Annotated in this window: 50 protein-coding genes and 1 riboswitch (2 of these 51 cut by a window edge); of the genes, 25 read left to right on the top strand and 25 right to left on the bottom strand. The window is 70.5% G+C overall.

Annotation, left to right across the window (positions count from 1 at the left end):
* A protein-coding gene (locus tag ACIRRY_RS05485) for a hypothetical protein (RefSeq protein ID WP_403968161.1) crosses the window boundary here: on the top strand, window positions 1–1,410 show its 3' portion. The gene continues 1,371 nt to the left of window position 1, outside the view; 1,410 of the gene's 2,781 nt are visible here — the last part of the coding sequence; the start codon falls outside the window, past its left edge; its stop codon occupies window positions 1,408–1,410.
* An 87-nt stretch (window positions 1,411–1,497) separates the two neighbouring features.
* On the opposite strand, the gene ACIRRY_RS05480 is transcribed toward ACIRRY_RS05485, so the two are convergent.
* From ACIRRY_RS05480 to ACIRRY_RS05465, 4 genes are read right to left on the bottom strand one after another with little or no spacing between them, the layout of a single operon-like run.
* Window positions 1,498–1,968, bottom strand: a complete 471-nt coding sequence (locus tag ACIRRY_RS05480; RefSeq protein ID WP_403968159.1) for a DUF1003 domain-containing protein — start codon at window positions 1,966–1,968, stop codon at window positions 1,498–1,500.
* A 37-nt stretch (window positions 1,969–2,005) separates the two neighbouring features.
* Window positions 2,006–2,392 carry a PPOX class F420-dependent oxidoreductase gene (locus ACIRRY_RS05475; RefSeq protein WP_403968158.1) on the bottom strand — a complete coding sequence of 129 codons (387 nt, stop codon included), beginning with the start codon at window positions 2,390–2,392 and terminating at the stop codon, window positions 2,006–2,008.
* A gap of 10 nt (window positions 2,393–2,402) precedes the next feature.
* Window positions 2,403–3,161, bottom strand: a complete 759-nt coding sequence (locus ACIRRY_RS05470) for a type 1 glutamine amidotransferase domain-containing protein (RefSeq protein ID WP_403968156.1) — start codon at window positions 3,159–3,161, stop codon at window positions 2,403–2,405.
* The gene (locus ACIRRY_RS05465; protein WP_403968154.1) at window positions 3,149–3,319 is read right to left on the bottom strand and encodes a hypothetical protein; all 171 of its coding nucleotides are present in this window, start codon (window positions 3,317–3,319) and stop codon (window positions 3,149–3,151) included. Before ACIRRY_RS05465 ends, ACIRRY_RS05470 begins: the two co-directional genes overlap by 13 nt.
* A gap of 59 nt (window positions 3,320–3,378) precedes the next feature.
* On the opposite strand from ACIRRY_RS05465, the gene ACIRRY_RS05460 reads away from it, so the two are divergent.
* Window positions 3,379–4,746 carry a S1 family peptidase gene (locus ACIRRY_RS05460; RefSeq protein ID WP_403968152.1) on the top strand — a complete coding sequence of 456 codons (1,368 nt, stop codon included), beginning with the start codon at window positions 3,379–3,381 and terminating at the stop codon, window positions 4,744–4,746.
* Between the two features lie 164 nt (window positions 4,747–4,910).
* On the opposite strand, the gene ACIRRY_RS05455 is transcribed toward ACIRRY_RS05460, so the two are convergent.
* A complete protein-coding gene (locus tag ACIRRY_RS05455) occupies window positions 4,911–5,096 on the bottom strand; it encodes a hypothetical protein (protein WP_327399287.1) in 186 nt (61 codons plus the stop codon).
* A gap of 99 nt (window positions 5,097–5,195) precedes the next feature.
* Entirely contained in the window at window positions 5,196–6,356 is a 1,161-nt protein-coding gene (locus tag ACIRRY_RS05450) for an ROK family protein (RefSeq protein WP_403968150.1), read from the bottom strand.
* Between the two features lie 171 nt (window positions 6,357–6,527).
* On the opposite strand from ACIRRY_RS05450, the gene ACIRRY_RS05445 reads away from it, so the two are divergent.
* The 4 genes from ACIRRY_RS05445 to ACIRRY_RS05430 are packed head-to-tail and all read left to right on the top strand — an operon-like array spanning window position 6,528 to window position 11,017.
* Complete coding sequence (locus tag ACIRRY_RS05445; protein WP_403968148.1) at window positions 6,528–7,445, top strand: carbohydrate ABC transporter permease; 918 nt, start codon at window positions 6,528–6,530, stop codon at window positions 7,443–7,445.
* Between the two features lie 15 nt (window positions 7,446–7,460).
* The gene (locus tag ACIRRY_RS05440) at window positions 7,461–8,408 is read left to right on the top strand and encodes a carbohydrate ABC transporter permease (protein WP_403968146.1); all 948 of its coding nucleotides are present in this window, start codon (window positions 7,461–7,463) and stop codon (window positions 8,406–8,408) included.
* Between the two features lie 10 nt (window positions 8,409–8,418).
* A complete protein-coding gene (locus ACIRRY_RS05435; protein ID WP_403968144.1) occupies window positions 8,419–9,762 on the top strand; it encodes an ABC transporter substrate-binding protein in 1,344 nt (447 codons plus the stop codon).
* Window positions 9,763–9,817: 55 nt separating this feature from the next.
* Entirely contained in the window at window positions 9,818–11,017 is a 1,200-nt protein-coding gene (locus ACIRRY_RS05430) for a Gfo/Idh/MocA family protein (protein ID WP_403968142.1), read from the top strand.
* Window positions 11,018–11,052: 35 nt separating this feature from the next.
* Here ACIRRY_RS05430 and ACIRRY_RS05425 read toward each other — a convergent pair whose 3' ends face one another.
* Window positions 11,053–11,748 carry a L,D-transpeptidase family protein gene (locus tag ACIRRY_RS05425; RefSeq protein ID WP_403968140.1) on the bottom strand — a complete coding sequence of 232 codons (696 nt, stop codon included), beginning with the start codon at window positions 11,746–11,748 and terminating at the stop codon, window positions 11,053–11,055.
* Window positions 11,749–11,961: 213 nt separating this feature from the next.
* On the opposite strand from ACIRRY_RS05425, the gene ACIRRY_RS05420 reads away from it, so the two are divergent.
* Complete coding sequence (locus ACIRRY_RS05420; RefSeq protein WP_403968138.1) at window positions 11,962–13,362, top strand: pyridoxal phosphate-dependent decarboxylase family protein; 1,401 nt, start codon at window positions 11,962–11,964, stop codon at window positions 13,360–13,362.
* Here the strand turns inward: ACIRRY_RS05420 and ACIRRY_RS05415 are convergent.
* Window positions 13,336–14,139 (bottom strand): SDR family NAD(P)-dependent oxidoreductase, encoded by an 804-nt coding sequence (locus ACIRRY_RS05415; protein WP_403968136.1) that lies wholly within the window; start codon window positions 14,137–14,139, stop codon window positions 13,336–13,338. The two genes, ACIRRY_RS05420 and ACIRRY_RS05415, sit on opposite strands and share 27 nt — an antisense overlap.
* Window positions 14,140–14,189: 50 nt before the next feature.
* On the opposite strand from ACIRRY_RS05415, the gene ACIRRY_RS05410 reads away from it, so the two are divergent.
* A complete protein-coding gene (locus ACIRRY_RS05410) occupies window positions 14,190–14,717 on the top strand; it encodes a hypothetical protein (protein WP_403968134.1) in 528 nt (175 codons plus the stop codon).
* A 9-nt stretch (window positions 14,718–14,726) separates the two neighbouring features.
* Here the strand turns inward: ACIRRY_RS05410 and ACIRRY_RS05405 are convergent, their stop codons facing one another.
* From ACIRRY_RS05405 to ACIRRY_RS05395, 3 genes are all read right to left on the bottom strand, one after another.
* The gene (locus ACIRRY_RS05405) at window positions 14,727–15,641 is read right to left on the bottom strand and encodes an SDR family oxidoreductase (protein WP_403968132.1); all 915 of its coding nucleotides are present in this window, start codon (window positions 15,639–15,641) and stop codon (window positions 14,727–14,729) included.
* 88 nt (window positions 15,642–15,729) lie between these two features.
* On the bottom strand, window positions 15,730–16,359 hold the full coding sequence (locus ACIRRY_RS05400; RefSeq protein WP_403968130.1) for an MBL fold metallo-hydrolase: 630 nt from the start codon (window positions 16,357–16,359) through the stop codon (window positions 15,730–15,732).
* Window positions 16,359–17,447: an S-(hydroxymethyl)mycothiol dehydrogenase gene (locus ACIRRY_RS05395; protein ID WP_403968128.1), complete on the bottom strand. Its 1,089-nt coding sequence runs from the start codon at window positions 17,445–17,447 to the stop codon at window positions 16,359–16,361. The genes ACIRRY_RS05400 and ACIRRY_RS05395 overlap by 1 nt, the downstream gene beginning before the upstream one ends.
* A 146-nt stretch (window positions 17,448–17,593) precedes the next feature.
* Between ACIRRY_RS05395 and ACIRRY_RS05390 the strand changes: the two genes are divergently transcribed.
* Window positions 17,594–19,348: an ABC transporter ATP-binding protein gene (locus ACIRRY_RS05390; protein WP_403968126.1), complete on the top strand. Its 1,755-nt coding sequence runs from the start codon at window positions 17,594–17,596 to the stop codon at window positions 19,346–19,348.
* 68 nt (window positions 19,349–19,416) lie between these two features.
* Here ACIRRY_RS05390 and ACIRRY_RS05385 read toward each other — a convergent pair whose 3' ends face one another.
* Entirely contained in the window at window positions 19,417–19,710 is a 294-nt protein-coding gene (locus ACIRRY_RS05385; protein WP_403968124.1) for a hypothetical protein, read from the bottom strand.
* Window positions 19,711–19,881: 171 nt separating this feature from the next.
* Between ACIRRY_RS05385 and ACIRRY_RS05380 the strand changes: the two genes are divergently transcribed.
* The gene (locus tag ACIRRY_RS05380; RefSeq protein WP_200682186.1) at window positions 19,882–20,247 is read left to right on the top strand and encodes a nuclear transport factor 2 family protein; all 366 of its coding nucleotides are present in this window, start codon (window positions 19,882–19,884) and stop codon (window positions 20,245–20,247) included.
* A gap of 192 nt (window positions 20,248–20,439) precedes the next feature.
* Window positions 20,440–20,524: riboswitch (ZMP/ZTP riboswitch) on the top strand.
* A 20-nt stretch (window positions 20,525–20,544) separates the two neighbouring features.
* The gene (locus ACIRRY_RS05375) at window positions 20,545–21,393 is read left to right on the top strand and encodes a bifunctional 5,10-methylenetetrahydrofolate dehydrogenase/5,10-methenyltetrahydrofolate cyclohydrolase (RefSeq protein ID WP_403968122.1); all 849 of its coding nucleotides are present in this window, start codon (window positions 20,545–20,547) and stop codon (window positions 21,391–21,393) included.
* Between the two features lie 54 nt (window positions 21,394–21,447).
* Here ACIRRY_RS05375 and ACIRRY_RS05370 read toward each other — a convergent pair whose 3' ends face one another.
* Complete coding sequence (locus tag ACIRRY_RS05370) at window positions 21,448–23,406, bottom strand: ricin-type beta-trefoil lectin domain protein (protein WP_403968120.1); 1,959 nt, start codon at window positions 23,404–23,406, stop codon at window positions 21,448–21,450.
* A 192-nt stretch (window positions 23,407–23,598) separates the two neighbouring features.
* Between ACIRRY_RS05370 and ACIRRY_RS05365 the strand changes: the two genes are divergently transcribed.
* Window positions 23,599–24,825: a glycosyltransferase gene (locus ACIRRY_RS05365; RefSeq protein ID WP_403968357.1), complete on the top strand. Its 1,227-nt coding sequence runs from the start codon at window positions 23,599–23,601 to the stop codon at window positions 24,823–24,825.
* Here ACIRRY_RS05365 and ACIRRY_RS05360 read toward each other — a convergent pair.
* Window positions 24,822–25,220: a VOC family protein gene (locus ACIRRY_RS05360; protein WP_403968118.1), complete on the bottom strand. Its 399-nt coding sequence runs from the start codon at window positions 25,218–25,220 to the stop codon at window positions 24,822–24,824. The two genes, ACIRRY_RS05365 and ACIRRY_RS05360, sit on opposite strands and share 4 nt — an antisense overlap.
* A 110-nt stretch (window positions 25,221–25,330) precedes the next feature.
* Here ACIRRY_RS05360 and ACIRRY_RS05355 point away from each other — a divergent pair, with 110 nt between their 5' ends.
* The gene (locus ACIRRY_RS05355) at window positions 25,331–26,311 is read left to right on the top strand and encodes a helix-turn-helix transcriptional regulator (protein WP_403968116.1); all 981 of its coding nucleotides are present in this window, start codon (window positions 25,331–25,333) and stop codon (window positions 26,309–26,311) included.
* On the opposite strand, the gene ACIRRY_RS05350 is transcribed toward ACIRRY_RS05355, so the two are convergent.
* Complete coding sequence (locus ACIRRY_RS05350; protein WP_403968114.1) at window positions 26,308–26,961, bottom strand: TetR/AcrR family transcriptional regulator; 654 nt, start codon at window positions 26,959–26,961, stop codon at window positions 26,308–26,310. The two genes, ACIRRY_RS05355 and ACIRRY_RS05350, sit on opposite strands and share 4 nt — an antisense overlap.
* 165 nt (window positions 26,962–27,126) lie before the next feature.
* Here ACIRRY_RS05350 and ACIRRY_RS05345 point away from each other — a divergent pair, with 165 nt between their 5' ends.
* Window positions 27,127–28,374: a YncE family protein gene (locus tag ACIRRY_RS05345; RefSeq protein ID WP_403968112.1), complete on the top strand. Its 1,248-nt coding sequence runs from the start codon at window positions 27,127–27,129 to the stop codon at window positions 28,372–28,374.
* 49 nt (window positions 28,375–28,423) lie between these two features.
* Here the strand turns inward: ACIRRY_RS05345 and ACIRRY_RS05340 are convergent, their stop codons facing one another.
* The gene (locus tag ACIRRY_RS05340) at window positions 28,424–30,280 is read right to left on the bottom strand and encodes an endoglycosylceramidase (protein ID WP_403968110.1); all 1,857 of its coding nucleotides are present in this window, start codon (window positions 30,278–30,280) and stop codon (window positions 28,424–28,426) included.
* An 87-nt stretch (window positions 30,281–30,367) separates the two neighbouring features.
* A complete protein-coding gene (locus ACIRRY_RS05335; RefSeq protein WP_403968108.1) occupies window positions 30,368–32,335 on the bottom strand; it encodes a GTP-binding protein in 1,968 nt (655 codons plus the stop codon).
* A gap of 177 nt (window positions 32,336–32,512) precedes the next feature.
* On the opposite strand from ACIRRY_RS05335, the gene ACIRRY_RS05330 reads away from it, so the two are divergent.
* Window positions 32,513–33,619 carry an XdhC family protein gene (locus ACIRRY_RS05330; RefSeq protein WP_403968107.1) on the top strand — a complete coding sequence of 369 codons (1,107 nt, stop codon included), beginning with the start codon at window positions 32,513–32,515 and terminating at the stop codon, window positions 33,617–33,619.
* A 9-nt stretch (window positions 33,620–33,628) separates the two neighbouring features.
* Here the strand turns inward: ACIRRY_RS05330 and ACIRRY_RS05325 are convergent, their stop codons facing one another.
* Window positions 33,629–34,129, bottom strand: coding sequence for a metallophosphoesterase family protein (locus ACIRRY_RS05325; protein WP_403968105.1), 501 nt, complete (start codon window positions 34,127–34,129; stop codon window positions 33,629–33,631).
* A 99-nt stretch (window positions 34,130–34,228) separates the two neighbouring features.
* Here ACIRRY_RS05325 and ACIRRY_RS05320 point away from each other — a divergent pair, with 99 nt between their 5' ends.
* From ACIRRY_RS05320 to rfbC, 5 genes are all read left to right on the top strand, one after another.
* Window positions 34,229–34,690 (top strand): MarR family winged helix-turn-helix transcriptional regulator, encoded by a 462-nt coding sequence (locus ACIRRY_RS05320; RefSeq protein ID WP_403968103.1) that lies wholly within the window; start codon window positions 34,229–34,231, stop codon window positions 34,688–34,690.
* A complete protein-coding gene (locus tag ACIRRY_RS05315; RefSeq protein ID WP_403968101.1) occupies window positions 34,687–36,093 on the top strand; it encodes an MFS transporter in 1,407 nt (468 codons plus the stop codon). The genes ACIRRY_RS05320 and ACIRRY_RS05315 overlap by 4 nt, the downstream gene beginning before the upstream one ends.
* 12 nt (window positions 36,094–36,105) lie before the next feature.
* Complete coding sequence (locus ACIRRY_RS05310) at window positions 36,106–36,720, top strand: hydrolase (RefSeq protein WP_403968099.1); 615 nt, start codon at window positions 36,106–36,108, stop codon at window positions 36,718–36,720.
* A gap of 115 nt (window positions 36,721–36,835) precedes the next feature.
* The gene (locus tag ACIRRY_RS05305) at window positions 36,836–38,800 is read left to right on the top strand and encodes a glycosyltransferase family 2 protein (protein WP_403968097.1); all 1,965 of its coding nucleotides are present in this window, start codon (window positions 36,836–36,838) and stop codon (window positions 38,798–38,800) included.
* Window positions 38,801–38,852: 52 nt separating this feature from the next.
* On the top strand, window positions 38,853–39,461 hold the full coding sequence (rfbC, locus tag ACIRRY_RS05300) for a dTDP-4-dehydrorhamnose 3,5-epimerase (protein WP_201050244.1): 609 nt from the start codon (window positions 38,853–38,855) through the stop codon (window positions 39,459–39,461).
* Here the strand turns inward: rfbC and ACIRRY_RS05295 are convergent.
* The 6 genes from ACIRRY_RS05295 to ACIRRY_RS05270 form a co-directional block, all read right to left on the bottom strand.
* Entirely contained in the window at window positions 39,451–40,254 is an 804-nt protein-coding gene (locus ACIRRY_RS05295) for a class I SAM-dependent methyltransferase (protein ID WP_403968095.1), read from the bottom strand. The two genes, rfbC and ACIRRY_RS05295, sit on opposite strands and share 11 nt — an antisense overlap.
* Complete coding sequence (rfbD, locus tag ACIRRY_RS05290; RefSeq protein ID WP_403968093.1) at window positions 40,251–41,132, bottom strand: dTDP-4-dehydrorhamnose reductase; 882 nt, start codon at window positions 41,130–41,132, stop codon at window positions 40,251–40,253. Before rfbD ends, ACIRRY_RS05295 begins: the two co-directional genes overlap by 4 nt.
* Window positions 41,132–42,103, bottom strand: a complete 972-nt coding sequence (rfbB, locus tag ACIRRY_RS05285; protein WP_403968091.1) for a dTDP-glucose 4,6-dehydratase — start codon at window positions 42,101–42,103, stop codon at window positions 41,132–41,134. The genes rfbD and rfbB overlap by 1 nt, the downstream gene beginning before the upstream one ends.
* Window positions 42,100–43,167: a glucose-1-phosphate thymidylyltransferase gene (locus ACIRRY_RS05280; RefSeq protein ID WP_403968089.1), complete on the bottom strand. Its 1,068-nt coding sequence runs from the start codon at window positions 43,165–43,167 to the stop codon at window positions 42,100–42,102. Before ACIRRY_RS05280 ends, rfbB begins: the two co-directional genes overlap by 4 nt.
* A gap of 91 nt (window positions 43,168–43,258) precedes the next feature.
* Entirely contained in the window at window positions 43,259–43,543 is a 285-nt protein-coding gene (locus tag ACIRRY_RS05275; protein ID WP_403968355.1) for a hypothetical protein, read from the bottom strand.
* An 80-nt stretch (window positions 43,544–43,623) separates the two neighbouring features.
* Entirely contained in the window at window positions 43,624–46,068 is a 2,445-nt protein-coding gene (locus ACIRRY_RS05270) for a SpoIIE family protein phosphatase (protein ID WP_403968087.1), read from the bottom strand.
* A 164-nt stretch (window positions 46,069–46,232) separates the two neighbouring features.
* On the opposite strand from ACIRRY_RS05270, the gene ACIRRY_RS05265 reads away from it, so the two are divergent.
* Window positions 46,233–48,377 (top strand): SpoIIE family protein phosphatase, encoded by a 2,145-nt coding sequence (locus ACIRRY_RS05265; protein WP_403968353.1) that lies wholly within the window; start codon window positions 46,233–46,235, stop codon window positions 48,375–48,377.
* 81 nt (window positions 48,378–48,458) lie between these two features.
* Here ACIRRY_RS05265 and ACIRRY_RS05260 read toward each other — a convergent pair whose 3' ends face one another.
* Window positions 48,459–49,844: a S1 family peptidase gene (locus ACIRRY_RS05260; protein WP_403968085.1), complete on the bottom strand. Its 1,386-nt coding sequence runs from the start codon at window positions 49,842–49,844 to the stop codon at window positions 48,459–48,461.
* 784 nt (window positions 49,845–50,628) lie between these two features.
* On the opposite strand from ACIRRY_RS05260, the gene ACIRRY_RS05255 reads away from it, so the two are divergent.
* From ACIRRY_RS05255 to ACIRRY_RS05240, 4 genes are all read left to right on the top strand, one after another.
* The gene (locus tag ACIRRY_RS05255; protein WP_403968083.1) at window positions 50,629–50,844 is read left to right on the top strand and encodes a type A2 lantipeptide; all 216 of its coding nucleotides are present in this window, start codon (window positions 50,629–50,631) and stop codon (window positions 50,842–50,844) included.
* A gap of 119 nt (window positions 50,845–50,963) precedes the next feature.
* Complete coding sequence (locus tag ACIRRY_RS05250) at window positions 50,964–51,770, top strand: HlyD family efflux transporter periplasmic adaptor subunit (RefSeq protein WP_403968081.1); 807 nt, start codon at window positions 50,964–50,966, stop codon at window positions 51,768–51,770.
* Complete coding sequence (locus tag ACIRRY_RS05245) at window positions 51,767–53,989, top strand: NHLP family bacteriocin export ABC transporter peptidase/permease/ATPase subunit (RefSeq protein WP_403968079.1); 2,223 nt, start codon at window positions 51,767–51,769, stop codon at window positions 53,987–53,989. Before ACIRRY_RS05250 ends, ACIRRY_RS05245 begins: the two co-directional genes overlap by 4 nt.
* 1 nt (window position 53,990) lies before the next feature.
* Window positions 53,991–56,472 carry the 5' portion of an NHLP bacteriocin export ABC transporter permease/ATPase subunit gene (locus ACIRRY_RS05240; RefSeq protein WP_403968077.1) on the top strand. It continues 335 nt past the right edge of the window, so 2,482 of the gene's 2,817 nt are visible here — the first part of the coding sequence; the start codon lies at window positions 53,991–53,993; the stop codon falls past the right edge of the window.

Raw genomic sequence — 56,472 nt, 5'->3', positions numbered from 1 at the left:
GCCGGCTCCACCTACATCGCCACGGCGGCACGGCTGTTCGTCGGCGGGGACGACCGGGCGCGCGAGCTGCTCGACGGCTCGGGCCGCCGGGCGCCCTCGGCTGACCCGGCGCGTGTCCTCACCCACGCGGTGGGCGCGAACCGAGGTGCCGGCTTCCTCCCGGACGGCCAAGTGACCGTGTCCGGCGGCCGGTTGTGCTCCGCCGTTGACCCCGACCCGGCCGTCGCCTGTCTGGGCCCCGACACCAAGGGTGGCTCTCCGCACTTCGCGACCTGGGAGACCTCCAAGGAGGTCGGCCGCCGCGCGGTGGCGCTGCGCTGGTCCGCGGCCGGTTCGGCGGTGACGGTACGTCCCGTCAAGCCGGTCTCCCTCGGCGGCTCCAAGAGCCTCGCCCTGCGCGTGATCGTGCCGCCCAACAGCACCGGCACCCAGCTCGACGTGTCCCTGACCGACACGGCCGGCCACCGCGCGACCCTCGGCCGCGTCCGCGTCGACGGCCTGCCCGGGACGGAACGGACCTCCTCCTACTGGGCCCGCGAGGTCCGCGTCCCCCTGACCGCAGCCGCCGGGCTCGACCTGAAGCACGTCAAGTCCCTTGCCCTGACCGCGCGTTCACACTCCGGGCAGGCCTGGCTGATGGACGCCTGGGGCTGGCGCCCCGGCACTCCGGTCGCCACCGCGGCCCCGCTCCCCCGCGTCGACATCGGACGCCTCTCCGTCAAGGAGGGCGACTCGGGCGTCAAGACGTACCGCGTCCCCGTGCAGGTGTCGGGCCGGGGCAACGGACAGGTGCGCCTCTACGTCTCCGACCCGGCCACCGGCACGGCCACATCGCGACTGGTGACGGTGCGGCCCGGCGGCCACGACATCGACGTACCGGTGAAGGTCGAGGGCAACACCCGCTTCGACTACGGCAGTCAGCACGACATCTTCGTGAAGGCGGTGCACGGCGCGGTGATCGGCGCCCACCGCGGTGGGGTGACCGCCGAGAACGACGACCCGATGCCGACGTTCACCGTCACACCGGTCGCCGACCGGGTCACCGAGGGCCAGCCCCTCAAGTGGAAGGTGACGCTGTCGGCGCCCGCCGACGTGGAGCTGTACCCCTCGTTCCTCGTCCAACCGGTCGCCACCGGACCGGAGTTGTCCACCCTGGACATCGACGCGCAGTGGCTCAGGGACAACTCCGGTGAGGAACCCGCGCCGGAGCGCCCGCTGTCCCAGGTGACGAACCTGTCCCTCTGGACCTCCGTCCCGGCAGGACAGTCCAGCACGGAGATCAGCATCCCGACGGTCAAGGACCAGGTGACCGAACAGCCCGAGTCCGTGCGGTTCGTGGCCTTGGACGACAACGGCAACCCGCAGAGCGGTGGCCCGGAGTTGACCGGCACAGTGCTCGACGCGTCGTAGCGGACCGTCGTACCGCCGTATGAAGGGAAGGGGCCGCAGCGCGAGAGCTGCGGCCCCTTCCTGTTGCGTCCCTCGGACCTCGGAGGCTCAACTCGGCTTCTGTGTGCCGATGTTCATCTTGGCGCGGTTCTCGGTGAGGAGTTCCTGGACGCGTTGTTCGATCTCGCGGGGGTCGAGGCCCAGCGCGGCGCCGATGTGGGCGGACCACACCTCGGAGCGGAGGTTGGTCTCGAAGTCGAGGTCGGCGCGGACGTTCTCGCGGGCCGCCTGGCGGTTCTGGCTCACCATCACGAAGGTCGACAGGAAGATGGCCTCCAGGCTGACGATCATCGTGAGGAGCCCGTAGGGGTACGGGTCGAAGATGCCCGCGTGCCCGAGGAGTCCTTCGTTGAGGGCGATCCAGACGGCGAACCAGAGCGCGTGCAGATAGACGAAGAGCATGGTGCCGGCGAACGCGGTGATCGCGTCGGCGACCCGGTCCTGGGTGCTGCGCATCCGGGCGAAGACGACCCGCTCCTGCCGCAGTCGCAGCTCGGCAGGGGTCAGCGCGGGGTCCACGGGCGCTCCCAGGGTTGTGTGGGCAAGGGGTTCGTCCTCAGGGTGCGAGCGTCACGCGGATGCCGATGGTGCCGTCGGCGCCCCGGCGCAGTCGGCTGCCGAGGAGGGTGAGGCGCCCGGTGAGTCCGTACTTGCGCTTGATGAGGGCGCGGTAGTGGGCGGTGGTCTCGGCGTCGCAGATCTCGGCGGTGCCGGGGACCTGGTTGCCGGTCGGGTTGCCGCGCAGGTCGCAGGGGCCGACGAGGACATCGGCGCGGGCGCGGATGCGCTTGACCTTCCAGGAGTCGGCGACCGTCCAGACACCGAGTGTCTCGCCGTCGCGCACCACCCACACCGGGGTGGCGACCGGGGAGCCGTTCTTGCGGTAGCTCGTGATCAGCAGGTACTGGCCTGCGCCGAGCCGGTCCAGCGGGGTCTCGTCCATGGTCGGCAGTCTAAGCACCCGCGGATGCCCGTAGCAGGTCGAGATACCCGCGGGTGAAAAGGTAGGCGTCCCCGGGCCAGCGCGCCGACAGATAGGTGCCGTCCCGTACGACGAACGCGTGCGTGTCGTCGCTCGCGGTGCCGCGCCGGGTGAGTTCCCTGGGGCCGCGCTCGAACTGGGTGCCCGCGTCGTCGAGGGCGGCCCGCACCTCGTCCTCCACATAGGCGGGGTAGGTGCGGTAGTAGCGGCCCAGGCGCCAGGCGGTGGTCAAGTAGGCGGTGCGTTCCATGTACCTGGGCAGACAGGTCGTACGGCGTCCGGCGAGCACGCTGCGGCCGGTGTCGGGGTCCCGGGTGCGGGCCAGCACGAGGACGCCGTGGCAGATCGCGCCGACCGGGCGGCCCAACTTCCAGAACTCGGCGACTTTGCCGCTCAGTTCGGGAGATCCCAGGTACTGGCGCATGCCGGGCGCGTGTCCGCCGGGCAGCAGCAGTCCGTCGAAGCGGGTCACGTCCAGGTCCGCCCACGCGACGGTGGCGCCGAACTCCGGTGCCCGGGTGAGCTGTTCGTAGAACCGCTTGGGTTCGTCCTCGGCGCCGAGCTGTCCGAAGAGGACACCGGTCAGCAGCCGGGGGTCCGCGGCGGGCCGGGTACCGGCGCGCTCGGTGGCGAGGACGACCCCGTGCCCGGCGTCGGTGAGCAGCCGCCAGGGCACGGCGACCTCCGTGACGTCGAAGTCGTGGTCGGGAACCGGCATCAGCACACGCATGCGGTCATCATCGCAGCCGGGGCGGGGAACGGCGGGCCGCGGCCGGGCAGTGCCAGGGCCAACTCGGCCCAGCGGCGCGCCCGTTGGCCGTAGGAGCTGAAGCCGGTCCGCTGTTCGGTGAACAGGACGGCGGTGGGCCACGTATGGAGGAAGGGCACTCAACGACCGGAGGGCCCCGCGGTGTCGTCACCGCACGTTCGGGGTTCGGGAGCCATGCATGAGGCACGCACGACGACGGGTCATCCGGCGAGTCACACGGCTGGCGTCCGTCGGCGGACTCCTGCTGGGAGGCGCCATGGTCACCCAGGCGGCCATGGCCAGTGACTCTTCCGGCACGTCCGCCGCCACGCTCAGCGCGCCACAGACACCGGCGGACAAGGGTTCCGCGCTGGCCGCGAAGCTCGGTACGGCCCGAACGGCGGGCAGTTGGGTCGATTCCGGCGGCCGTACGGTCGTCGCGGTGACCGATGCCACGACGGCGGCCGAGGTGACGAAGGCGGGCGCCGAGGCGAAGGTCGTGAAGTACAGCATGAACCAGCTGAACTCGGCCGCGACCACGCTGAGTTCGGCGCCCAAGGTGCCGGGCACCGCGTGGGCGATGGACTACCGCAACAACCGGGTGCTGGTGGAGGCCGACAGCAGCGTCTCCGCCACCGCCTGGAACGCGATGACGAAGGTCGCGAAGAGCATCGGCGCCTCGGTCGAAATGCAGCGCACGCAGGGCAAGTTCACCACCCGCATCAACGGCGCGCAGCCGATCCTGTCGACCGGCGGGCGCTGTTCGGCGGGCTTCAACGTGACCGACGGCCAGACCGACTTCATCCTCACGGCAGGGCACTGCGGTCCTGTCGGGTCCATCTGGTTCGCCAACAACCAGGGCGACCAGCAGTTGGGCAAGACGGTCTCCGACAACTTCCCCGGCAGCGACTTCTCGTTGGTGCAGTACGCCAACGGTTCGGCGGGCGAGGGCGCGGACGTCGTCGCGATCGGCAACGGCAGCGGGGTGACCATCACGGGCCTGGCCGACGCGGCCGTGGGCGAGAAGGTGTTCCGCAGCGGCAGCACCAGCGGGCTGCACGACGGTGAGGTGACCGCGCTCAACGCGACGGTGAACTACCCGGAGGGCACGGTCACCGGTCTCGTCCAGACCACGGTGTGTGCCGAACCGGGCGACAGCGGCGGTCCGTTGTTCGCCAACGGGATCGCGCTGGGGGTGACCTCGGGCGGCAGCGGTGACTGCACGGCGGGCGGTACGACCTTCTTCCAGCCGCTGACCAAGGCGCTGGCCGCGCTGAACGTGAAGCTGCTGGTGGCGCCGAAGACGGCCGCCTCGCCCGCTCCGTCCGCCTCGGCGGCCGGTGGCGCGGCAGCCGCCGGTGCGGCTACGCCCGGGACCTCGGCGGCCGCGACGAACACCACCTCGGGTTCGACGACGCTGGCGTCCCGGCTGACGGACCCGAAGAACGTGGGTCCCGGTCTGCTGGTCATCGCGGGCAGTCTGATCGCGCTGGTGGCGACGCGCTGGATCCGCGCCGAGCAGGACCGCAAGGCCTTCCAGCGGCACTACTCGGCGATGTGGGGCTGATCACTCAAGGGAGTTCGACCCGGTGGATCGCTCGATCGACCGGGTCGATGGGGCCTCGATGGGGCCTGTCGGGTCGTAGAGGGCTCGACCGGCTGGGCCGTGGGTCACGAGGAAGGCCGGGACGGGAAACCGATCACGACACCTGCGGCGGCCGACGGCGACGCTCAGGCCGCCTCGGCCGGCTGCGGAGCTGCGGCGGCCCACTCCATCACAAGCCGTCGGTACTCCTCGCGCTGTTCGACGCTCAGTGTCCCGCCCGATCGGTGCCACAGGGCTCTGATCTCCTCGTTGACCTCGGCTGCCGATCGCTCGGTGGCTGATTCAACGCTGGTGGACATGGTGTGAAGCATACGTCGCCCAAGGTGAAGGCGATGTGAGTAATCACGAGTGAATCAGACATATCGGACCGTGTTGCTGATCACGTCATCTGTCAAGCCCTGTAACGCAATTCACACCTCGACCACACCCAGCACCAGCACCTGGATCGCCAACACCGCCGCGCCACGCGCCCAGTCGTGGAAGTCGGAGACCTTCGTCTCCACGTCGAGCGGGGCTGCCAGCGGATGCCGGTGGGCGCGGAGCGTGTCGTCCACCGTCTTACCGGCCACGTCGATCAGACCGACGCCCTCACCGGCGAGCAGGATCTTCTGCGGCAGCACGAAGTTGGCGATCTGGGCGACCAACGTGCCCAGCGCGCGGGCGGCTTCGTCGATGACGCGGGAGGGCATGGGTTCACCGGCGGCGGCGCGGGCGAGGATCTCCTCGTAGGTCAGGTCGAGTCCGGTGGCGGCCCGGATCTGGTAGCGGATGCTGGGGATGGTCAACAGCGAGACGGCGCTGCCGCGTTGCCCCGCGGGGGTGATCGGGCCGTTGGGGTTCAGGATCCAGTGGCGACCGAACCCGCGGTCCTCCTCGGCGTACGGCACCCGCTTGCCGCCGAGGACGAGGCCGTAGCCGATGCCCGCGCCGATGGTGAGGACGACGAAGCGGTCGAGGCCGCGCCCTGCACCGAACCAGGTCTCGGCCTCGACGAGCGCGGCCACGTCGTTCTCGACGACGACCGGCAACCCGGTGCGTTCCTCGACGAGTTGGGCCAGCGGGACGTCGCTCCACCGCAGGAAGGCCGACTCCCCCACCACGGCACGGTCCCGGACGAGACCGCCGACACCGATGCCTATGCCGGTGAGCGTGGGGAAGGAGGCGGTGAGTTCGCCGGTCATCTCGGCCAGCAGGTCGGCGACTTGGGCCGGGTCGTGGGTGGTGAGCGGCCGGTCGAGGCGGGCGATGATCTCGCTCCTGAGGGTGGTGACGACGCCGTAGACCATGTCCTCGGTGAGCTTGAGGCCGAGGAAGGTGCGGGACTCGGCGACCACGTCGAGCGGTTGCGAGGGGCGGCCCTGGCGGACCTCGGCCGGGCCGCCGCCGTCGGGGACCTCGACCAGCAGACCGGTCTCGATGAGCGGCTTCGTGAGGCGGGTGAGGCTTCCCGCCGAAAGGTCGAGCCGCTGCGCGAGCGCGGTGCGCGACAGCGGGCCGTGGACGAGCACCTCGATCGCCACCGAGCGTTCACCGGGGCTCAGCGGCTGCCAGCTGGCGGCACGTGTGGTCATGAGGGTCACACTCCCACAAGGTCTCTTTCTTTTGCCATAGAAGTAACAGGACCACCCTGCGGCCGTTAATCGGAAAGAAAGAGATCTGTGCACAGCTCTTGACGCCTGGATTCTTTCGCGACGAAAGTAAGTGCCGCGAGGACGAGCCGTCTCAGACAAGGGAGTCTCCGGATGACCATCGCCTCAAGCAGTCCCCCGACCCGTCGGCCGCGGGCCCGTGAAGACGGGGGCGACGGACGGCTGGCGGCGGTCTTCATCGCCCCGGCCCTGCTGGGCTTCCTGGTCTTCCTGCTCTGGCCGACCCTGCGGGGCATCTATCTGAGCTTCACCCGCTTCAACCTGCTGACCCCGGCGAAGTGGGTGGGCCTCGACAACTACGACCGGATGGTCCACGACCCCATCTTCTGGTCGTCGTTGCGGGTCACCGTCGAGTACGTCTTCATCAACATCGGGGTCCAGACGGTGGCGGCGCTCGCCATCGCGGTCCTGCTCCAACGGCTCACCCAGTCCGCCCTGTTGCGCGGGATCGTGCTGACGCCGTACCTGATGTCGAACGTCGTCGCCGGCATCGTCTGGCTGTGGATCCTCGACACCCAGCTCGGCATCGGCAACGAGATCATCGGCGGGCTCGGCTTCGACCACATCCCGTTCCTCGCCGACAAGACGTGGGCGATCCCGACGATCGCCCTGATCAACGTGTGGCGGCACGTCGGCTACACGGCGTTGCTGCTGTTCGCGGGGCTCCAGGCCATCCCGGGCGACATGTACGAGGCCGCGAAGGTGGACGGCGCGAGCGAGTGGCGGATGTTCTGGCGGATCACGATGCCGCTGCTGCGGCCGGTGCTCGCGGTCGTGCTGATCATGACGGTGATCGGTTCGTTCCAGGTGTTCGACACGGTCGCGGTGACCACCGCGGGCGGCCCGGCGAACGCGACGAACGTCCTCCAGTACTACATCTACGGCTCCGCCTTCGGGCGCTTCCAGTTCGGCTACGCCTCCGCGATGTCCGTGGCCCTGCTGATCGTGCTGAGCGCGATCACGTTCCTCCAGTACCGGATCACCCGCGCCGGCCAGACCGACCTCGGCTGACCGGAAGGAGTCGACATGGCCACCCTGACCACCACGCCCGACACCCCTACGACGACGCCCGGACAGGAGACCGTACGGCCACCCCGGCCCCCGCTCTCCGTCGGCAGGGTCGCCGCCTGGATCGCGATGGCAGCGATCATGCTGATCACCCTGCTGCCCTTCTACTGGATCCTGCGCACCGCGCTCTCCACCAACACCGGGCTCGCCGCCCACCCCTCGGACCCGCTGCCGGTCGACTTCACCACCGGCGGTTTCGAGCGGGCCCTCGGTCTCCAGTCGACCAAGGAGGCGATAGCGCAAGGCGGTTCGGGCGGCGGGCTGACCTTCTGGCGCTATCTCCTCAACTCGGTGGTCGTCTCGACCCTGATCACCGTCTGCCAGGTGTTCTTCTCCGCGATGGCCGCCTACGCCTTCGCCAGGCTCCGCTGGCGCGGCCGGGACCGGATGTTCGGGCTGTTCCTGGCCGGGCTGATGGTGCCGGCCATCTTCACCCTGCTGCCGAACTTCGTTCTCATCAAGCAACTCGGGCTCGTGGACACCCTGTTGGGGATCTCCCTGCCGACGATGTTCATGACGCCGTTCGCGGTGTTCTTCCTCCGGCAGTTCTTCATGAACATCCCGCGCGAGGTCGAGGAGGCGGCTCTGCTCGACGGCGCGGGGAAGATCCGGGTCTTCTTCAGGGTCCTGCTGCCGATGGCGGCCACGCCGGTCCTCACCCTGGGTGTGCTGACGTACATCACGTCCTGGAACGACTACTTCTGGCCGCTGATGGTGTCCTACAGCGACAGTTCGCGGGTGCTGTCGGTGGCGCTGGCCATCTTCCGCTCGCAGACCCCGCAGACCGGCTACGACTGGTCGGGACTAATGGCGGCGACCCTCATCGCCGCGCTCCCGATGCTCGTCCTCTTCGGAGTGTTCGCGCGCCGCATCGTGAGTTCCATCAGCTTCACCGGAATCAAGTAAGGGGCAGGGCATGCGATTTCGTACGGTCACGGCACTGACCGGGGCGCTCGCGCTGTCCCTGACGGCGGGCTGCGCCCAGGGCGACTCCGTGGGGTCGGCCTCGAACACGGTGACGTACTGGCTGTGGGACTCCAACCAACTCCCCGCCTACCAGGCCTGCGCGAAGGGCTTCGAGCAGCGGAACCCCGGACTCAAGGTGAAAATCACCCAGTTGGGCTGGGGCGACTACTGGACCAAGCTCACCGCGAGCTTCATCGCGGGTACCCAGCCGGACGTGTTCACCGACCACATCCAGAAGTTCGGCCAGTTCGCCGACCTGAAGGTGCTGGCTCCGCTGGACGACCTCGGCATCAGTGACGCCACCTATCAACCCGGCCTCGCCGCCAACTGGGTGGGCCAGGACGGTCATCGCTACGGCGCCCCGAAGGACTGGGACACGGTCGCCCTCTTCTACAACCAGAAGATGGCCAAGTCGGCCGGCCTGAGCGCCGGTCAGCTCAACAGTCTGTCCTGGAACCCGACGGACGGCGGCACCTTCGAGAAGGCGATCGCCCATCTCACCGTCGACCGGAACGGCAAGCGCGGTGACGAACCGGGCTTCGACAAGAAGCACGTCAAGACGTACGGCCTCGCCAGCGGCGGCGCGGGTGACGCCGACGGCCAGACGACGTGGAGCCCCTTCACCGGCTCGGCCGGCTGGAACTACACCGACAAGAAGCGCTGGGGCACCGAGTACCAGTACGACAGCAAGACCTTCCAGTCCGTGGTGGGCTGGTACTTCGGGCTGGCGAAGAAGGGCTATCTCGCGCCGTACACGGACTACAGCGACGGCGCCAACCCGGCCAACGCGCAGATCGCCTCGGGCAGGGCGGCGACCTCCTTCGACGGCGCGTGGATGATCTCGACGTACTACGCGGCGAAGGGCGTCAAGGTCGGCACTGCGTTCACGCCGACCGGTCCGAGCGGTGAGCGGGCGACCATGATGAACGGTCTCGCCGATTCGATCACCAAGAAGGCGCACAACAAGCCGGGCGCGGAGAAGTGGGTCAAGTACCTCTCCTCCGACGAATGCCAGAAAACGGTCGGCGGTTACGGAATCGTGTTTCCCGCGACTCCGGACGGCACGGCCACGGCCGTCGCCGCGTACGAGAAGAAGGGCATCGATGTCACGGCCTTCACCAGGCCGGTCGCCGACAAGAAGGACTTCACCACCTTCTCCTATCCGATCACCAACTACGCGGCGGACGTGTACGCGTTGATGCACCCCGCCATGCAGGACGTCTACGCCAACGACTCACCGGTCGGCGGTCTGGGCAGGACCAACAAGCAGATCAACTTCATCCTCGGTCAGTGACTCCCCGGTCAGTGACCCGGTCAGTGAATTCCTCGTCAGAGAAGGACACGCATCCATGACGTTCTCCCTCGGCATCGTCGGAGCAGGCCAGTTCTCCGGTCAGTTCGCCCGACTGTTCCAGGCCCACCCGGGCGTGAGCGAGGTCTACGTGACCGACCTCCTGCCTGAGCGGGCGGAGCAACTGGCCGCCACCGAAGGGCTGGCGGGCACGTTCCCCTCGTACGAGGCGATGCTGGAGTCGACGGCCGTCGACGCCGTCGCGATCTTCACCCAGCGCTGGACGCACGGCCCCCTCGTCCTCCAGGGGCTCGGCGCCGGCAAACACGTGTACTCCGCGGTCCCCATGGCGATCAGCACGGCGGAGATCGCGGCGATCATCGACGCGGTCCGGGCGACCGGACTGACGTACATGATGGGCGAGACCAGCCAGTACAACCCGGCGACCGTGCACGCCCGCAACCAGATCGCGGAGGGCGCCTTCGGGCGGATCTTCTACGCCGAGGGCGACTACGTCCACGACATGGATCTGGGGTTCTACGAGGCGTACCAGTACAGCGGCGGCGAGGGCTGGAAGGCGACCGCCAGCTATCCCCCGCTGCTGTACCCGACGCACTCGGTGGGCGGGGTGCTCGGCGCGTGGCAGACGCACGCGGTGAGCGTGTCCGCGATCGGGGTGGTCGACGAGCGCGGGGACGGTGTCTTCGACAAGGAGGTCAGCCAGTTCGGCAACGACTTCTCGAACGCGACCGCGCTGTTCGAGGTGGCGGGCGGCGGTTCATTCCGTACGAACGAGTTCCGGCGGGTGGGCTATCCCTCACAGATCCGGGAGTCGCGTTTCCGCTTCTTCGGGACCGACGCGAGCATGGAGCAGCTCGCGACGGTGGCCTTCTGGCAGGACAAGAAGGGGGTGCAGGACATCAGCGAACTGCTGGAGCCCAAGCCCACCATGTCTCCTGACGATCCGTCACTTCAGCACATCGCGCCGGACCTTCGGGCCGCCTTCACCTCGGGCTCGGCGCCGGTGCACGACCGGTCGCGGCTGCCCCGGGAGTTCGACAACCTGCACAACGGCCATGAGGGCAGCCACCACTTCCTGGCGGACGACTTCGTGACCGCGGTCAACTCCCGCACGCTGCCCACCGTGAACGCGTGGGTCGCGGCCCGCTACACCCTGCCGGGCATCATCGCGCACGACTCGGCGCGGCAGGGCGGGGCGAGGCTGGAGATCCCGGACTTCGGGGACGCGCCCGAGTAGCAACGGCGTTGGTGCGCGGGCCGGGTGACCGACTGTCAGGTCCCCGGCTTGCGGCCGTACACGAAGACGTCGTCGCCGTTCTTCAGCAGCGACCAGTACTTCTTGGCGGTGGTCGGGGTCATGTTGACGCAGCCGTGCGAGCCCGGCGGGTTCCACATGCTGAGGTTGACCGAGTGGAAGGCCTGGCCGCCGTCGAAGAACTGGCTGTACGGCATCGGCACGTTGTAGATGTTCGAGACGTGGTCGATGTCCCGCCAGTAGATCTTCTTCAGACCGGTGCGGGTCTCGTAGCCGTTGCGGCCGGTGCGCACCGGGACCGGGCCGTAGACGAGCCGGCTGCCGTCCTGGATCCAGCTGATCTGGAGCGTGAGGTTCACGCAGGCGATGCGGCCCTTGTTCGTCGGGCACTTGCCGGCCGCGTTGGGCTTGTTGCCGACGGCCTTCTGCTTGTTCATGAGGTCCATCACGCCCCAGGTGACGGACCCGGCGTAGCCGATGTTGGGCGTGATGCCGTGCTTGGTCTGGAAGGCCCGGATGGCCGTGCAGTCGGCGGCGGACTGCTTGCCGTCGACCGGCCGGCCGAGGAACTTCTCCACCTGCTTCTGGTACGGCCCCGCCTGCGTCGTACAGCTCGCCGCCGCGGCCGGCGTGCTGCCCAGCGCGAGCGTGAGCGGTGCCACCAGCCCGGTTATCCCAAGCACTATGGCACCTCGTCTGCGTATGTCCCCCATGTCGGACCCTCCCCGTCAGCCAGTACTGCGATCTCTGCCACCTAGACCGGAGTATGGCGGTCGAGGTTGTAGTCCCGGTCACGCTGCGACGAAACAGTGACATTCCTCGCGCGACGGCCGGTGTGCGCGCCGGTGGCCGTTCGCCGCTCAGCAGTCCAGTTCCCCGGAAGTGGACCGATACCCCGCCCGCGACCTCGGCCTACGCTGCCGCCCATGCACCGCACTCTCGCCGACGATCTCTCCCGGCTCCCCGCACTCCTGCAGTCCGCCCGTGACCTGGCCGCAGCCGAGCTGGACGGGGTGGCCGAGAGGCCGGTCGTCCGGCTCGACAAGGCGCCCGGCCGGGAGCCGCTGCCGGTCGAGGGGGCCGGCGGCGAGGCGGCGCTCGCCCGGTTCACGGAACGGTGGGCGCCCGGGCTGTCGGGATCGGCCGGCCCGCGCTATCTCGGCTTCGTGACCGGTGGGGCGACGCCCGCGTCGGTCGCCGGGGACTGGCTGACCAGTGCGTACGACCAGAACGTGTCCGGGGCGGCCGGTTCCTGGGCGGCGGCCCTGGAGCGGGAGACGGTCGACTGGCTGCGTGAGCTCTTCGGGCTCGGCGAGGCGCACTCCGGGGCCTTCGTCACCGGCGCGACCGTGTCCAACACGGTGGGGCTGGCGATCGCCCGCGAGTGGCTCGGCGAGCGGCTGGGCGTGGACGTGTCCCGGGCCGGGGCCGCCGCGCTCGGCCCGGTCGACGTGCTCTCCGGCAGCCCGCACTCCAGCGTCACCAAGGCGCTGTCCGTCCTGGGCATCGGCCGCGACCGGCTGCGCCACGTGCCGGTGCTCGCCGGGAACCGCGAGGCGGTCGACGTGGCCCGACTCGACGCCGCGCTGGCCGAGTTGGACGGCCGCCCGGCGATCGTCGTCGCGAACGCCGGGACGGTGAACACCGTCGACTTCGACGATCTGCGCGCGATCGCGGCCCTCAAGGAGCGGTACGACTTCTGGCTGCACGTGGACGCCGCGTTCGGCGGCTTCGCCGCGCTCTCCCCCACGTACGCGCACCTCGTCGACGGCCTCGACGCGGCCGACTCGGTCTGCGTGGACCTCCACAAGTGGCTCAACGTGCCCTACGACGCGGCCGTCCAGTTCACCCGCCGCCGTGACCTCCAGGTCAGGGTGTTCCACAACGCGTCCCCGTACCTCGGCCCGCCCACCGGCGACCCGGACTCCCTCCACCTCACCCCCGAGAACTCCCGCCGGCTGCGCGCCCTCCCCGCCTGGTTCTCCCTCCTGGCCTACGGCAGCGCCGGGCACCGCGAGATCGTCGAGCGCAACGTCGCCCTCGCCCACCGTCTCGGCGCGGGCGTCGCCGCGCTCCCGGGTCTGCGGCTGTCGGCGCCGGTCCGGCTGAACGTCGTCTGCTTCACCCTCGCCGAGAACCCCACGCAGGAGCGGGTGGCCGCCGTGGCGGAGGCCGTGGCCGCCGGCGGCGAGGCGTTCCTGACGCCGACGGTGTACGACGGGACGCCCGCGCTGCGTGCCGCGTTCAGCAACTGGCGTACGTCGGAGGCCGATACGGACCGGGTGCTGGCGGCGCTGGCCTCACTGCCCCTCGCCGGCCTGCTCTGAAAGAGCCCTGCGGAAACCGGTGGCCACCGCGGTGACCCCTCCGTCGACGGTGAGCGTGGTCCCGGTGATCCAGGAGGCGTCGCGTGAGGCGAGGAAGGCGACGGCCGCGGCGATGTCCTCGGGCTCGCCGACCCGGCCCAGCGGATACAGCCCGCTCAGCGCGTCCAGGTCGTCGTCCCGGCCCTCCCAGGCGGAGGTGCGGACCGTGCCCGGCACCACCAGGTTGACCCGCACACCCCGCCGGGCGGCCTGTCCGGCGAGGGTACGGGTCAACGAGACGAGTCCGGCCTTGGCAGCGCTGTAGGCGTGGTTGCCGAAGTCCTGGGCCCCGTTGACGGAACCGATGCCGACGATCGCCCCGCGCCCGGAGGCGACGAGGTGCGGAAGTGCGGCGCGGCAGCAACGGAACGTCCCGGTCAGCGTGATGTCGAGGTCACGCGCCCACTCGTCGTCCGGTTCGTCCTCGAAGAGCGGGACGTCGGGCGTGCAGTGCGCGGCACAGTTGACCAGGACGTCGAGCGACCCGAAGGTGCCGACAGCGTGCGCGACGGCCCGCTCGACCGCGCCCTGGTCCCCCACGTCACAGCCCAACGCCGAGGCTGACAGCCCGAGTTCACGCAAGGCCGCCGCCGTCTTCTCCGCCTCGGGCAGATCGGCGTCGGTCACCAGCACCCGCGCCCCCTCCTCGGCGAGGCGCCGGGAGACGGCCGCGCCGATGCCGCGGCCCGCACCGGTGACGAGAACTCCGTACCCCTCGAAGCGCGTTGTGTCAGTCATGCGCCCGAACGTACTGCCGGAGCGATCAACTCGGCAGATACCGTGCGGACATGAACGCGTTCCTACAGCAACTGCCCGCGCTGATCGGTGTGGTGATCGGTGCGCTCGGCTCGTACCTGGCCATCGTGCGGGGCGACCGGGCGAGGTTCCAGCGGGAGCGTGAGGCTCGTTGGGAGGAGCGGCGGCTCGATGTGTACGCCGAGTACGCCCGGACGCTGAAGAAGTCCGTGACCCTGACCTACCGCGTCGCGTCCCATCTCGGCAACGACCCGCATCCGCACGCGCTCACCCCGGCGGAGGCGGAACCCCTGCTGGCCCAGGCGACCGTGGACCGCGATCCGTCCGGCGAGGCGCTGATCCTGCTGGGCAGCACGGAGGTGGTGGACAAGGCCCGGGCGTGGGTCGGCGCGGTGATGGAGATGGAGCGGTTCATGCGCGCGGGGACCCATGACCCGGGCGCCTGGCGGGAGTTGCTGGAGCGGCAGCGCGCCGGTCGCGAGGGCTACTACGCGGCCGTACGGGACGATCTGGCGCTGCCGCCGGGTCACTCGGCGCGCTGGCCGGTCACCGAGGTCTGATCCACCGGCTCACCGGTACCCGGTCACATCCGCCGGTTTCCCCACGTCCTGCACCTCCACCATGTACCGCCACGCGTCCGGCCTGCTCCCGTCGAGGTCCGTGAAGCCGTACACCGGGGCGAGCCCCCCGCTGGACAGCGACTGCCCGTTCCAGCGGGCCACTTGGGGGTCGGCGGCGAGGGCGGTGACGGCGCGGCCGACGTAGCGCGGGGTCTCCGAGATGGCGAAGTGCGGGACGCGTTCCAGGGCGTCGCGCCAGTTCGACTCCCCCACGCCGAACTGGTCGAGCATGATCTCCGAGCGCAGCCAGCCCGGGGTCAGCGCGACGGCCGTGGCGCCGCGCGGGCCGAGTTCGTGGCCGATGGCGAAGGCCATGCGCAGGACGGACGACTTGGCGAGGTCGTAGAAGAAGGAGACGCGGTAGGTGTCGCGGTTGTACTCGGCGGTCCCGTCGGTCATCTCGACGACCAGACCGCCGGGCCGGCGCAGCAGCAGGGGCAGCGCGTGGTGGCTGGTGATCGCGTGCGTCTCGACCGCGAGCCTGAGGAGGCGCAGGCCCTTGTCGAGGTCGTGTTCCCAGACGGGGGTGTCCCAGGCGAAAAGGTGCTCGCCGCCCCAGATGTCGTTGACGAGGACGTCGAGGCGGCCCTGTTCGTCGTCGATGCGGTCGACGAGGGCCCGTACGGCCGAGGGGTCCAGGTGGTCGGTGGGGACGGCGACGCCCCGGCCGCCGGCCGCGGTGACGAGGTCGGCGGTGTCCTCGATCGTCTCGGGCCGGTCGTACTCGGAGCGCCGGGCGCGGGTGCTGCGGCCGGTGACGTAGACGGTGGCGCCGGCCGCGCCCAGCTCCACGGCGATCCCGCGTCCCGCTCCGCGCGTCGCCCCCGCGACCAGTGCGACCTTGCCTTCCAGTGGACCCGGCATGTCCGGCCTCCCGTGCTCGTTCGACGTCTGTCATGTCGATCGTGCGGGAGAAGCCGGACACCTTCTGTCGGGTATTTCGTCCGGGCTTTCAGTGGCCCCGCGCGATCCACTCCTCCAGGTGTGCGGCCTCCGCGCCGACGGTCGTCGAGTCGCCGTGTCCCGTGAGCACCTTCGTCTCGGGCGGCAGCGTCAGCAGCCGGTCGCGGATGGAGTCGATGATGGTCGGGAAGTGGGAGTACGACCGTCCCGTGGCCCCTGGTCCGCCGTGGAACAGGGTGTCGCCGGTGAAGACCGTGCCGAGCCCGGGGTCGTACAGGCACACCGCGCCGGGCGCGTGACCGGGCGTGTGCAGGACCGTCAGGTCGGCGCCCGCGGCCTCGATGACCTGCCCATCGGCGAGATGGGCGTCGGGGTCGCGGTCGGGGTGGGTCTGCTTCCACAGGGAGAGGTCGTCCGGGTGCAGCCAGATCGTGGCGCCGGTGCGGTCGGCGAGTTCTGGAGCGGCGTCGATGTGGTCGTTGTGGGCGTGGGTGCAGATGATCGCGGTGAGGCGACGGTCGCCGATCGCCTTCACGATGGCGTCGGCGTCATGGGCGGCGTCGATGACGACGACCTCGTGGTCGTCGCCCACGATCCAGACGTTGTTGTCGACGTCCCAGGTGCCGCCGTCGAGCGTGAACTGCCCTGAGGTGACGAGGTGTTCGATGCGCGCGGCCATCAGAAGACCACCACCGAACGCAGCACGTCGCCACCGTGCATCCGCTCGAACGCCTTCTCCACCTCGTCGAGTTGGACCGTCTCGGTCACGAACGCGGCCAGATCCAGGCGTCCTTGCTGGTGCAGGTCGATGAGCATCGGGAAGTCGCGGGAGGGCAGGCAGTCGCCGTACCAGGACGACTTGAGCGCGCCGCCGCGTCCGAAGACGTCCAGCAGCGGGAGTTCGAGCTTCATCTCGGGCGTGGGCACACCGACGAGGACGACCGTGCCCGCCAAGTCCCGCGCGTAGAAGGCCTGCTTGTACGTCTCCGGGCGGCCGACCGCCTCGATCACGACATCGGCGCCGAAGCCACCGGTCAGCTCGCGGATCGCCTCGACAGGGTCGCCGGCCTTCGAGTTGACGGTGTGCGTGGCCCCCATCGAGCGGGCCTTCTCCAGTTTCCGGTCGTCGATGTCCACGGCGATGATCCGCGCCGCACCCGCGAGCCGCGACCCGGCGATCGCCGCGTCACCGACACCACCACACCCGATGACCGCGACCGTGTCACCGCGTCCGACGTTGCCGGTGTTGATCGCCGCGCCGATACCGGCCATCACACCACAGCCCAACAGCCCGGCGACCGCAGGGGAAACGGCCGGGTCGACCTTGGTGCACTGTCCGGCGGCCACCAGGGTCTTGTCGGCGAAGGCGCCGATGCCCAGGGCCGGGGAGAGTTCCTGGCCGGTCGAGGCGAGGGTCATCTTCTGCTTGGCGTTGTGGGTGTTGAAGCAGTACCAGGGGCGGCCACGCAGACAGGCCCGGCAATTCCCGCACACGGCACGCCAGTTGAGGATCACGAAGTCGCCGGGGGCCACGTCGGTGACGCCCTCGCCGACCGACTCCACGATTCCGGAGGCCTCGTGGCCGAGCAGGAAGGGGAAGTCGTCGCTGATTCCGCCCTGTTTGTAGTGCAGGTCGGTATGACAGACCCCGCAGGCCTGTACCTTCACCACGGCCTCACCGGGTCCGGGATCGGGTACGACGATCGTCTCGACCCGGACCGGCTCGTTCTTGCCCGGTGCGATCACGCCGCGTACTTCCTGCGCCATGGTCCTGAACCCTTTCGTCGAGCGTTGTCCCTGCCTACGACCCTACGCGTGACTGATCGGTAGGGGCACGACGGCGGCGACACCGCCGCCTTAGGCCGACGTAGCCTGAATGCTCCGACCGACTCCCGAGGAGCACCGTGAGCGCCGTGGCCATCGCAGGGACTCGGAGCGACCCGCCGGCCTGGCGGCTGCTCCTCGACTACGTACGACCGCACCGCTGGGCCCTGCTGGCGGGCGCGTTGCTCTCCCTGGTCACCGGGGGCACCGGACTGCTGCTGCCGCTGGTCGCCCGAGGCCTGATCGACGACCTGTCGCAGCACCGCACGATCACCGGGGCGCTGCTCGCGATGTCGGCGCTGGTGGTCGCCAACGCGGCGGTGGGCGCGCTGGGTTCGTACGTGCTGCGGCGGACCGCCGAGTCGGTGGTGCTCGGCGCGCGGCGCGCCCTGTCGTCGTACCTGCTGCGGCTGCGGATCAGCGCGGTGGACCGCAGCGAGCCCGGCGACCTGATGGCCCGCATCACCTCGGACACCACGCTGCTGCGCGAGGTCACCACCGATTCACTGGTCGGCCTCGGCACCGAAGGCCTCATCCTGGTCGCGACGGTGGTGATGATGGGTCTTGTCGACCCCGTGCTGCTGGCCGTCACCCTCGCCGTGATCGTGGGCGCGGGCACCGTGCTCGGCCTGATCGTGCCGCGCATCAACCGGGCCAGCCGGCAGGCACAGGACGCGATCGGTGTGATGGGCGCCTCCCTGGAGCGGATCCTCGGCGCGCTGCGCACGGTGAAGGCGTCCGGCGCCGAGGACCGCGAGGAACGCACCCTGCACGCGGCGGCCGAGGAGTCGTGGCGGCAGAGCGTGCGCGCCGCCAAGTGGACTGCCGCGGCGGGCAACACGGCCGGCCTGTCGATGCAGATCGCGTTCATCACCGTGCTCGCGGTGGGCGGGGCGCGAGTCGCGACGGGCGCGATCGACATCGGCACGCTGGTGGCGTTCCTTCTCTACGTCTTCTATCTGATGCAGCCGATCCAGCAGGTCGTGGGCGCGATCACCCAGTACCAGACGGGCGCCGCGGCCCTCTCCCGCATCCAGGAGGCGCTCCAGCTTCCCGCCGAACTCCCTTCCCCGCCCGCTCAGTTGCCCTCCCCCGGCGCCGCACCCGCGGCCCTCTCCTTCGACGACGTCCGCTTCCGCTACGGCGCCGACCTGCCCTACGTCCACCACGGCGTGACGTTCGACGTACCGGCCCAGGGCATGACGGCGTTCGTCGGCCCGTCCGGCGCGGGCAAGACCACCGTGTTCTCCCTCATCGAGCGTTTCTACGACCCGGAGTCCGGCGCCATCACCCTCGACGGCCGGGACCTCGCGGACTGGGAGCTGTCCGGGCTCCGGTCCGCCATCGGCTATGTGGAGCAGGACGCGCCGGTCCTGTCGGGTTCCCTGCGCGACAACCTGCTGCTCGGCAACCCGGACGCGGACGAGGACGCCGTCGCCCGCGTCCTGGCGACGACCCGCCTCGACGGCCTGGTCGCCCGACTGCCGAAGGGTGTCGACACCCTGGTCGGCCATCGCGGCACCCGTCTCTCGGGCGGCGAACGCCAGCGCGTCGCGATCGCCCGGGCCCTGCTGCGCCACCCCCGGCTGCTGCTCCTGGACGAGGCGACCTCGCAGTTGGACGCGGTCAACGAGGCGGCCCTGCGCGACACGGTCGCCGATGTGGCCCGGACGACGACGGTCCTGGTCGTCGCGCACCGGCTGTCCACGGTGACGATGGCGGACCGGATCGTCGTCATGGACGCGGGCCGGGTCCGCGCGGTGGGCACGCACCGGGAGCTGGTGAACGCCGACCCGCTGTACGCGGAGCTGGCGGCGACACAGTTCCTGGCGACGGCGGGCTGATCCCGGGGCACAGCTGAGGGCCGCCCGTTTCCGGACGGCCCTCGAGGTCGGCGCGCTGCGCGGTCCCGCTACTCGACGGCGGGGAGGAGTCCCGTGACCGGCGCGGTCATGTCGGTGACCTGGTGCAGCTGCTGGAGGTCGTTCAGGTGGTTCAGCGACTTCATCTGGTCGGCGACCTTCGGGATCTGCGCCTGGTGCTCGGCGGGGATCTCGCTCACCGCGAGCGAGTCCAGCAGGGCGACCGGGCTGACCTTGCCGTCCTTGAAGGCGGGCGCGTCGGCTGCGTTCGCCATCGGCGCGACGAGGCCGGTGACCCCGACGGCGAGACCAACGGCGGCGGCGATACGTCGTGTTGAGATCATGCTTGCAGCAACGCGGACGGTAGCCGCGCGGTCACGGGCGCCCGGCGCCGCTCACCCGTCAGGAGGAGTGCGCCCCTGCGTTTGCCGACCCTGGCGCGGCGGAGGAGTCTCGTAGGAGAGGCCCGCCGCGGCTCGCTCCTGTTCGGGCCGCGGCCCTCCGAGGAGGTCACCATGGGCACCGCGGCACGCCCCGGCTTCGACACCGAAGCCCTGCGCCGGGGCATCGAAGACCACACAGCGGCGACACTGCTGTCGCTCTACGCGGACGACGCCGAGATCCACGTCGTCGACCACCAGACCCAGCCCAGTCACCCCAAGGTCCTGCACGGCCGGGACGAGATCGGCGCGATGCTCGCCGATGTCTACAGCCGCGACATGACACACAAGTTGGAGGAGTGCGTCGTACAGGGCGACCGGGTCGCCTACAGCGAGTCCTGTCGGTACCCGGACGGGACCCGTGTCCTGGCCGAGTCGATGCTCGTGCTGGACGACGGCAAGATCACCCGGCAGACGATGATCCAGGCATGGGACGGATAGCGCGAAGGGTGCCGAGGGTCCGGATCAGCACCCGCCTGACCTGGACCTTCTCGGCGAGTACGGTCCCTGTCGGCTCCGCTGCGAGGCGACGGCGTACGCCGGTGTCCGCGGCCGGGCTGCGCGCGTCCGCCGCGCTGCTGGGTTCGGCGCTGCGGGCGGCCCGGTCCACTCACCGCAGGAGCGGTTAGGCTGTTCGTGGGTCGTGACTGGCGCTGAGGTGGAGCACCACCGTGGAGCGGCCCACGCGGAGTCGATGCCGTGCGCCTGGGCGATTGGTCACCAGCTCAGGAGTGGATCATGTCTCAGGCACGGCTCATGGACGGCACCGCGCTCGCCCGGCGGATCGTCGAGGACACCGCGAAGAACGCCGCCGACCTCACGGAGCGCACCGGTACGGCGCCCTGTCTGGCGACGGTTCTGGTCGGCGCGGACCCGGCCTCCGTCACCTACGTCCGGATGAAGCAGAACCGCAGCCGCAAGGCCGGCATCGAGTCCCGGCACGTGGAACTGCCCGCGGCCACGACCACCGCCGAACTGGTCGCGGCCCTCTCCGCACTCTCCGCGGACCCCACCGTGCACGGCATCCTGCTCCAGCACCCGATGGGTGAACACATCGACGAGCGGGCCGCGTTCGAGGCGATCGCGCCGGAGAAGGACGTGGACGGCGTGACCTTCGCGTCCTTCGCGGCGATGAGCTTCGGCCTGCCGGGCTTCGTGTCCTGCACGCCCGGCGGCATCATGCGGCTGCTCGACGAGTACGACGTCGCCCCGTCCGGGAAGCGGGCCGTCGTGGTCGGCCGCAGCGCGATCCTCGGCAAGCCCGCCGGCATGCTGCTGCTGGCCCGCGACGCGACGGTCACCTACTGCCACTCCCGCACCCGGGACCTCTCCGCTGTGGTCCGCGAGGCGGACATCGTGGTCGCCGCCGTGGGCCGTGCCCGGCTGATCCGGGGCGAGGACATCAAGCCCGGCGCGGTCGTCCTGGACGCCGGTTACAACGCGGGCAACGTCGGCGACGTCGACTTCGAATCGGCCGCCGAGCGTGCCTCGCTCATCACGCCGGTGCCGGGCGGCGTCGGCCCGATGACGATCGCCACGCTGCTGGAACAGACCGTGACGGCCGCCGCCCAGCAGCTCGGGGTGTAGGCAGTTCGTCCGGGCGGCCGGTGTGCGCCGCCCGGACGGATCACGCCGCTACGGCTAAGTCAGCGTCCACTTCTGGTTGTTGGCCGTGCCGCAGGTCCACAGGATGAGCAGGGTGCCGTTGGCCGTGGCGGCGCCGGACGCGTCCAGGCACAGGCCCGCGTTGACGTTGGTGAGGGTGCCGTCGGAGTTGGCGGTCCACTTCTGGTTGTTCTGGCCGTTGCAGTCCCAGATGACGACCTTCGTGCCGTTGGTGGTGCCGTTGTTGTAGGCGTCCAGGCACTTGTTGCCGTACACCACGAGTTCCTTGCGGGAGGTGTACGTCCAGGCCTGGTTCTGGCCGCCGTTGCAGTCCCAGATCTCGGCCTGGGTGCCGTTGGTGATGGTGTTGTTGTAGACGTCGGCGCAACGGCCGGATCCGGTGCCGACGACCAGGTCACCGTTGGTGCCCGGGATCGGCTGGACGTTGATCGCGCCCAGGGTCGGGAGTGAACTGCCCGTCAGGGTCAGGGAGTTGGCCGATCCTTTCGACAGGTTGGCCTGCACCGAGATCGTGCCCGCGCTGGAGCCGGTCGGCGGGAAGGAGACCGTCGTCGCGGTCTGGCCGTTCACCTGGAGGGTGCCGGTGACGGCGGTGGAGCCGGTGTTGGTGTAGGTGACGTCGACGACGTTCAGGCCGGTGCTCGCCGCGCTGACGGCGGTGTACTTGCCGGTGGACGTGGCGGTGTAGTTGGTGCTCGCCGCCTCGGTGCCGCCGCTGATCTTCAGGAACACGGAGCCGCCGGCCGGGACGCTCGCCGTGTAACTCGTGCCGTAGGAACCGATGTTGGAGCGGGACCACAGGTCGCGGACGGTGGCGGACGCGGTGGTCAGGCCGAGGTCGGACCAGCGGACGGTGATGTTCTGGGCGGAGGAGGTGCGGTTGAGGAGGGTGACCGCGCGGTTGCCGAGGCCCGAGAGGACCTTGCCGTAGACCTGGAGCCCTGTCGTGTCCTCGGCGACCTTGACGCCCTGGAGGCCGCGCGCGTCCTGGTCGACGGCGATGACCTCGGGGTTGGTGAGGATGCCGGTGGTCTCGGTGGTGAGGGTGGTGAGGTCGTTTCCGGCGAGGAGGGGGGCGCCGGAGATCGCCCAGAGCGCCATGTGGGTGCGGTTCTGGGCGGCGGTGAGGCCGGTCATGCCGACCATCAGCATGTCGGGGTCGTTGTAGTAGCCGGTGTGCTGGGCGGCCGGGTGCAGGCCCTGGTCGAAGTTGGAGAGCATGTTCGTCGTCGACGGCGAGTTGCCGTAGTAGATGATGTCCGTGCTCGTCCGGTACATGCGGGCCAGGCCGGGGGCCCAGTTCCAGGGGTTCTGGTAGCCCCAGTTGCAGACCGAGAGGGTCAGCGCGCGGCCCGTGCTCGCGGTGGCCTTGGTGACCGAGGCGCTGAGCGCCTTGTACGCCGTCGCCGCGTCGAGTCCCTCGGCGTCGCCGCCGCACCAGTCGACCTTCACGAAGTCGAAGCCCCACTGCGAGAACTGGAGCATGTCCTGGTCGTAGTGGCCCTCGCTGCCGGTGTTGGCGGCGGCGGGACGACCCGTCGGGTAGTAGTAGCCGCAGCCGTTCGCGCCGGCGTCCGTGTAGATGCCGGCCTTGAGGCCCTTGCTGTGGATGTAGTCGGCGATGGCGCTCATCCCGCCGGGCCACTCGCCGGTGTCGACGGTGATGTTGCCCGCGCTGTCGCGGGTGCCCTGCCACCAGCCCTCGTCGATGTTGATGTAGTTGTAGCCGGCCGCCGGGAGGCCCGAGGCGACGAACGCGTCGACCTGCTGCTTGATGACGCTGTAGTCGATCTTCGCCGCGAAGCTGTTCCAGGAGGCCCAGCCCATCGGGGCGGTGGGCACGGCGATCTGACGGGTCGTCGAGGCGACCGGGGTCGACCGGAGGGGGTCCACGGGCGCGGCTCTGGTGAAGAGAAGCAAGGTGACTGCGGCTGCGGCCATCGCGAGGGCGCGCAGGAGGGGGGCGCGGGACATGCGGCTCCTTTGTCGATATCTCGAACAAGGATCGTGTCGCCGAACGAAACGGCGCGCTGAAAGTAGAGCCACCCGGGGCCGAAGTCAACGGCTGTGACACGAGGGGCAGTTGGCATCCCCGCGGGAAACCCCGTGGGGATCCCCACTCGTCGGTCACCGGACGGGATACTGAGCGGCGTGCGCGTAGCGATCATGACAGCGGGATCCCGGGGCGACGTGGCCCCGTACACCGGACTCGGCCATGCCCTGGCCCGGGCGGGACACGAGGTCACCCTCGTCACCCACGGCGGTTTCGCGCCCCTGGTGGCGGGGTCGGGCGTCGGCTTCCATCCTCTTCCGGTCGATCCCCGGGCGGAGTTGGAGTCCACACGGGGGCGCGGGCTGCATCGCAGCGCCTCGGGTGGAGGCAAGTTGCTGCGGGTGGTGACGATGGCGCGGGCGCTGGTCGGGCGGATGACCGACGAGCTGCTGACGGCCGCGCGGGCGAGTGACGTGCTGCTGCTGTCCAGCTCGTTGGCGCCGTTGGGGCACGCCATCGCCGAGGGGCTGTCGTTGCCGAGCATGGGCGTGTACCTCCAACCTCTCGCGCCGACAAGGGAGTTCGCACCCCCGGTGCTGGGCGGCGGCTCCTGGGGAACGGTCGGCAACCGGGTCGCCGGGCACGGGGTGAGCCGGGCGGTGGAACACGTCTTCACCACCGCCGTACCGGACGTGCGAGCCCGCCTGGGCCTGCCCCGCACCCGCCCCGGCGTCGCGCTCCGGTCCCGTGACAGGCTCAACTGGCCCGTCCAGCACGGCTTCAGCCCACTGATCGTGCCCCGCCCGGCGGACTGGCGGCCCGGCCTGACGGTGGCGGGCTACTGGTGGCCGTACGACGGAGACGCCCAACTCCCTTCCGAGCTAGGGGACTTCATCGACTCCGGTCCGGCGCCGGTCTTCGTGGGGCTCGGCAGTGCCACGGTGCCCGACCCGGAGCGGCTGAGCGCCGAGATCGTGCGCGCGCTGCGCCGGGCCGGGCTGCGCGGGGTGATCCAGCGCGGCTGGGGCGGCCTCGAGGCGGCCGGGGACGACGTCCTGACCGTGGGCGAGGTCCCGCACGCGGCGCTGTTCCCACGGATGGCGGCCGTGGTCCACCACTGCGGCGCGGGCACGACCGCGGCCGGGCTGCGCGCCGGGGTACCGGCCGTGCCGGTACCGATCCAGTTCGACGAGGGCTTCTGGGCGGCACGCCTGGTCGCCCTGGGCGTGGCTCCGGCCGTCGTCCCCCTGCGCGGCCTGACCGCCGACTCGCTGTCCGCCGCGCTGGTACGGGCCACCCGTGACCCGGGCTACGCCGAGCGCGCTCAGTCCCTCGGTGCCCGGGTGCGCGGCGAGGACGGCACGGCTCCGGTGCTCGCGGCCCTCGGCACACTGACCTAGCGCCGCTGCCGTTCCACGGCCTCGGTGGTGACCGGCGTGAAGAAGTTGATCAGGTTGCCGTCGGGGTCGCGGAAGAGGAGGGAGCGGTTGCCCCACGGCATGGTCGTCGGCTTCTGGACGATCTCGCAGTCGAGGGGTGCCAGGCGCTCGAACTCGGCGTCGACGTCCGGCACGCGGAACTCGGTGATCACCGAACGGTTGGCGGCGGGTTGTGCGGAACCGGTGCCGAACAGGGCCACGGTGCGGGCGCTCGCGATCGCCAACGTGCAGGCGGGCGTGGCGAGTTCGGCGAAGTCGGGGGTCGACCAGGCGGCCGGGACGCCGGTGACCTGTTCGTAGAACGCGACGAGTCGGGCGACGTCGTCGGTGATGACGCGGATCGAGACGAAGTTCATGGCGGCTTCCTGTCGGAGGAGGTCCTACGGGCTGCCGGACGAGCCGGCGTCTCTCACGCTAGGACCGATACCGGACAGCTTCCGCCCGGTATCCGAGGCAGACTTTCGGGGTGACCACCTCGACCGCGCGTGTGCTCGCCCTGCTGGAGATCCTCCAGGGCGGCGGCCTCCGTACCGTCCCGGACCTGGCCGCCCGGCTGGGCGTCGACGAGCGCACGGTCCGCCGCTACGTCGGCCACCTGCTGGAACTGGGCGTGCCGGTCGACTCGGTGCGTGGTCGCCACGGCGGCTACCGGCTCGCTCCCGGTTACCGGATGCCCCCGCTGATGCTCACGGACGAGGAGGCCCTGGCCGTGGTGCTCGGGCTGCTGGCCGGGCGCAGGGCGGGGCTCGGCACCGCGTCCGCCGCGGCGAGCGAGAGCGCCACGGCGAAACTGCTGCGGGTACTGCCCGCCGCCCTGCGCCGACGGCTCGACGCGCTGCTCGACACCGCCGACTTCACCGCGCGCCCCAGGGCCGCCGTCGCCCCGGAGACGGACGTGCTGCTCGAACTCGCCGAGGCGGCACTCCATCGACGGCCGGTGACCATCGGCTACACCGACCGCAAGGGCCGCGACAGCGACCGTACGGTTCTGCCGTACGGTCTCGTGGCGCATGCCGGGCGGTGGTATCTGACCGGTGCCGACCCGGCCGACGGGGAGGTGCGCACGTTCCGCCTGGACCGGATCACCGCGCTGAGCGTGCGGCCGGGCTCGTTCACCGTCCCGGCGGAGTTCGATCCGGCGGCCACGGTGCTGGACGGCCTCGCGCGGACGCCGTGGACCCACGATGTGTCACTGCGGATCCGGGGCGGTGTGCGGCACGTTCGCCGGCATCTCCCGGCCGAGATCGCCACCGTGACCACACCCGACGAGGGCACCGACTGGGTTCACGTCCGGATCCGGGCCGAGCGGCTGGACTGGATCCCGGCCGTCCTCGCCGCGCTCGACCGGCCGTTCGTCATCGAGCGTCCCGCCGCCCTGCGCGATCTCGTCCGCGCGCTGGCCCGCCGCCTGGACGAGCACGCCGCGCACGGCGACGACCTGCCCTAGGGGGTCCAGCCGGGCGGCTGCATGATGCCGAGGAGCTGGCGGACGAGTTCCTCCACCACCTCGTCCAGCGTGGCGTCCACCCAGCCCGCGCTCCAGTCGTGGAGCAGGCCGTTGACGCTGCCGATGAACGCCGTCGCGGCGATCCGGTAGTCGCGGCGGGCGGCCTCCCCGCGCTGGGCCGCGGCCCTCGCCTCGGTGCAGATGAGGTTGATCCAGCGGGCGCGGCGGGCCAGCCGCTGTTCCTCCAGCCGGGCGCTGACGCCGATGATCTCGACGAAGGTGATGCGGATGCGGCGCGGGTCGCCGGTGACGTTCGCGGCGTAGGCGTGGAAAATCGCGTTGGACCGCTCGGCGAGTGACAGGCCCTCCGCGGATTTCAGCGCCACCAGTACGGCTTCCTCGGCCCAGTCGTTGACCTGGAGGTGGAGGGCGGCCAGGACGTCCTCCAGGCTGCGGAACTCCTCGTAGAACTGCCGGGTGGACAGGCCCGCGGCCTCGCTGAGGGCGGCGACGGTCGTGGCGCGGTAGCCAGGGGTGTCGCCGAACAGCTGGAGCGCGGCGTCCAGGAAGCGTTCGCGCCGCTCGACCTGTCGTTGCTCGGCGGACTTGCCGCCGTAGCGGCCCGTCGGCGCCTTGAGCCTGCCCGCCACTGTCACACCCCTGTCTCGTCGACCACTGCCCAATCTTGTCGTGTCCACAGTCTTGCGGAGAAGGGGGCCCCTCCTTACTTTTCAGTAAGTTCACTCTGAAATCACGCGTGTTCAGATTCCTTCACGCCACCCCGGCACCCGCTCACCTCACAGAAGAGAGCAGTCATGCCTGCCTTCAGACCCAGGCACCTTTCCTCCATGGCCGCCGCCCTCGTCCTGACCGTAGCCGCTCCCGCGACGGCCGCAACAGCCGACTCCTCCGCCGCTCTGCGCGAGGTGCTGTTCGTCGGCAACAACTGGGACGGCACCGCGGACGTCATCAAGTCCACCGGCGACTTCGCGAAGGTCGGGGAGATCAACATCGTCCCCGACAAGGCGGCTCGGCTGGCGGAGATCAACGCCGATCCGATCAAGTGGATCTACTACACGTCCATCCACAACGAGGTCGGACAGGGACACGACCAGTACGTGGACGACATGTATTCCACGCCGGACGGCAAGTCCCTCGTCGTCTCCCGCCCCAGCTTCGCCGACGTGGTGTCGATCAACCTGGCTACCGACACCATCAACTGGCGTTTCCCGGTGGCCGGTTACCGCGCCGACCACATGGCGGTCTCCCCCGACGGCACCCGCGTCGCGGTCTCGGCCTCGACCGCCGACAAGGTGCAGGTGCTGGACATCAACACCGGCGCCGAACTGGGCGAGTTCGACACCGGCGACAAGCCGCACGAGAACTTCTTCACCAACGGCGGCAAGTACATCTGGAACATGGCGATCGGCGAGGTCACCACCTCCCTCGACGATCCGGCCTGGGACTGGACCAAGGGCGACCGGCACATCACCGTCGTCGACGCCACCACGTTCAAGCAGGTCAAGATCATCGACATGCGGGACCGGCTGGACGCGATCGGCCTCACGAACTTCTCGGACGCGGTCCGCCCGGCCGCCTTCACACCGGACTGGTCCAAGCTGTACTTCCAGGTGTCGTTCTTCAACGGCTTCCTGGAGTACGACGTCGCCACCGACAAGATCACCCGCGTGAAGACGCTCCCGGCCAACCCGGCGACCAGCACCGACCGCACCACCTGGCTGCTCGACTCACGTCACCACGGCATCTCGATGAACCCCGACGGAACCAAGCTCTGCGTCGCCGGGACGATGGACAACTACGCGACGGTCGTGGACCGGGCCACCCTTCAGGAGGGGCCGCTCGTCACGGCGTCCACGCCGTACTGGGCGACCGTGAGCGGTGACGGCAAGGACTGCGTCATCTCCGAGGCAGGCGCCGACCAGGTGACGGCCATCGACTTCGCCACCGGGCAGAAGGTGCTCTCCGTTCCGGTGGGCGACCATCCGCAGCGCGTACGGCTGGGTCATGTCCAGGCCGACTGGACGAGCCCGTCCACGAGTTGAGCGACCGTCAACGGCACCGGTCCCCGAGGGGACCGGTGCCGTTGCGTTGTCAGCTGTGCGCTGCCGCCCAGGTGGCCAGTTCGGACTTGGCCGCGCTCAGCAGCGTCGAGGAGGGGCTCGACGCGCCGTTGGTGATCAGGGCGTAGTGCAGGGTTCCGGAGCCGGTGGCCGAGAGCAGCAAGCGGTGGCTGCCGGTGCCGCCCGGTTCGTCGGCGTAGCCGATCGGGGTCGACGACGTGTACGCCGGGACACCCGAGACGGCTCCCAGGTCGGAGACCACGGTGGTGGACGCGGCCGGGAAGGACGCCGGGAGGTGCAGTTCGGTCGGTGCGGTGGAGCTGTTGGAGCGCCACATCAGCAGGCCGTACTGGCCGGAGCCGACCAGCGAGGACACGTTCGGGAGGGTGCTGGGGACCGGGTTCCAGGTCAGGGTCGTGGAGCCGTCGCGGGAGCGGTCCTCGTAGGTGAAGGCGACCGTGGTGCCGGCGGTCGCGCTCGGGTAGATCCGGTCGAGCAGCCGGGCGTCCTGACGGAGTGTCACCGTGCCGGTGGAGGTCATGTTGACGGCGGAGAGGTCCTCGTCGTTCCAGGCGTCGCCGGTGGTGAGCACCTTGTCGGGGTTGTCGTTCATCAGCTCGCTGTGGCGGCCGTTGTAGATGTCCCACTGCCACTGCGTACCGGACAGGACCGGACCGGAGCCCGCCGGGTTGGACCACCAACTGGCGCCCGGCAGCCGGGAGTCGAGGGCCTGGTACATCGCCTTGAGGACGGTCGGCGCCTTGCCCGCGACCGATCCGGACAGCGGATGCCCGAACTCGCTGACGATGGCGGCGGTGCCGGCCGCGGTGGCCCGGTCACGGACCGTCCCGAAGTCGGTCGAGTACTGACCGTCGGCCGCGTTGCCCCACATCAGGATGCCGGAGATCGCCTTCTGGTCGTAGAAGTGGGTGTTGAAGACATAGCGCGAGCCGAGGGTGCCCGCGTCGAGGAGTCCGCCCACCTGCACCTGGCTGGAGATGTTGGAGTTCCAGAAGAGGTTCGGCTCGACGAGGGCGGGCTTGGCGCTCCAGCCGGCCGCGTCCATCCGGGCCCGGAACTTCACATAGAACGGCCAGAGCAGGTTCTGCTCCCACGTGCGGCTGGTCTGGCCGGAGTCGTAGGTCCCGGCGAAGGGCTCGTTGTACGGGTCGAAGCCGACGACACCCGCGAACTCCTCGGTACTCAGGTGCTGTTGGATGTACGTCATGGTCGACTGGGCGGTGGTGAGGAAGGCGTCCTGGAGGCCGTAGTTGTTGTGCCAGAAGTCGTACTGGGCCTTCGTCACAGCCGCGTTCCCGGTGATGTTCTGACCCCAGAAGAGGCAGATGCCGCAGGACTCCTGCGGGTAACTCCCCAGCGCGACGGCCCACTTGGGGGCGCCGTCGCCGGTGTACCAACTACCGCTGTTGAACAGGTACTTGGAGTAGAGGTCCTGGTGGAAGTCGGGATAGACGCGGATGCCGACGTCGAGGAACGCCTGCATCTGCGCGGTGGCGGCGGCCAGGTAGGTGGTGTCGACCTGGCCGCGGACGGGTTCGGCGTAGGCCCAGGAGAGCAGGAAGCGGACCGAGTTGCCGCCGCCGAGGGCGCGCAGCGCGGTCGCGGACTTCTTCGCGTCGGCGACCGAGGCGAAGGGGAGACCGTCGTTCTCCGCCAGTTTGGTCTCGCCGGAGACGTTGTAGCCGCGCAGCACGACCTGGCGGCCGTAACTGTCCACGAAGCTGCCGTTCTGCACGGTCAGCGCTGAGCCGTCGAACCAGAGGGAGTCGGTTGGGGTGGCGGCGGTTGCTGGCCCAGCGCCCAGCACCGACAGGAATCCGCAGAGGACAACCAGGACCACGATCAAACGCGCCCGGACATTCGTCATGTCCACTACAGTCCGGTGGTTTCCGGACACTGTCAACACTTCTGACTCACGAGTAAGTCTGCTCGCTGAAAGCCCTGTTGACACATCTCAGACCGGCCGACGGGTCACGTTCTTCAGGTACTCCTTCCGGTTCAGCGGGTTGTGGTCGGTGCGCGCCCGCTCCGGGACCGTGCCGTGCGCGACGGGCGCGTAGTGGTCGAAGACGCTCTCCCACTCGCCCTCCCCGCGCGTCAGTCCCGGCAACTGCCGCTCCAGCCCGTGCACTTGGGCCGCCGGCATCTCTCCCTCCAGCACACAGAGCGCCCCCTGGGTCTCGGTGGTGCGCGGTACGGCGCGCAGCGCGGCGAGGACCGGCAGCAGGACGGCGAGGGTGTCGGCCGGAGCCTCGACGCGGAACCGGTGCATCGGCTCGTGCACCCGGCTCCCCGCCCGCCGCAGCGCCTCGACGAGGACGAGCGGGGTCAGTCCGCGGAAGTCGGCGCCGGTGCTCGACATGCTCTTGTCGAAGCGCTGGTGGGCATGGCTCTGCCGGGGCGAGTAACCCGAGTGCGTCATGGTGACCACGCAGTCGGTGACCCGCCAGCCGTGCAGCCCCTGTCCGAGCGTCTCGCGCACGGTGTCCTCGACGGCCTTGAAGAAGGCGTACGGCATCGCGCCCAGCTCGACCTCCAGAGCGAACCGCACGCCCGAGCCGACCGGGGCCGGGTCGACCCGCAGGCCGACCGTGGCGAGGAACGGGTTCTCGCCCTTCTTGTTGAACTCGGCCGCCGTGCCCGTGCCGACCGGCCGTTCGACACACAGCGGAGTCGTCTCGCGGAAGGTGACCCGCACCCCGAACTCGTCGGCGAGCGTGTCCTGAATGACCTCCTTCTGGACCTCGCCGTAGAGCGAGACGGCGGTCTCCTGGCGCACCTCGTCGTGGCGCAGGCCGATCAGCGGGTCCTGTTCGGCGAGGTGGGTGAGCGCGAGGTGCAGCACCCGCCGGTCGGTGTCCGGGCCCGGGACGACGACCGTTTCGAGGGTCGGCGGCGCGAAGACATGCTCGTACGCCTTCCTCGGTACTCCGATCGCGTCGCCGATCCTGATCTCGCCGAGCCCCCACAGCCTGCCGATCCGGCCCGCCGGTACGGAGTCGGAGACGAGGTCCGTGCCGTGGTCGAAGACGCTGACCGCGGTGACCTTGCCCTCCTCCCGCGCGTCACCGAAGGTGATCCGGTCACGGGTGCGGAGGGTTCCGGAGAACATCCGCGCGTACGCCACCTTCTCCCCCGCCGGGCCGCGCTCGACCTTGAACACCGTGCCGGAGAGCGGGCCTTGGGGGTCTCCCTGGGCGGCGGGCAGCAGTTCCCTGATGCCGGTGATGAGCGCGTCGACGCCGGCGCCCGTGATGGCGGAGCCGAAGTAGACGGGGTGCACGAGGACCTGGCGGGTCTGGTCGGCGAGGGCCCTACGGAGAAGGTCGTGGGGCACGGTGTTCTCGATGTACGCGGTGAGCAGTTCGTCGTCGTGGTCGGCGAGGACGGCCGGCGCGCTCGGGCCGAGGCCCGGCAGGAAGCCGGCCTCGCGGGTGCCGAGGCCCTCGACCGAGCCCATCGGTACGACCGCCGCCTTGAGCCGCTCGGAGATCGAGGACAGGAGATCGCCGTAGCGTGCCCCGCGTCGGTCGATCTTGTTGACGAAGAGGAGGGTCGGGATACGCAGCCGCTGGAGCGTGCGCATCAGGACGCGGGTCTGCGGCTGGACGCCCTCGACGGCCGAGACGACCAGGACGGCGCCGTCGAGCACGCCGAGCACCCGCTCCACCTCGGCGATGAAGTCCGGGTGACCGGGGGTGTCGATCAGGTTGACGGTCACGTCGTCGACCGGGAACGAGACGACGGCCGACTTGATGGTGATGCCGCGCCGGCGCTCCAGCGCGAGGGTGTCCGTGCGGGTGTTCCCGCCGTCGACGCTGCCGAGCTCGTCGATCACGCCGGCCGAGTGCAGGAGGCGCTCGGTCAGGCTGGTCTTACCGGCGTCTACGTGCGCGAGGATTCCGAGGTTGAGCAAGTGCACCTGGTGTCATGTCCTTTGAAGAGAGGGGCCTTCCTTCCTGGGTGGACATGAACGGTGCGCGCATCTCGGTGCTCCTCGGTCGTCGGTGACTGCTGCCGATCAGTGCAGCAGAGGAGCGGGAGCGGCGCCAACGGATTAACGTCCGTACAGGGACTGTGGCGGTGAGAGGAGCGCGGCGTGCGGGAGATCCTCCCGGAGCTCGGTCGCTGGTACGCGGCAGGGGATCCGTTCGGTCTGGCCACCGTCGTCGCGGTCAGCCGCAGCACACCGCGCGACCCCGGTGCGGCCATGGCCGTGGGCCCGGACGACGAGGTCAGGGGCAGTGTGTCCGGCGGCTGTGTCGAGGGCGCGGTGTACGAGCTGGCGCGGGAGGTCGTGGCGAGCGGCGAAGCCCGGCTGGAGACCTTCGGGTACAGCGACGAGGACGCCTTCGCGGTCGGGCTCACCTGCGGCGGCGAGATCACCGTGCTGGTGCGGCCCGTCACGCCCGAGGCAGATCCCACGTTCGGGGCGGTCGCACGGTCGGTCGCCGCGCACGAACCGGTGACCGTGGCGACGGTCGTCGGCGGTCCGGCGGCGCGCGGCGCCACGCTCGCCGTCTGGCCCGACAGAGTGGACGGCACCCTCGGCACGACCGGTCTCGACGTGGCGGTCACCGCCGATGCCCGTGGTGAACTCGCCCTCGGGGCAACGGGGTTGCGGCACTACGGGCCGCACGGCGAGCGACGCGAGGACTCCGTCACCGTGTTCCTGCACTCCTTCGCGCCACCACCCCGGATGCTGGTCTTCGGCGCGATCGACTACGCGGCGGCGGTCGCCCGGATCGGCGACTTCCTCGGCTACCGGGTCACCGTGTGCGACGCCCGCCCGGTGTTCGCCACGCCGAAACGCTTCCCGGCGGGCGTGGAGGTGGTCGTGGACTGGCCGCACCGCTATCTGCGCGGCACGGACACCGACGAGCGCACGGTGATCTGCGTCCTGACCCACGATCCGAAGTTCGACGTACCGCTGCTGGAGGAGGCGCTGCGCCGGCCGGCCGCGTACATCGGGGCGATGGGCAGCCGCCGCACACACGACGAGCGGAGGCGGCGGCTGCTCGAAATCGGCCTCGGCGAGGGCGAGTTGGACCGGCTGCGGTCACCGGTGGGCCTGGATCTCGGTGCCCGTACGCCCGAGGAGGTGGCCGTGTCCGTGGCCGCCGAGATCGTGGCGCTGCGGTGGGGCGGGACGGGGATGCCGTTGACGGGGGTGGCGGGGGCGATCCATCGGGCGCCCGTCACATGAGCCGACGCGTCACCTCGGTGGCAGCCGGTGGAGTGCCAGGTCCGTCAGGGTGCCGTCGGTGACCGTCGCCGTGAGGTAGGTGCGGTGCGGTTGGCGGCGCCGGTCCGTCGGGGAACCCGGGTTCAGCAGGCGCAGGCCGGTGGGGGCGCTGGTGTCCCAGGGGATGTGGCTGTGCCCGAAGACCAGCACGTCCAGGTCGGGGAAGCGGGCCGCGCAGCGCGCCTCGCGGCCCTGGGCGGGGCCCGTCTCGTGGACGACACCGAAGCGCAGGCCGCCCAGTTCGGCGTACGCCAACTCCGGGAGCCTGGCGCGCAGTTCGGGTCCGTCGTTGTTGCCGTACACACCGACGAGCCGGCGGCTGCGGCTCTCCAGCAGGTCGAGGGTCGCGGTGTCGACCCAGTCGCCGGCGTGGAACACGACGTCGGCACGCGGGAGTTCGGCGAGGAGCTGGGCCGGCAGTTCCTTGGCGCGCTTGGGGAGGTGGGTGTCGGACATCAGCAGGAGGCGCACGGGTCCAGCGTAGGGCGCCCGCCACCCACGAAAGATCTTCAGTCAGGACTGCACAGTTCCGACTGGACAGTTCTCACTGACGGATCTACGGTGAGGCCCATGGATCATCAGCGCACCGGCACTCCCGCGGACATCTCGGACTCCGCCGCCCGCTCGGCACGCGATCTGCGGGTGGTGCTCAGCCGGCTGCGCCGCAGGATCCGCGAGGTGGCGACGGACGAGGATCTGACCCCTTCGCAGGAGTCGGCGCTCACGCTCGTCGGCAAGCACGGCGCGGCCACGGCCAGTGCCCTGGCGTCCGCCGAAGGGGTCAGGCCGCAGTCGATGGCCGCCACCCTCGCCGCCCTGGACCAGCACGGGCTGATCCGGCGCAGCCCCGACCCCGAGGACGGCCGTAGACAACTCGTCACGCTCACCGAGGCCGGCCGCGCGCGGATCGAGGACAACCGGCAGGTCCGCGAGGAGTGGCTCGCGCGGGCCTTCGAGGACCGGTACACCGAGCGGGAACGGCGGACGATCCTCGACGCGCTGGCGTTGATGGAACGGCTGTCCGAGCAGTGATACCGAAGCTCGGCCAGGCAGCACGGACCGCGCGCCCCGCACCGATCGGTTTCGACCGGCGGCTGATCGCGCCGATGGTCCTCGGTTCCGTACTGAACCCGATCAACTCCTCGATGATCGCCGTGGCCCTGGTGCCCATCGGCATCGCCTTCGGAGCCCCGCCCTCGGAGACGGTGTGGCTGGTCTCGGCGCTGTATCTCGCCACGGCCGTGGGCCAGCCGGTCATCGGGCGACTCGTCGACATGTACGGGCCCCGCCGGCTCTATCTCATCGGTACGGCCCTGGTCGGCATCGCCGGAGTCATGGGCGCCCTCGCGCCGTCGCTCGGCGTCCTGATCGCCGCCCGGGTGCTGCTCGGGTTCGGCACTTCGGCCGCCTATCCGGCCGCGATGCAACTGACCCGCAGCGAGGCCGAACGCACCGGGCAGGACAGTCCGGCCGGTGTCCTCACCGCGCTGGCGGTCTCCGCGCAGACGGTGTCGGTGATCGGGCCCACGCTCGGCGGTTTCCTCATCGGTGTGGGCGGCTGGCGCGCGATCTTCACCGTCAACGTGCCCCTCTCCGTGGCCTGTCTGGTCCTCGGCGCACTGCGCCTGCCGAGAACGAGCAAGGACACGAGCGGCACCCGGCGCGATGTCGACCCGCCCGGCATGCTCCTGTTCGCCGTCATGCTGGTCTCGCTGATGATGTTCCTGACCGCCCCCAAGGTCTCCGAGTGGTACCTCCCGGTCCTCAGCGCCGTCGCGGCCGTCGCCTTCGCGAGACGCGAACTCCGCGTCCCCGAGCCCTTCGTGGACCTGCGGGTCCTCGGCGGCAACCTCCCCCTGGTGACCACCTACATCCGCCAGTTCCTCGGCTACACCACGTCGTACGCCTTTCTCTACGGCTACACGCAGTGGCTGGAGGAGGGGCGCGGGCTGCACGCCTCCGCCGCCGGGCTCGTCCTGCTCCCCCTGTCGGTGACCGCCCTCGGCGTCTCCACGCTCACCGGGCGCCGCGAGGCGATCCGCGCCAAGCTGCTCGTCGGCAGCGCCGTCCAGATCGCCGGCTGCGCCGGGCTGCTCCTGGTCGGGTCCGGCAGCCCGGTCTGGCTGCTGCTCGCCGTCGGCGCGGTGCTGGGCGTACCGCAGGGGCTGCTCGGACTGGCCGGGCAGAACGCCCTGTACCGGCAGGCCGAGCCCGCGCGCATCGCGTCCGCCGCCGGACTTCTGCGCACCTTCATGTACCTCGGCGCACTCGCCGCCTCGGCGGCCACCGCGGCCTTCTTCCCGCACCGCGCCGACACCCCGGGACTGCACGGCCTGGCCCTGTTCATGGGCATCGGGTCGGTGCTGCTCCTGGCGATCACCCTGCCCGACCGTTCCCTTCGGGCCCTCACCCCTCGAACCCCCCGAACCTCCTGAAAGGCCCGCCCCATGGCACTCACCACACTCGACCCGCGCACCGCTCTCGTCGTGATCGACCTCCAGGGCGGCATCGTCGGCGCTCCGACCCAGCCGTACAGCGGGCCCGAGGTAGTCGCCCGTACCGTCGAACTCGCCGACGCCTTCCGGGCCGCCGGGCTTCCCGTGGTCCTGGTCCGGGTCACCTTCGCGGCCGACGGCGCGGACGCGGTGCCCGGCCGTACCGAGCAGCAGCGCGGCGGCGGCGCGACCCGTCCCGAGGGCTGGGACCTCATCGTCGACGAACTGGCCGGGCACCCCGGCGACATCCAGGTGACCAAGCGCAACTGGGGCGCCTTCCACGGCACCGACCTGGATGTACAGCTGCGGCGGCGTGGTGTCACACAGATCGTGCTGACCGGCATCACCACCAGCATCGGCGTCGAGTCGACCGCCCGTGCCGCCCACGAGCACGGCTATCAGGTGACCCTCGCCACGGACGCGATGAGCGATCTGGACGCCGTCTCGCACGCCCACAGCATCGAGCGGATCTTCCCACGGCTGGGCGAAACGGGCACGTCCGCCGAACTCCTGGAACTTCTGGCCAAGACCCACGACGTGAGCCGACTTCGGTCTACTGCGGGTTAACCGTTGCCCAACACCAGCCCAATGGGCGGCATCGCGACGGACCGGGTTAGCATCAGCCCACCGCGCCGTTCCACATCGGGCAACGGTCAGCGCAAACAAGGGGGCTAGAAGCCGGATGTCGGTCAAGGTCAGTGTCGTCGTCCCTGTGTACAACCCAGGGCCTTATATCGAGGATTGCATCTCCTCTCTCCTCAGGCAGTCGCTGCCTAACGACGAGTACGAGGCGATCTTCGTCAACGACGGCTCGACGGACGGCACACCCGCGCGGCTCGACGAGATCGCCGCCGAGCACCCCCACATCCGGGTCATCCACCAGGAGGCCTCGGGCTGGTCGGGCAAGCCCCGGAACGTCGGCATCGCCGCGTCCAAGGGCGAGTTCGTCATGTTCGTCGACAACGACGACTACCTCGGCGACGAGGCCCTGGAGCGGATGTACGAGTACGGCGTGGCCAACGGCGCCGACGTCATCGTCGGCAAGATGGCGGGCAAGGGCCGCGCCGTACCCGTGGAGCTGTTCCGCAAGAACTATCCGCACGCGTCGGTCGAGACCGCGCCGCTGATGGACAGCCTCACCCCGCACAAGATGCTCCGCCGCGCGTTCCTCGACCGCATCAACCTGCGGTTCCCGGAGGGGCGTCGCCGCCTGGAGGACCACGTCTTCGTGACGGAGGCCTACCTCGCCGCGGACAACGTCGCCGTGCTCAGCGACTACGTCTGCTACTACCACATCAAGCGCGAGGACGCCTCGAACGCCGGCTTCCAGCGCTTCGACCCCGTCGGCTACTTCAAGAACCTGCGCGAGGCCCTCGACGTCGTCGAGAAGTACACCGAGCCGGGTCCGGCCCGCGACAAGATCTTCCGCCGCTGGCTGCGCGTCGAGATGATGGAGCGCCTCGGCGGCGGCCGGCTGCTCAAGGTCCCGGACGACTACCGCCGCGAACTCCTCAAGGAGATCCGCGGTGTCATGACCGAGCGCTTCGGCCCCGGTGTCGCGGCCGGTCTCGGCCCGCGGCTGCGGGTCCTCGCGGCCCTCGCCGCCGCCGACCGCTACGACGACCTCGTCGAGCTCGCCGAGTGGGAGGCCGCCCTCAAGCCGACGGCGGTCCCGGGCGAGATCGAGTGGCGGGACGGCAAGCTGCTGGTCCACTACCGGGCCGAGTTCGTCGTCGACGGCAAGCCGGCGATCTACGAGGCCAAGGGCGCCCCGGCCCCCAAGCACCCGGAGCCGAAGAACCTCGCCGAGGCGACCGCCATGCTCACCGCCGACGCCACCCACGTTTTCAAGAAGGCTACGGCCGACCTCGTCGTCCGCGAACGCACCAGCGCCGCCTCGCACTTCCAGCCCGTGCAGATCTCGCACGAGACGGTCGCCGACGGCGCCGGCGTCCGCCTGGTGCTGCACGCCACGGCCACCGTCGACCCGGCCACCGCGGCCGGCGGCGCCCCGCTGGTGGGCGGCCTCTGGGACACCTACGTCCGGGTCGTCATCGGCTCCTGGAACAAGGAGACCCGTCTCGGCCCGGTCCCGCAGCACGGTGAGAACGCCGGGCACGCCGGTGTCGTCGCCGGCCAGGTGCTGCTCCCGTACTACACGGAGCCGCACGGCAACTTCTCCCTCGACATCGACAAGGCGAGCAAGCGCCTCGGCCTCGCCGACCTCAAGCCCGGCGACTTCACGGTCACCGGCGCCCGCGTCGGCGTCCTGCTCCCCTTCTACGTCGCCGCCACCACCGACGTACTGCTGCGCCTGACCCACAAGTCGTCCGGTACGACCCTGGACGTGCCCGGTGTGGTCTCCCCCGAGTCCTCCGGTGCGCGGCTCGCGGCCGAGGTGCCCGCCGCCGAGCTGAAGGACCTGGCGTGGAACGCGTCGGTGTGCCTGACCCCGGCCGCCACCGGGCAGCGTTTCCTGGCGCTGCCGGTGCGGCTGACCGGCGACGCCGGCGGCATCCGGGTGGAGGCGGCGCCGAAGGCCAAGCCCGCCGAGCCCAAGCCCGCGCCGAAGCCGGTGGCCGCCAAGCCCAAGCCGGGTCTGGCCCGCCGGGTGGCACGCAAGCTGAAGCGCGCCCTGAACAAGTAGCGGTACCCGGGCACATCGCGGTACCCGAGCAAGCCATGGAGGACGGAAGAACGTGCGAGCACTGGGGATTGAAGGCGCCTGGGTCCTGGAACCCAAGGTCTTCCCTGACGACCGGGGCAGTTTCCACGAGTGGTACCGCGGCGAGGAGTTCCGCGAGGCCACCGGGTACGACCTGGCTCTGTCACAGGCCAACTGCTCGGTCTCGCGGCGCGGTGTGGTGCGCGGAGTGCACTTCTCCGACGTGCCGCCGAGCCAGGCCAAGTACGTCAAGTGCGTGCGGGGCGCCGTCCTCGACGTGATCGTGGACATCCGCGTCGGCTCTCCCACGTTCGGTCAGTGGGAGGCCGTCCGGCTGGACGACGACAGCAAGCACGCCGTGTTCCTCGCGGAGGGGCTGGGGCACGCGTTCATGGCCCTCACCGACGACGCGACGGTGGTGTACCTGTGCTCGACGGGCTACGCGCCCGGTCGTGAGCACGGGATCAACCCGCTCGACCCGGCGCTCGGCATCGCCTGGCCCGAGGGCTTCGAGCCGGTGCTGTCCGACAAGGACGCAGAGGCGCCGACATTGGCAGAGGCGGAGCAGTCAGGACTTCTTCCGTCCTACGCGGACTGCTCCGCCTACTACGAGCGACTGCGCGGTGGGCAGGTCAGCGACTGACGCTGAGCTGCTCCACCGAGCGGCGCAGGGGCTCCCAGCCGCGGGACCGCTTGGTCCCGCGGTCACGGGCTTTGGCCAGGGGGCCCCAGAAACCGGCGCCCAGCAGCGCCTCGGGCTTCACCGCGATGGTGCGCTCCAGAATCGCCTCGGGCACCTTCTGCGGGTCCGGGACCTCGAACTCGGCGACGATCTCGTCGTACTTGTCCTTGAGGACCGTGCTGGTCGGGTCGGCGCCGAACACCACGAGCTGTCCGGTGGGCTGGGTGTCGACCAGGACCGTCACCAGGTCGGGACGGTGGCGGGCGAGGATCTCGACCAGCTTGTAGACGTCGCCGGTCCAGGCGTCGGTGTGCCGGTCCCGCGCCGCCTCGTCGATGCTGCGCGGCAGCATGTCGTCGAAGACGATGACGCTGGCCCAGTCCGAGTGCTTCTCCACGTTGATGAAGTCGCGCAGCGCGTACTCGAAGAGGTGCATGCCGTCGATGAACGACAGGTCCAGCGTGGTGGTCTTCCACCAGCCCAACGGGCTGCGGTTGCGGGCCAGTTGACGCAGCGGGTGACGGCCGCCGCGCAGGTGCACCAGCGGGTTGTCCCGGGCGAAGAAGTCGTCACTGGTCGCCTTGGCCAGGTGGACGTCACAGCGGATCTCCGTGACCACCTTGAACGCGGGATCGATCGCAACACTGGGCACCCGGGAGAGCGTCAGGCTGCGGCCGTCGTTGACGCCGATCTCCAGGTAGTTGCGGTTCGCGGTTGACTTGTGGAGCCCCCGCAGGAACTCATGGCGTTTCACGAAGAAATCTCCTTGCGGATGTGAGGAAGTGCTTCGTGCAGGGCGGACCGCCAGTCCCTCGGCGGTTCCAGGCCGACCTCCCGCCACCGCTCGTGCCCGAGGGCGCTGTAGGCGGGGCGGGGCGCGGGACGGACGAAGGCCGCGCTCGTGGTGGGGCGCACGCGCTCCGGGTCGGCGTCGATGAGCCGGAACACCTCCTGTGCGAGACCGTGCCAGCTGGTCTCGCCGGAGCTGGTCGCGTGGAACACCCCGTGCGCGCCTTCGACTTGACCGATGCGGGCGCCGAGATCGGCGATCCGTACGGCGACGTCGGCGGTCCAGGTCGGCTGTCCGTGCTGGTCGTCGACGACGTCGAGAGTGTCGCGACGTGCTTCCAGCTCGATCATCGTGCGGACGAAGTTACCCCCACAGGCTCCGTACAGCCAAGCCGTGCGCACGACCGCGCTCGCACCGGGCAGTTCGGCCAACACGGCCTGCTCGCCCGCGAGTTTGGTCCGGCCGTAGGCGGTGCGCGGGGCGGTGGAGTGGTTCTCCGGGTACGGCGTGGAGCGGGCCTCGCCGTCGAAGACGTAGTCGGTGGAGACGTGGACCAGCCGCGCGCCGGAGGCGGCGCAGGCGCGGGCGAGGAGCCGGGGCCCCTCGCCGTTGATGCGAAGGGCCCGCTCCTCGTCGGTCTCGGCGTCGTCGACGGCGGTGTACGCCGCGCAGTTCACCACCACGTCGGGGTGGTGTTCCGCGAACGCCCGGTCCACCGACGCGGAGTCGGTGATGTCCAGGGCGGCGCGGTCGAGACCGACGGACTGCTCACCGCGGCGGGCGAGTTCGTCCAGTACGTCATGGCCGAGCATCCCGCCGGCACCGGTGACCAGCCACTTCATCAGGCGCGCTCCACCCGGGCCTTGAGGGGCTCCCACCAGGCGCGGTTGTCGCGGTACCAGGCGACGGTGTCGGCCAGGCCGCTCGCGAAGTCGTGCTGCGGCTGGTAGCCGAGCTCGTCGTGGATCTTGGACCAGTCGACGGAGTAGCGCAGGTCGTGGCCCTTGCGGTCCTCGACGCGCTCGACCGAGTCCCAGTCCGCGCCGCAGGCTTCGAGCAGCAGGCCGGTGAGCTCCTTGTTGCTGAGCTCGGTGCCGCCGCCGATGTTGTAGACCTCGCCGGATCGGCCCTTGGTGCGCACGAGCTCGATGCCCTGGCAGTGGTCCTCGACGTGCAGCCAGTCGCGGACGTTGAGGCCCTCGCCGTAGAGCGGGACCTTCTTGCCGTCGAGGAGGTTGCTGACGAACAGCGGGATGACCTTCTCGGGGAACTGGTGCGGCCCGTAGTTGTTCGAGCAGCGGGTGACGCGTACGTCCAGGCCGTGGGTGCGGTGGTAGGCCAGGGCGAGCAGGTCGGAGGAGGCCTTCGACGCGGAGTACGGCGAGTTGGGCGCGAGCGGGTGGGTCTCGGGCCAGGAGCCGGTCTCGATGGAGCCGTAGACCTCGTCGGTGGAGACGTGCACGAACGGGGTGCGGTAGCGCAGGGCCGCGTCGAGCAGGACCTGGGTGCCCACCACGTTGGTGCGGACGAAGTCGGCGGCGCCGTTGATCGAGCGGTCCACGTGGGACTCGGCGGCGAAGTGGACGACCTGGTCCGCCTCGGCCATCAGCTTGTCGACCAGTTCGGCGTCACAGATGTCGCCCTGGACGAACTCCAGGCGCGGGTGGCCTATTTCCAGGTTGTCGAGCGTGCCGGCGTACGTGAGCTTGTCCAGCACCGTGATGCGGGGCGCGTCGGGCGCCTCCGAGGCGAGGAGCATGCGGGCGTACGTGGAACCGATGAAGCCGGCGGCGCCGGTGACGAGGAGATTCATGAACGGATCTGCACCTTGCTGTGGTCTCCGAGAACGAGGCGGTGGGCGCTGGGTACCCCCGGAGCGGGGGTCACTTCGACGTGCTTGCCGATGAGCGAGGACTCGATCCGGCCCACCCCGAGAATGGACGAGTCCTGCAGCACTATGGAGAACTCCAGCTCACTGTCGGTGATCCGGCAGTTCTCCGCGACCGAGGTGAACGGTCCGACGTAGGAGTTGCTCACGACGGTTCCGGCGCCGATGACGACGGGTCCGACGATGCGCGACCTCTCGATGCGCGCGCCCTCCTCGATCACGACGCGTCCGATGGTCTCGGAGACGTCGTCGACCTCGCCGTCGATGCGGCGGTCCATGCTCTCCAGGACGGTCCGGTTGACCTCGAGCATGTCGACGACGTTGCCCGTGTCCTTCCAGTAGCCGTGGATGACCGAGGAGCGCACCTCGGCGCCGTCGTCGATCAGCTGCTGGATGGCGTGGGTGATCTCCAACTCGCCGCGCCAGGACGGCTTGATGGCGCGCACGGCGTCGTGGATCGCGGGCGTGAACAGGTAGACACCGACCAGAGCCAGGTCGCTCTTGGGGTGCTCGGGCTTCTCCTCCAGGCCGATGACCTGGCCGGATTCGCTGAGTTCGGCGACGCCGAAGGAGCGGGGGTCGGGCACGTGGGTGAGGAGGATCTGCGCGTCGGGCTTGTTGGCCTGGAAGCCCTCGACGAGGCCGGTGATGCCGCCGACGATGAAGTTGTCACCGAGGTACATCACGAAGTCGTCGTCGCCGAGGTACTCGCGCGCGATCAGAACGGCGTGGGCCAGTCCGAGGGGACGGTCCTGCGGGATGTAGGTGATCTTCAGGCCGAACTTCGACCCGTCACCCACCGCCTCCTCGATCTCCGCCGCGGTGTCACCGACGACAATGCCGACCTCGGTGATGCCTGCGTCGGCGAGTGATTCGAGCCCGTAGAAAAGGACGGCCTTGTTGGCCACCGGGACGAGCTGTTTTGCCGATGTGTGTGTGATCGGCCTCAGGCGGGATCCAGTGCCGCCGGAGAGAACGAGAGCCTTCATCGCTTCACCTTAGCGTCATCTTCGGACGCGCATCGTTCCTCCCTATGTTCGTTTATTACGACCAGCCAACGATGAGGGGGACGGGAGGTGTCTAACCTGCCGTGGGACCCGGCATATCGCCCGCCGCCCGCGCCACGTCCGCTTCGACCCCGGCCCGGTCGAGGCCCTCGTCCCGCGCGTACTCGTCCGCCGCGGACTGCATGTCGCGGGCCAGGTCGCGCCAGGCCCGCCAGGCGGTCTCGTAGGTGTCGGTCTCGGCCTCGGTCCAGGGTTCGTGGGCGGGGGCTCCCAGGGAGTCCCGCATCTCCTTGACCCGGGCGCGTGCCGCCTGGGCCGCGCGGTGCTTCTCGACGAGTTCCTCGAAGGTGTGTGCCACAAGCACGCACCCCATCACGGCGGACGCGTGCGACGGCTCCGACCTGCCGCTACCTGCCCGAGGGGCACCCGTGCGGCCGTCTACCCGTCGAGCGCGATCTCGGCCCACACCTGTTTGCCGCCACTCACCGGCACCGTGCCCCAGGCCGCCGACATGGCCTCGACGAGGAGGATCCCGCGGCCGCCGGTGGCCTCCCAGCCGATGCTGGTGGGCTTGACCGGGGTGCGCGGCGAGGAGTCGGCGACGGCGACCCGGAACCGCCGGTTGACGAGGGTGAGGTCGAGGCGGACCGGTCCGTCGGTGTGCACCAGGGCGTTGGTGACCAGCTCGGAGACGACGAGCAGGATGGTGTCGGTCTCCTCGGTGACACCCCAGGTGCGCAGGGTGCGTCGGGTGAAGCGGCGGGCGTGCCGGGCCGCCTCGGGGACGCGCCACACCGTCCAGTTCTCCCGGCGGGGGCGGGTGGCCAGTCCGTCGTAGCGCATGAGGAGGAGGGCTACGTCGTCCTCGCGGCGGGCGTTGCCGAGCAGCGCGTCGGCGACGAGGCCGAGGTGGGCGGGGTCGGAGACGGCGAGGCCGTGGGCGAGGCGGTCGAGGCCCTCGTCGATGTCGGCCTCCTTGGACTCCACGAGGCCGTCGGTGGTGAGGGCGACGACGGTGCCGGGCTGGAGCCGCAGCGGGCTCATCGGGAAGTCGGCCTGCGTCACCACGCCGAGCGGTGGTCCGCCGTCCGCGTAGGGGATCTCGGTGCCGCCGTCCGGATGCCGCAGGACGGGCGGCAGATGACCGGCCCGGACGTACCAGGCGGAACCTTCCTCCAGGTTGACGTCCACGTAGCAGCAGGTGGCGAAGAGGTCGGTCTCCAGGTCGATGAGGAGCCGGTTGGCGTGCGAGACGACCACGTCGGGCGGGTGTCCCTCGACGGCGTAGGCGCGCAGCGCGGTACGCATCTGGGCCATGAGGGTGGCGGCGCCCGCGTTGTGGCCCTGGACGTCGCCGATGACGAGGGCGACATGGTTGTCGGGCAGCGGGATCACGTCGTACCAGTCGCCGCCGACCTCGAGTCCGGCCGTGGTCGGCAGATAGCGGGCGACGGCGACCGCGCCGGGCAGGTCCGGCAGCCGGCGCGGCAGCAGTTGGCGCTGGAGCATGCCGACGAGTTCGTGCTCGGCGTCGAAGGCGTGGGCGCGCATCAGGGCCTGGCCGGCGAGGCCCGCGGAGGCGGTGAGCAGGGCGCGTTCGTCGGGGCCGAAGACGTGCGGGTCGTCCCAGCCGATCAGACAGGCACCGGAGACCCGGCCGCCCGCGGAGAGCGGGAGCACGGCGAGGCCGCCCGGTCCGACCTCGGCGAGGGCGGGTTCCAGGTCGGTGCCCGCGGGCCAGATCGCGGCGCGGCCCTCGCGCAGGGCGGCGGCGAGGGTGGGCATCGTGCGGACGGGCGCGTCGGGCCATTCGCTGCGCCACTCCTGGCGCCACAGCTCGGGCCAGGACTCGGGTTCGGGCGGGTCGAGGACGGTGACGACGAGCCGGTCGCCCTCCAGTTCGGCGAGGGCGATGCGGTCGGCGCGCAGCGGTTTGCGCAGGGCGGCGACCACGGCCTGGCTGACGTCACGGACCGTGCCGGCCATGGCGAGCGCGGCGGCGAGGCGCTGGACGCGGGCCACGTCGTTGACGCCGGAGCGCAACTGGGAGGCGTCGCCGACGGTGCCGACGAGGCGGGCCGGGCGGCCGTCGCCGCCGGGCAGGAGCCGGCCGCGCAGCCGCAGCCACTTCGGTGTTCCGGAGGGCTGCAGGACCCGGAACTCCAGCTCGCGGTCGCCGATGGCCATGTGGTCGGCCTCGACGACGGACATCAGCGAGGGCAGGTCCTCCGGCACGGTCAGCCCGAGCAGGGTCTCGACCTTGCCGTCGAAGTCGCCGGTGCCGAGCCCGAACAGTTCCAGGACCTCGTCGCCGACCTCGACCCGCCCGGTGTCCATGGCCAGGTCGAACGCGCCCGCGGCCAGGTCCTCGCCCGCGACGGCCTCGGCCGGTACCGGGATCGCGACCGCGTCGGCGACCATCGCGAGGCACTCGCGGTCCTCGGCGCCGAATCCGGCCGGCCGTTCGCTCACCGCGAGCAGACAGCCGCCGCCCCGGTCGCCGCGCACGGGCAGGGCCGCGAGGTGGAACTCCCCCGCCGGCAGGCGTCGCGCGTCGCCGCCGACGGCGAGTTCCTCGGGGCCGAACCACAGCGGGTGCCCGGCCCGTCGTGCCTCGGCGGCCGGTGCTCCCCCGGATGCCGGATAGCCGTCCCGCAGCCCGTACAGCGTGCGGGGCACACCGGCCGACTCGACCAGGCAGAGCAGGTCCGCGTCGTCGCCGGGTGTGTACACCCCGGCGAAGCTCGCGCCGGCGAAGACGAGGGCCTGTTCGAGGACGCGGCGCAGCCGTTCGCGGGGGCCGAGGTCGGTGGCGAGCGTTTTGAGGGCGGTTTCGGCACGCGGTGTTCCCGCTCTGCGTCCCACAGCGCCCTCACTGACCACGTCCGCAATTACAGCGCTTATACAGCGACCGCGCAGCCCCTGTGACCGTTCCGTGGAGATGAGCCACCGGATGGCCCCCGTCGCGCGGCGGTGGCGACGCTCGCCGTGCGCGTCGCGCTTCCAGGGTGGAGCCTGATCCGTGGGAGCGCGGGCCGGGCAAGGAGGTGGTCGGCGTGTCGGACGGGCAGGCACCGACGGTCGCCGGTTCGCCGGTCGGCCGGCCGATGCTGTCGCTCGCGCTGGCCGCGATGATGGACGGCGTCCACGCGCACTCGGGTGCGGTGTATCTGCTGACGCCCGACGAGCCGGTGCTGGAGATGGCGGTCATGGCCGGGCTGCCGCGCGCCTTCGCGGCGCCCTGGGAGCGGGTCGGGCTGAGCGCGCCGATCCCGGTCGCGGAGGCGGTGCGCGAGCGGCGGCTGATCTGGGTGGGCGGCGAGGAGGACATGGCCCGCCGCTATCCGCGCATCGCGGTCGTGCTGCCGTATCCCTTCGCCCTGGCGGCCGTGCCCGTGGCCACGGCGTCCACGGTCTACGGCTCGGTGTTCGTGACCTGGCCCGGTTCGCATCCGCCGGTCCTCTCCGACCGGGACCGCGACCAGTTGACGACCGCCTGCGACCGGCTCGCGCTGCGGCTGGAGCGGGCCGTCGAGGAGCGGCGCCCGGCGCGGGCGGAACCCGATCTGCTGGTGACGGGGCCCGCGACGAGTGTGGCCGGGACGCTGGGCACGGTCGAGGCGGCGCGGATGGTGGCCCGGCTGCCGTACGGGCTGTGTTCGCTGGATCTGCACGGGCGGGTGGGCTTCGCGAACGCGGCGGCCGGGGAGCTGCTCGGCATGTCGGTGAGCAGTCTGCTGGGCACCCAGTTGTGGGCGGCGGTGCCGTGGCTCAACGACCCGGTGTACGAGGACCGTTACCGGGCCGCGCTGCTCAGTCAGCAGGTCACGTCGTTCGTGGCGTTGCGGCCGCCGGGCGAGTGGCTGTCGTTCCGGATGTATCCGAACACGACCGGGCTGAGTGTGCGGATCAGCCGGGCGCGGGCGGTGACGGAGCTGGGCCGGGCGGCGCCGCGGCCGGGCGAGGGACCGTCGCGGCTGGTGTCCATCTCGCAGGTGCTGAGCCTGGCCGGGGCGCTCACCGAGGCGGTCGGGGTGGAGGACGTGGTGCAGCTGATCGCGGACGAGGTCGCCCCCGCCGTGGGCAGTCAGGCGCTGGTGGTGCTCGGTTCGCGGGGCGGGCGGCTGCATGTGCTGGGGCACCGCGGCTATCCCGACCCGGATCTCGTCGAGCGCTTCGACGGAATGCCACTGACCCGGGCGACGCCGGGGACGGCCGCGTTGAACAGCGGTATGCCCGCGTTCTTCGACTCCCGGCAGGAGATGGAACGGCTCTATCCGGACCTGCCCTCCACGCCCGACGTGTTCACGGCCTGGGCGTATCTGCCGCTGATCGCGTCCGGGCGCCCGGTCGGCACCTGTGTGCTGGCCTATGCCGAGCCGCATGTCTTCCCCGCGGACGAGCGGGCCGTACTGACGAGTCTGGGTGGGCTGATCGCGCAGGCGCTGGCGCGTGCGCTGCTCTACGACGCGAAGAACCGGCTGGCCCACGGCCTCCAGGCGGCGCTGCTGCCGCACTCGCTGCCGGCGCTGCCGGGCATCGAGGCCGCCGCCCGCTATCTGCCGGCCACGCAGGGCATGGAGATCGGCGGCGACTTCTACGACCTGGTGACGTCCGAGGGACTGGCGGCCGTGATCGGCGATGTGCAGGGCCACAACGTGACCGCGGCCGGGCTGATGGGCCAGATCCGGACCGCCGTCCGCGCGTACACCACGGTCGGTCAGGCTCCGGAGGAGGTCATGCGCAGCACCAACCGGCTGCTGATCGACCTCGGCTCCGAGCTCTTCGCGAGCTGTCTGTATCTACGGCTGGATCCCGCGCGCGGTACGGCCGTGATGGCCCGCGCCGGGCATCCGCCGCCCTTGCTGCGCCGCCCGGACGGACGGGTGCGCGTGCTGGACCTGGCGGGCGGTCCGCTGCTGGGCATCGACGCGGACGCGGTCTATCCGACGACGGAGGTCGATCTCGCGCCCGGTTCCGTCCTCGTCCTCTATACCGATGGGCTCATCGAGTCCCCCGGCGTCGACATCGAGGATGCCCTGGCCGAACTGGGTCAACGCCTCGCCACGGCCGGGGAGTTGCCGTTGGAGGAGATCGCCGACGAACTGGTGCGGCACAGCGCCGCGGCGCGGGAGCGGAGCGACGACGTGGCGCTGTTGCTGCTGCGGGCCCGGGAGCCGGACCCCGCGTGACGTACAAGCAGGGCGGTCCGGCCCTCCCGCCGGAGGGCCGGACCGATCCACCGCCGACCTGAACTGCTGGAAGGGGTCGGATCAGTGGTTCGAGGTGAGCGAGGAGCCGTCGTCGGCTCCGGTGCCGTCACCGGACACGTCGCCGGTTCCGTCGCCCGTCGCGTCGCCGGTTCCGGACTGGTCGCCCGTGCCGTCCGTGGCCGTGGCGTTCGGGTCGGCGACGCCGGACTCGTCACCGGTGCCGTCCGTGGCGGACGGGTCGGCGGCGGTCGCCGACGGGTCGGCCGTGGCGGTGTCGTCACCCGCGCCCGCGCCCGCACCCGCGTCGCCGAGGGTGGCCCCGGTCGCCGTCAGCGCGGCGGTGACCGGCTGGAAGAAGGTCTCGCCGCCGCTGGTGCAGTCGCCGCTGCCGCCGGAGGTGAGGCCGACCGCGCCGCCGTCCTGGGTGAAGAGCGAGCCGCCGCTGTCACCCGCCTCGGCGCAGACGTCCGTCTGGATGAGGCCGTTGACGGTGTCGACACCGTTGGGGTCGGTCTCGCTCTGGAAGTTGACGGTCGCGTCGAGCCCGGTGACGGTGCCGTCGTGCAGACCGGTGGTGGAGCCCATCCGGAAGACCTGTGTGCCGACCGTGGCGTCCTCGGCCTGGGTGATCTGGACGGTCTGGCCGTTGCCCACGTTGACGTCACTCGTGGTCTGGGTGGCCGGGTCGTCGTACTTCACGAGGGAGAAGTCGCTGACGGGGAAGGTGGCCTGGTCGACCGTGGCGATCGGCTGGCCGTCCTGCGTGTCGGACCACTGCTTCGCCGCGACACCGCAGTGTCCGGCGGTCAGGAAGGCGGGGGTGCCGTCGCTCGCGGTGACGTTGAAGCCGAGGGAGCAGCGGACGCCGCCCTGGTCGGTCTGGGCGAAGATGGCGTCGCCGCCCGAGACCAGCGTCTTGAAGGAGCCGGCGGTCTTCTTGACGGTGGCCATGTCGGTGCCGAGGCTCTTGACCGTCGACAGCACGGTGTCCCACTTGGTGCCCGTGACGGTGCTGTCGGCGAGGACCTGGATCTTGTTGGTCTTCGGGTCGACCGACCAGGCGGTGCCGGGGACGGTCGCCTTGGTCTTCAACACCTGGGCGGCGGCGGTGAGTTCGGCGGTGCTGTTCTGCACCTCGCGCACCTTGGCGCCGGCCTTCTCCGCCTGCACGACCACGTTGTTGTTGTCGCCCGAGATCACGTTGACGACGAGCTGCTGCGTGCCGCTGTCGTAGTAGGACCCGGCGAAGGCGTCACCCAGCAGGTCGGCGATCTGCGCGGAGAGGTCGGAGGCGCCCGTCGCCTTGAGGGTCTTGGGGGTGGCGGCGCCTGCCGAGTTGTCCTGGGACGCGTTGGCGTTCGGCAGCAGGATCGCCGCCGCTCCGAGTGCAGCGACACCGCCGATGGCTATCGCGGCCTTGCGCTTCGGAATTCGCTTGTGACTCAAACTTCTCGACCTCCTGGGGACCGGGGTCTTCGCCGCCGGGCGGCGGCTTATGGGGGGGCGCCTGGATGCCCGTTGATACGCACGTGTCACGTGAGGTGTTCAATTCCGTTTCCCAACTTCCTTTGCGAAAACGGGAATCAGCCATGTGCAAGCCCTGACCCGGCGGGGGTACGAGGTGGTCACGGGCCTGTGGCGACTGCGTCGCGGCGTGTGTCCGGCCGGCGGACGGTGAGCGGTCGGATGTCTTGATCGAACCGGTGCCGGCCAAACCTGCCCGCGCCCGGCTCCCGTTCACACACTCGCGGCCCGCGCCCCGGAACACGACCGACCGACACGGACAGCGATCGGTCGACGACGGTCCGTCGAGAACGGCGAGCGGAATCCCCGCTTCAGGGAATCTGCACAGCGCGTACCCAACCAGGTCACCGGACTCCACGGATCTGCACATGCACACGCTCCCGCGAACGCCTTTGGTGGGGAGTGCCCGATTCCGCTTCGGCGCCGCAAGCCCTCTCGCGGAACGATGCCGCGCAGCGTGTGAAGAAGTCGCCGACACCTCGTGCCCACGCCTGCACGGTTCGCGACCCTTGAGGCTCAACTGCCCTGGTGGGACGGCAGTTTGATTGGCTGCGCCGACCGGCCGCGTGCTTTGATCCATCGCACCGCAGGAGCCGCGAGGGCTCCGGAAACGACGCCCGCCCGGCGCCTGCGGTCGCGGCCGTCATCTGTCCCCAGAGGGGGCCGCTCCCCCCTTGTGAATATCCATATGAAGGGAAGTTCCCCCATGAACTCCACCCCCCAGGTCCAGACCGTCGAGATCTCCGACGCCGAGCTCGACAACGTCTCCGGTGGTCTCTCCCTGAACGCCCTCGGCACCGTCACCGGCCTGGTCGACGGCGTTGTCCCGGTCTCCGGCCTGGTCGACTCGGTCATCGGCACGGTCGAGGGCACCACCGGCCTGAGCGTGGCCCCGGTCACGAACCTGGTCGCCGGTCTCTGATCGCCCCTTGTTCCACCGAGTCCCGGAGCCGTTTCCCGGCTCCGGGACTTTCCGGTGTCGTCATCAGGCGCCGTACGTGGGTGCCGTAGAAGATCTCTCCCCCAGGTGAGGGAAGTCCCGTGCAGTTCCGCCAACAGGCCCTCGCCAAGCTCCAGTCGCCCGAGGAGCTGGATCTTCCGGTGCGCTTCGCGCGTCCGCAGGGCTGGCTCGTGCTCTGTGTGACGGTGGTCGTGGTGGCCGCCGCGTCCGTGTGGGCGGTGACCGGATCGGTGGCGTCGACCGTCAACGCGTCCGCCGTCCTCACGCACGGGGAGGGCAGTTACATCCTGCAGAGCCCGGTGGCAGGGCAGGTGACCGCCGTACTGGCGCAGGAGGGTGAGCGGCTGCCCGCCGACTCCCCTGTCCTGAAGGTCCGTACGAGCGACGGCGTCGCGGTCGTGCGCACGGTCGCCGCGGGCCGGATCACCGCGCTCGCCGCCACCATCGGCCAGATCATCCAGACCGGCGCGAACGTCGCCGCCGTGGAGAAGGTCGCGCACGCGGGCGACCCGCTCTACGCGACGGTGTACGTCCCCGCCGAGAACGCGGCCTCCGTCCCCGCGAACGCCGCCGTCGACCTGACCGTCTCGTCGGTTCCGACGCAGACCTACGGCGTGCTGCGCGGCCGGGTGAAGGCGGTGGACCGGTCCGCCCAGTCGGCCCAGCAGATCGCCGCGTTCCTCGGAGACAGCCAACTCGGCGAGCAGTTCACCAAGAAGGGGAGGCCGGTGGCCGTCCTCGTGAAGCTGGACAGGTCGAAGGGGACCAGGAGCGGTCTCAAGTGGTCGTCGCAGGACGGCCCGCCGTTCGCCCTCACCTCCATGACCATGGCCTCGGCCTCGATCCGGCTGGCCGATCAGCGTCCCCTCGATTGGCTGCTGCCATGAGCCCCGCACAGGACACCCGCTCCCGGCGCCGCTCCGCGCCACCGAAGCGCCCGGTGCCCAAGGGCCGCGCGAAGACGGTCCGTTCACCCACCGTGCTCCAGATGGAGGCCGTCGAGTGCGGCGCCGCCTCCCTCGCGATGGTCCTCGGCTTCTACGGCCGCCACGTCCCGCTGGAAGAACTGCGCATCGCCTGCGGAGTCTCCCGCGACGGTTCGCGCGCCAGCAACTTGCTGAAGGCGGCCCGGAGTTACGGCCTCACGGCCAAGGGCATGCAGATGGACACGGCCGCCCTCGCCGAAGTGCGGTCCCCCGCCGTCCTGTTCTGGGAGTTCAACCACTACGTCGTCTACGACGGCACGGGCCGCCGCCTCGGCCGGCGCGGGGTGTACATCAACGACCCCGGCAAGGGGCGGCGGTTCGTGTCCATGGAGGACTTCGACGCGAGCTTCACCGGTGTCGTCCTCGTCATGGAGCCGGGCGACGGTTTCGAGAAGGGCGGGCGCAAGCCGGGTGTCCTCGGCGCGATGCCCGCCCGGCTGCGCGGTACCGCGGGCACGATGCCCGCCGCCGTGCTCGCGAGTCTGCTGCTGGTGCTGGTCGGTGCGGCGATGCCCGCGCTCAGCCGGACCTACATCGACATGTTCCTGATAGGCGGTCAGACGTCCATGCTGGGCGTCCTGTTCGCGTCGATGGGCACGTGTGTCCTGCTCACGCTGGCGCTGACCTGGCTCCAGCAGGCGAACCTCCTGCACGGCCGCATCATCTCCTCCACGCTCTCCAGCGCCCGCTTCCTGCGCCATCTGCTGCGGCTGCCGGTGACGTTCTTCTCCCAGCGCAGCCCGGCCGACCTGGTGCAGCGCCTCCAGTCGAACGACGCCGTCGCCGAGACCCTGGCCCGCGACCTCTCGGCCGCCGGGGTGGACGCGGTGGTCGTGGTGCTCTACGCGTTCCTCCTCTACACCTACGACCCCCAACTCACCTATGTGGGCATAGGTGTTGCTCTGCTCAACGTGGTGGCGATGCGGGTCGTCGTCAAACTGCGCGCGACACGCACCGCGAAACTGCGTGCCGACTCCGCCCGGCTCACCAACACCGCATACACCGGGCTCCAGTTGATCGAGACGATGAAGGCGACCGGCGGCGAGGACGGCTACTTCCGCAAGTGGGCCGGACAGCACGCCACCACCCTGGAGGAACAGCAGCGGCTCGGTGTGCCGAGCGCCTGGCTGGGCGTGGTCGCGCCGACGCTCGCCTCGCTCAACAGCGCGCTGATCCTGTGGATCGGCGGCATGAGGGCCGTGGAAGGGGGCATCTCCGTCGGCCTGTTGGTCGCCTTCCAGGCGCTGGTCACCCGCTTCACCGCGCCGATCACCCGGCTCAACGGCGTCGCGGGCCGCATCCAGGACTTCGCGGCCGACGTGGCCCGGCTCAAGGACGTCGAGAACTTCCAGGCCGATCCCCTCTACTCCCGTGCGGGCGGCGCCGATTCGACCCGTCGGCTGCAAGGACACGTCGAGCTGGAGAACATCACCTTCGGCTACAGCCCGCTCGACAAGCCGCTGCTCACCGGTTTCGACCTGACGGTGGGTCCGGGTCAGCAGGTGGCGCTGGTCGGCGGCTCCGGCAGCGGCAAGTCGACGGTGTCCAGGCTAATTTCGGGCCTCTACACACCCTGGGAGGGCGTCATCCGTATCGACGACCACCGGCTGGAGGACATCCCGCGCGGCGCCCTCGCCGCCTCCGTCTCCTTCGTCGACCAGGACGTGTTCCTCTTCGAGGGCTCGGTGCGCGACAACGTGGCGCTGTGGGATCCCTCGATCCCGGACGACGCGGTGGTGGACGCGCTGCGGGACGCGGCCCTGTACGACGTGGTCGTGCGCCGTCCCGGCGGAATCCACAGCCGGGTCGAGCAGGACGGGCGCAACTTCTCCGGCGGTCAGCGCCAACGCCTGGAGATCGCACGGGCGTTGGTGCGCAGGCCCAGCATCCTCGTCCTCGACGAGGTGACCAGCGCCTTGGACGCGGAGACCGAGCTGGTCGTGATGGACAACCTGCGCAAGCGCGGCTGCGCCTGCGTGGTGATCGCGCACCGGCTCAGCACCGTGCGCGACAGCGACGAGATCGTCGTCCTCGAACACGGCACGATCGTGGAACGCGGGCGGCACGACGCCCTGGTGGCGGCCGGCGGCGCGTACGCCACGCTGGTCAAGGAGCGGTGAGATGACGTCCGTTCACGAGGGCGACCTGGTCCTCGGCGCGCTGGGTTCGCTGGGCACGCCGATCGACTGCGCCGGGTACAACCGCCTCGACCTCCAAGGCCCGCAGGTGCTGTGGCTGGTCGCGTCGGGCGCCGTCGACCTGTTCGCGGTGGACGCCGTGCAGCAGGGCCACTGGCACCACCTCGGCCGACTGGAGGCGGGCGCGCTGCTGCTCGGCCCGGTCACCGGTCCCCAACACACCCTGGTGGCACGCCCGTTGCGCGACTGCGTGGTCCATCGGATCGGCCTGCGCGAGCTGTATCAGCCCGCCGACACCGAGACCTGGTCGTACGACGCGTACGGCAACCCCCAGTACGTACCGCCGACTTCGAGCCCCCTCGAACACGCCCTCGCCCTCGGTGTCGGCCGCGGTCTGTCCATCCTCTTCCAGGCACCGATGGCCGGCGAACGGGCCGCCGCGCTCACCGACGACGACGTGTTCTGGATGCAGGTCCCGCCGGGCAGCGTGCAGTACGGCTCAATGTACGGCGCGGAGGTGGCGGCCGATCTGCTGATGGACCCGGGTGTCTGGCAGGGCATGGTCGACCAGCAGTACCGGCTGCTGTCCACGCTGGACAAGTGGATCGAGCAACTGGAGCGGACGCACGAGACGCGAACCGCCGCCGGGATCAAGGCCGGTGAGGCGGTCCGCGCGCAGGCCGACCGGACACTGCTGGCATCGATCGGCAAGTCCGGGGCCCGGCGCACGACATCCGCCGACACCGACGCCTCGTACGCGGCCTGCAAGCTGGTCGCCGAGGCGGCCGGCATCACCCTCGCGGAGCCCGCGCAGAGCGGCAGCGAGAGCGACCGCATCGACCCGGTGGAGCGCATCGCCCTCGCCTCGCGGGTCCGGGTGCGTGGCGTACGGCTCGACGGACGCTGGTGGCGTGACAACGTCGGTCCGCTGGTGGGTCATCGGGCGCTGTCCGGGGCGCCGGTCGCCCTGCTGTGGCGGCGCGGCGGCTATGTCTCCGTCCATCCGGCGACCGGCCGCGAGACACCGATCGAGAAGGCGAACGCGGAGGAGTTCGAGCCGCGCGCGGTGATGTTCTACCGTCCGCTGCCCGAGCGGCGGTTGAGCCCGCTCGGGCTGCTGCGCTTCTCCATGCAGGGCACCGGCAGCGACCTCTCCAACCTGCTGATCAGCGGTCTTGTGACGGTCGCGATCGGGGCATTGGTGCCGATCGCGACGGGCAGGGTGCTCGGCGAGTTCGTGCCGAAGGCCCAGACGAACCTGATCGCGCAGGTCTGTGTGGCCGTGATGATCACCAGCGTGGTGGCGGCGGCCTTCATGCTGCTGGAGAACCTCACCATCCTCCGCCTGGAGGGCCGGATCGAGGCCACGCTCCAACCCGCCGTCTGGGACCGCCTGTTGAGGCTACCGACGAAGTTCTTCACCGAGCGCTCCACGGGCGAGCTGGCGAGCGCGGCGATGGGCATCAGCTCGATTCGCCGTCTGCTGGCGGGAGTTGGGCCGGTGGTCGCCCAGTCGGTGACGGTCGGCGTGATGAATCTGGGACTGCTCTTCTGGTACAGCCCCTCGCTGGCGCTCGCGGCGATCGGCATGCTCGTCGTGATCGCGGCCGTGTTCCTGAGCCTCGGCCTGTGGCAGGTGCGCTGGCAGCGCAAGCTGGTCGTCCTCGGCAACAAGCTGAACAACCAGGCGTTCCAAACCCTGCGCGGGCTACCGAAGTTGCGGGTCGCGGCGGCCGAGAACTACGCCTACGCGGCCTGGGCCTCCGAGTTCGCGCACAGCCGTGAACTCCAGCAGAGGGTCGGCCGGATCAAGAACCTCACCACGGTGATGGGCGCCGTGTACCTCCCCGTCTGCACCCTGCTGATGTTCATGCTCCTCGCGGGCCCGGCGCGCGGCTCGATGTCGGCCGCGTCCTTTCTCAGCTTCAGCACCTCGGTGACGATGCTGCTGACCTCCGTCACCAGCCTGACCGGCGCCTTCGTCTCGGCGGTGTCCGCGCTGCCCCTGTTCGAGGAGATCAGGCCGGTCCTGGACGCGGCCCCCGAGGTCCGCACCGCGAGCACCCGCCCCGGCCGCCTGTCCGGCGCGATCGAGGCCCGCCGGGTCTCCTTCCGCTACTCCGACGACGGGCCCCTCGTCCTCGACGACGTGTCGTTCGACGTCCGCGCGGGCGAGTTCGTGGCGATCGTCGGCCCCAGCGGCTGCGGCAAGTCCACCCTGCTGCGGCTCCTCATCGGCTTCGACAGACCGGTCTCCGGCAGCATCCTCTACGACGGCCAGGACCTCGGCGCGCTCGACCGGTCGGCGGTGCGGCGGCAGTGCGGGGTGGTGCTCCAGCACGCGCAGCCGTTCACCGGCTCCATCCTGGACGTCATCTGCGGCACCGAGCCGTTCACGCCGGAGGAGGCGATGGCGGCGGCCGAGATGGCGGGGCTCGCCGAGGACATCAAGCGGATGCCGATGG

It is taken from the genome of Streptomyces sp. NPDC101776 (assembly GCF_044766845.1).
GTDB lineage: Bacteria > Actinomycetota > Actinomycetes > Streptomycetales > Streptomycetaceae > Streptomyces.
The sequence above is the reverse complement of the archived record's forward strand: the minus strand, read 5'-3'. Positions and strand labels throughout refer to the sequence as shown.

Excerpts from the sequence above, each read along its gene's own strand:
- ACIRRY_RS05375 (WP_403968122.1), top strand. The coding sequence starts at position 20,545 with ATGTCTCAGGCACGGCTCATGGACGGCACCGCGCTCGCCCGGCGGATC.
- ACIRRY_RS05280 (WP_403968089.1), bottom strand. The coding sequence starts at position 43,167 with ATGAAGGCTCTCGTTCTCTCCGGCGGCACTGGATCCCGCCTGAGGCCG.
- ACIRRY_RS05400 (WP_403968130.1), bottom strand. The coding sequence starts at position 16,359 with ATGGCCGCGCGCATCGAACACCTCGTCACCTCAGGGCAGTTCACGCTC.
- ACIRRY_RS05445 (WP_403968148.1), top strand. The coding sequence starts at position 6,528 with ATGACCATCGCCTCAAGCAGTCCCCCGACCCGTCGGCCGCGGGCCCGT.
- ACIRRY_RS05380 (WP_200682186.1), top strand. The coding sequence starts at position 19,882 with ATGGGCACCGCGGCACGCCCCGGCTTCGACACCGAAGCCCTGCGCCGG.
- ACIRRY_RS05460 (WP_403968152.1), top strand. The coding sequence starts at position 3,379 with ATGAGGCACGCACGACGACGGGTCATCCGGCGAGTCACACGGCTGGCG.
- ACIRRY_RS05345 (WP_403968112.1), top strand. The coding sequence starts at position 27,127 with ATGCCTGCCTTCAGACCCAGGCACCTTTCCTCCATGGCCGCCGCCCTC.
- ACIRRY_RS05340 (WP_403968110.1), bottom strand. The coding sequence starts at position 30,280 with ATGACGAATGTCCGGGCGCGTTTGATCGTGGTCCTGGTTGTCCTCTGC.
- ACIRRY_RS05305 (WP_403968097.1), top strand. The coding sequence starts at position 36,836 with ATGTCGGTCAAGGTCAGTGTCGTCGTCCCTGTGTACAACCCAGGGCCT.
- ACIRRY_RS05435 (WP_403968144.1), top strand. The coding sequence starts at position 8,419 with ATGCGATTTCGTACGGTCACGGCACTGACCGGGGCGCTCGCGCTGTCC.
- rfbD (WP_403968093.1), bottom strand. The coding sequence starts at position 41,132 with ATGAAGTGGCTGGTCACCGGTGCCGGCGGGATGCTCGGCCATGACGTA.
- rfbB (WP_403968091.1), bottom strand. The coding sequence starts at position 42,103 with ATGAATCTCCTCGTCACCGGCGCCGCCGGCTTCATCGGTTCCACGTAC.
- ACIRRY_RS05365 (WP_403968357.1), top strand. The coding sequence starts at position 23,599 with ATGACAGCGGGATCCCGGGGCGACGTGGCCCCGTACACCGGACTCGGC.
- ACIRRY_RS05440 (WP_403968146.1), top strand. The coding sequence starts at position 7,461 with ATGGCCACCCTGACCACCACGCCCGACACCCCTACGACGACGCCCGGA.
- ACIRRY_RS05395 (WP_403968128.1), bottom strand. The coding sequence starts at position 17,447 with ATGGCGCAGGAAGTACGCGGCGTGATCGCACCGGGCAAGAACGAGCCG.
- ACIRRY_RS05370 (WP_403968120.1), bottom strand. The coding sequence starts at position 23,406 with ATGTCCCGCGCCCCCCTCCTGCGCGCCCTCGCGATGGCCGCAGCCGCA.
- ACIRRY_RS05470 (WP_403968156.1), bottom strand. The coding sequence starts at position 3,161 with ATGCGTGTGCTGATGCCGGTTCCCGACCACGACTTCGACGTCACGGAG.
- ACIRRY_RS05245 (WP_403968079.1), top strand. The coding sequence starts at position 51,767 with ATGAGCCCCGCACAGGACACCCGCTCCCGGCGCCGCTCCGCGCCACCG.
- ACIRRY_RS05410 (WP_403968134.1), top strand. The coding sequence starts at position 14,190 with ATGAACGCGTTCCTACAGCAACTGCCCGCGCTGATCGGTGTGGTGATC.
- ACIRRY_RS05405 (WP_403968132.1), bottom strand. The coding sequence starts at position 15,641 with ATGCCGGGTCCACTGGAAGGCAAGGTCGCACTGGTCGCGGGGGCGACG.
- ACIRRY_RS05385 (WP_403968124.1), bottom strand. The coding sequence starts at position 19,710 with ATGATCTCAACACGACGTATCGCCGCCGCCGTTGGTCTCGCCGTCGGG.
- ACIRRY_RS05255 (WP_403968083.1), top strand. The coding sequence starts at position 50,629 with ATGAACTCCACCCCCCAGGTCCAGACCGTCGAGATCTCCGACGCCGAG.
- ACIRRY_RS05475 (WP_403968158.1), bottom strand. The coding sequence starts at position 2,392 with ATGGACGAGACCCCGCTGGACCGGCTCGGCGCAGGCCAGTACCTGCTG.
- ACIRRY_RS05450 (WP_403968150.1), bottom strand. The coding sequence starts at position 6,356 with ATGACCACACGTGCCGCCAGCTGGCAGCCGCTGAGCCCCGGTGAACGC.
- ACIRRY_RS05360 (WP_403968118.1), bottom strand. The coding sequence starts at position 25,220 with ATGAACTTCGTCTCGATCCGCGTCATCACCGACGACGTCGCCCGACTC.
- ACIRRY_RS05430 (WP_403968142.1), top strand. The coding sequence starts at position 9,818 with ATGACGTTCTCCCTCGGCATCGTCGGAGCAGGCCAGTTCTCCGGTCAG.
- ACIRRY_RS05420 (WP_403968138.1), top strand. The coding sequence starts at position 11,962 with ATGCACCGCACTCTCGCCGACGATCTCTCCCGGCTCCCCGCACTCCTG.
- ACIRRY_RS05320 (WP_403968103.1), top strand. The coding sequence starts at position 34,229 with ATGGATCATCAGCGCACCGGCACTCCCGCGGACATCTCGGACTCCGCC.
- ACIRRY_RS05455 (WP_327399287.1), bottom strand. The coding sequence starts at position 5,096 with ATGCTTCACACCATGTCCACCAGCGTTGAATCAGCCACCGAGCGATCG.
- ACIRRY_RS05415 (WP_403968136.1), bottom strand. The coding sequence starts at position 14,139 with ATGACTGACACAACGCGCTTCGAGGGGTACGGAGTTCTCGTCACCGGT.
- ACIRRY_RS05310 (WP_403968099.1), top strand. The coding sequence starts at position 36,106 with ATGGCACTCACCACACTCGACCCGCGCACCGCTCTCGTCGTGATCGAC.
- ACIRRY_RS05425 (WP_403968140.1), bottom strand. The coding sequence starts at position 11,748 with ATGGGGGACATACGCAGACGAGGTGCCATAGTGCTTGGGATAACCGGG.